The 57,671-nt window shown below is 48.7% G+C and carries 48 protein-coding genes, 1 tRNA gene and 2 pseudogenes (1 of these 51 running past the window's edge); 33 read left to right on the plus strand and 18 right to left on the minus strand.

Annotated features, from left to right (window positions below):
• Positions 1-179: 179 nt before the first annotated feature.
• Positions 180-1,019 (plus strand): glutathione-dependent disulfide-bond oxidoreductase, encoded by an 840-nt coding sequence (gene yghU, locus ACMHKJ_RS16340; RefSeq protein ID WP_413495561.1) that lies wholly within the window; start codon positions 180-182, stop codon positions 1,017-1,019.
• Between the two features lie 59 nt (positions 1,020-1,078).
• Here the strand turns inward: yghU and ACMHKJ_RS16345 are convergent, their stop codons facing one another.
• Positions 1,079-3,019, minus strand: a complete 1,941-nt coding sequence (locus ACMHKJ_RS16345) for a methyl-accepting chemotaxis protein (protein WP_413495563.1) — start codon at positions 3,017-3,019, stop codon at positions 1,079-1,081.
• Positions 3,020-3,426: 407 nt separating this feature from the next.
• Between ACMHKJ_RS16345 and ACMHKJ_RS16350 the strand changes: the two genes are divergently transcribed.
• From ACMHKJ_RS16350 to ACMHKJ_RS16370, 5 genes are all read left to right on the plus strand, one after another.
• Positions 3,427-4,005 (plus strand): DUF1007 family protein, encoded by a 579-nt coding sequence (locus ACMHKJ_RS16350; protein WP_413495565.1) that lies wholly within the window; start codon positions 3,427-3,429, stop codon positions 4,003-4,005.
• Positions 3,996-5,012, plus strand: a complete 1,017-nt coding sequence (locus ACMHKJ_RS16355; protein ID WP_413495567.1) for a nickel/cobalt transporter — start codon at positions 3,996-3,998, stop codon at positions 5,010-5,012. Before ACMHKJ_RS16350 ends, ACMHKJ_RS16355 begins: the two co-directional genes overlap by 10 nt.
• 1,078 nt (positions 5,013-6,090) lie before the next feature.
• Entirely contained in the window at positions 6,091-7,485 is a 1,395-nt protein-coding gene (locus ACMHKJ_RS16360; RefSeq protein ID WP_413495569.1) for a glutamate decarboxylase, read from the plus strand.
• A gap of 101 nt (positions 7,486-7,586) precedes the next feature.
• Complete coding sequence (gene gadC / locus ACMHKJ_RS16365) at positions 7,587-9,125, plus strand: glutamate:gamma-aminobutyrate antiporter (protein WP_413495571.1); 1,539 nt, start codon at positions 7,587-7,589, stop codon at positions 9,123-9,125.
• A 509-nt stretch (positions 9,126-9,634) separates the two neighbouring features.
• A complete protein-coding gene (locus tag ACMHKJ_RS16370) occupies positions 9,635-9,997 on the plus strand; it encodes a YibL family ribosome-associated protein (RefSeq protein WP_413495573.1) in 363 nt (120 codons plus the stop codon).
• Between the two features lie 148 nt (positions 9,998-10,145).
• Here the strand turns inward: ACMHKJ_RS16370 and ACMHKJ_RS16375 are convergent, their stop codons facing one another.
• The 3 genes and pseudogenes from ACMHKJ_RS16375 to ACMHKJ_RS16385 form a co-directional block, all read right to left on the minus strand.
• On the minus strand, positions 10,146-10,625 hold the full coding sequence (locus ACMHKJ_RS16375) for a hypothetical protein (RefSeq protein ID WP_413495575.1): 480 nt from the start codon (positions 10,623-10,625) through the stop codon (positions 10,146-10,148).
• 5 nt (positions 10,626-10,630) lie between these two features.
• A pseudogene (locus tag ACMHKJ_RS16380) lies at positions 10,631-10,897 on the minus strand (hydroxyacid dehydrogenase); the annotation flags it as partial.
• A gap of 165 nt (positions 10,898-11,062) precedes the next feature.
• Positions 11,063-11,157, minus strand: a tRNA-Sec gene (locus ACMHKJ_RS16385).
• A gap of 246 nt (positions 11,158-11,403) precedes the next feature.
• On the opposite strand from ACMHKJ_RS16385, the gene prlC reads away from it, so the two are divergent.
• Positions 11,404-13,452 (plus strand): oligopeptidase A, encoded by a 2,049-nt coding sequence (gene prlC / locus ACMHKJ_RS16390; RefSeq protein ID WP_413495577.1) that lies wholly within the window; start codon positions 11,404-11,406, stop codon positions 13,450-13,452.
• A gap of 3 nt (positions 13,453-13,455) precedes the next feature.
• Positions 13,456-14,223 carry a 16S rRNA (guanine(1516)-N(2))-methyltransferase RsmJ gene (rsmJ, locus tag ACMHKJ_RS16395; RefSeq protein WP_413495579.1) on the plus strand — a complete coding sequence of 256 codons (768 nt, stop codon included), beginning with the start codon at positions 13,456-13,458 and terminating at the stop codon, positions 14,221-14,223.
• A gap of 153 nt (positions 14,224-14,376) precedes the next feature.
• Here the strand turns inward: rsmJ and gdhA are convergent, their stop codons facing one another.
• Together gdhA and uspA are read right to left on the minus strand one after the other, a co-directional pair.
• The gene (gdhA, locus tag ACMHKJ_RS16400) at positions 14,377-15,717 is read right to left on the minus strand and encodes an NADP-specific glutamate dehydrogenase (RefSeq protein WP_413495580.1); all 1,341 of its coding nucleotides are present in this window, start codon (positions 15,715-15,717) and stop codon (positions 14,377-14,379) included.
• Positions 15,718-16,087: 370 nt separating this feature from the next.
• Entirely contained in the window at positions 16,088-16,525 is a 438-nt protein-coding gene (gene uspA, locus ACMHKJ_RS16405; RefSeq protein WP_067368436.1) for a universal stress protein UspA, read from the minus strand.
• Positions 16,526-16,890: 365 nt separating this feature from the next.
• Here uspA and uspB point away from each other — a divergent pair, with 365 nt between their 5' ends.
• Positions 16,891-17,226 carry a universal stress protein UspB gene (gene uspB / locus ACMHKJ_RS16410; protein ID WP_067368438.1) on the plus strand — a complete coding sequence of 112 codons (336 nt, stop codon included), beginning with the start codon at positions 16,891-16,893 and terminating at the stop codon, positions 17,224-17,226.
• A gap of 89 nt (positions 17,227-17,315) precedes the next feature.
• Here the strand turns inward: uspB and pitA are convergent, their stop codons facing one another.
• Positions 17,316-18,806 carry an inorganic phosphate transporter PitA gene (gene pitA / locus ACMHKJ_RS16415; protein ID WP_067368441.1) on the minus strand — a complete coding sequence of 497 codons (1,491 nt, stop codon included), beginning with the start codon at positions 18,804-18,806 and terminating at the stop codon, positions 17,316-17,318.
• A gap of 253 nt (positions 18,807-19,059) precedes the next feature.
• Here pitA and ACMHKJ_RS16420 point away from each other — a divergent pair, with 253 nt between their 5' ends.
• Positions 19,060-20,265 carry a BaiN/RdsA family NAD(P)/FAD-dependent oxidoreductase gene (locus tag ACMHKJ_RS16420; RefSeq protein ID WP_413495582.1) on the plus strand — a complete coding sequence of 402 codons (1,206 nt, stop codon included), beginning with the start codon at positions 19,060-19,062 and terminating at the stop codon, positions 20,263-20,265.
• Positions 20,266-20,992: 727 nt separating this feature from the next.
• Positions 20,993-21,691, plus strand: coding sequence for a pirin family protein (locus tag ACMHKJ_RS16425; protein ID WP_413495584.1), 699 nt, complete (start codon positions 20,993-20,995; stop codon positions 21,689-21,691).
• Between the two features lie 67 nt (positions 21,692-21,758).
• Here the strand turns inward: ACMHKJ_RS16425 and pckA are convergent, their stop codons facing one another.
• The 4 genes from pckA to ACMHKJ_RS16445 form a co-directional block, all read right to left on the minus strand.
• A complete protein-coding gene (gene pckA / locus ACMHKJ_RS16430; RefSeq protein ID WP_413495586.1) occupies positions 21,759-23,378 on the minus strand; it encodes a phosphoenolpyruvate carboxykinase (ATP) in 1,620 nt (539 codons plus the stop codon).
• A gap of 202 nt (positions 23,379-23,580) precedes the next feature.
• Positions 23,581-24,471, minus strand: coding sequence for an Hsp33 family molecular chaperone HslO (hslO, locus tag ACMHKJ_RS16435; RefSeq protein WP_413495588.1), 891 nt, complete (start codon positions 24,469-24,471; stop codon positions 23,581-23,583).
• Positions 24,472-24,494: 23 nt separating this feature from the next.
• Positions 24,495-24,911: a ribosome-associated heat shock protein Hsp15 gene (gene hslR, locus ACMHKJ_RS16440; protein ID WP_413495590.1), complete on the minus strand. Its 417-nt coding sequence runs from the start codon at positions 24,909-24,911 to the stop codon at positions 24,495-24,497.
• 96 nt (positions 24,912-25,007) lie between these two features.
• Positions 25,008-27,128 (minus strand): IgaA/UmoB family intracellular growth attenuator, encoded by a 2,121-nt coding sequence (locus tag ACMHKJ_RS16445; RefSeq protein WP_413495592.1) that lies wholly within the window; start codon positions 27,126-27,128, stop codon positions 25,008-25,010.
• A 295-nt stretch (positions 27,129-27,423) separates the two neighbouring features.
• Between ACMHKJ_RS16445 and nudE the strand changes: the two genes are divergently transcribed.
• Positions 27,424-27,978 (plus strand): ADP compounds hydrolase NudE, encoded by a 555-nt coding sequence (gene nudE, locus ACMHKJ_RS16450; protein ID WP_413495594.1) that lies wholly within the window; start codon positions 27,424-27,426, stop codon positions 27,976-27,978.
• A gap of 129 nt (positions 27,979-28,107) precedes the next feature.
• Here the strand turns inward: nudE and mrcA are convergent, their stop codons facing one another.
• Positions 28,108-30,633, minus strand: a complete 2,526-nt coding sequence (gene mrcA / locus ACMHKJ_RS16455) for a peptidoglycan glycosyltransferase/peptidoglycan DD-transpeptidase MrcA (protein ID WP_413495596.1) — start codon at positions 30,631-30,633, stop codon at positions 28,108-28,110.
• A gap of 152 nt (positions 30,634-30,785) precedes the next feature.
• On the opposite strand from mrcA, the gene ACMHKJ_RS16460 reads away from it, so the two are divergent.
• From ACMHKJ_RS16460 to trpS, 11 genes are all read left to right on the plus strand, one after another.
• Entirely contained in the window at positions 30,786-31,595 is an 810-nt protein-coding gene (locus ACMHKJ_RS16460; RefSeq protein ID WP_413495598.1) for a hypothetical protein, read from the plus strand.
• A complete protein-coding gene (locus tag ACMHKJ_RS16465; RefSeq protein ID WP_413495600.1) occupies positions 31,592-32,173 on the plus strand; it encodes a hypothetical protein in 582 nt (193 codons plus the stop codon). The genes ACMHKJ_RS16460 and ACMHKJ_RS16465 overlap by 4 nt, the downstream gene beginning before the upstream one ends.
• Positions 32,170-32,706 (plus strand): hypothetical protein, encoded by a 537-nt coding sequence (locus tag ACMHKJ_RS16470; protein WP_413495602.1) that lies wholly within the window; start codon positions 32,170-32,172, stop codon positions 32,704-32,706. Before ACMHKJ_RS16465 ends, ACMHKJ_RS16470 begins: the two co-directional genes overlap by 4 nt.
• On the plus strand, positions 32,696-33,760 hold the full coding sequence (locus ACMHKJ_RS16475) for a transporter (RefSeq protein ID WP_413495604.1): 1,065 nt from the start codon (positions 32,696-32,698) through the stop codon (positions 33,758-33,760). Before ACMHKJ_RS16470 ends, ACMHKJ_RS16475 begins: the two co-directional genes overlap by 11 nt.
• A gap of 642 nt (positions 33,761-34,402) precedes the next feature.
• Positions 34,403-34,927 (plus strand): shikimate kinase AroK, encoded by a 525-nt coding sequence (gene aroK / locus ACMHKJ_RS16480; protein WP_067368481.1) that lies wholly within the window; start codon positions 34,403-34,405, stop codon positions 34,925-34,927.
• A gap of 31 nt (positions 34,928-34,958) precedes the next feature.
• On the plus strand, positions 34,959-36,041 hold the full coding sequence (gene aroB, locus ACMHKJ_RS16485) for a 3-dehydroquinate synthase (protein WP_413495605.1): 1,083 nt from the start codon (positions 34,959-34,961) through the stop codon (positions 36,039-36,041).
• Positions 36,042-36,202: 161 nt separating this feature from the next.
• Entirely contained in the window at positions 36,203-37,183 is a 981-nt protein-coding gene (locus ACMHKJ_RS16490; RefSeq protein WP_413495607.1) for an SPOR domain-containing protein, read from the plus strand.
• A gap of 88 nt (positions 37,184-37,271) precedes the next feature.
• The gene (dam, locus tag ACMHKJ_RS16495; protein ID WP_413495608.1) at positions 37,272-38,090 is read left to right on the plus strand and encodes an adenine-specific DNA-methyltransferase; all 819 of its coding nucleotides are present in this window, start codon (positions 37,272-37,274) and stop codon (positions 38,088-38,090) included.
• 40 nt (positions 38,091-38,130) lie between these two features.
• On the plus strand, positions 38,131-38,805 hold the full coding sequence (gene rpe / locus ACMHKJ_RS16500; RefSeq protein ID WP_413495609.1) for a ribulose-phosphate 3-epimerase: 675 nt from the start codon (positions 38,131-38,133) through the stop codon (positions 38,803-38,805).
• Positions 38,802-39,521 (plus strand): phosphoglycolate phosphatase, encoded by a 720-nt coding sequence (locus ACMHKJ_RS16505; RefSeq protein ID WP_413495610.1) that lies wholly within the window; start codon positions 38,802-38,804, stop codon positions 39,519-39,521. The genes rpe and ACMHKJ_RS16505 overlap by 4 nt, the downstream gene beginning before the upstream one ends.
• Before the next feature lie 2 nt (positions 39,522-39,523).
• Complete coding sequence (gene trpS, locus ACMHKJ_RS16510) at positions 39,524-40,552, plus strand: tryptophan--tRNA ligase (RefSeq protein WP_413495612.1); 1,029 nt, start codon at positions 39,524-39,526, stop codon at positions 40,550-40,552.
• A gap of 171 nt (positions 40,553-40,723) precedes the next feature.
• Here trpS and ACMHKJ_RS16515 read toward each other — a convergent pair whose 3' ends face one another.
• Positions 40,724-41,278, minus strand: a complete 555-nt coding sequence (locus tag ACMHKJ_RS16515; protein ID WP_413495614.1) for a 4Fe-4S binding protein — start codon at positions 41,276-41,278, stop codon at positions 40,724-40,726.
• 15 nt (positions 41,279-41,293) lie between these two features.
• Between ACMHKJ_RS16515 and ACMHKJ_RS16520 the strand changes: the two are divergent.
• The 4 genes and pseudogenes from ACMHKJ_RS16520 to dmsD all read left to right on the plus strand — a co-directional run.
• A pseudogene (locus ACMHKJ_RS16520) lies at positions 41,294-42,328 on the plus strand (molybdopterin dinucleotide binding domain-containing protein); the annotation flags it as partial.
• An 11-nt stretch (positions 42,329-42,339) separates the two neighbouring features.
• Positions 42,340-42,957 carry a DMSO/selenate family reductase complex B subunit gene (locus tag ACMHKJ_RS16525; protein ID WP_067368512.1) on the plus strand — a complete coding sequence of 206 codons (618 nt, stop codon included), beginning with the start codon at positions 42,340-42,342 and terminating at the stop codon, positions 42,955-42,957.
• 1 nt (position 42,958) lies between these two features.
• On the plus strand, positions 42,959-43,819 hold the full coding sequence (locus ACMHKJ_RS16530) for a DmsC/YnfH family molybdoenzyme membrane anchor subunit (protein WP_413495616.1): 861 nt from the start codon (positions 42,959-42,961) through the stop codon (positions 43,817-43,819).
• Between the two features lie 88 nt (positions 43,820-43,907).
• Positions 43,908-44,519: a Tat proofreading chaperone DmsD gene (gene dmsD, locus ACMHKJ_RS16535; RefSeq protein ID WP_413495618.1), complete on the plus strand. Its 612-nt coding sequence runs from the start codon at positions 43,908-43,910 to the stop codon at positions 44,517-44,519.
• 68 nt (positions 44,520-44,587) lie between these two features.
• Here dmsD and ACMHKJ_RS16540 read toward each other — a convergent pair whose 3' ends face one another.
• The gene (locus tag ACMHKJ_RS16540) at positions 44,588-44,878 is read right to left on the minus strand and encodes a hypothetical protein (RefSeq protein WP_413495620.1); all 291 of its coding nucleotides are present in this window, start codon (positions 44,876-44,878) and stop codon (positions 44,588-44,590) included.
• Between the two features lie 265 nt (positions 44,879-45,143).
• On the opposite strand from ACMHKJ_RS16540, the gene ACMHKJ_RS16545 reads away from it, so the two are divergent.
• Positions 45,144-46,859: an ABC transporter ATP-binding protein gene (locus tag ACMHKJ_RS16545; RefSeq protein ID WP_413495622.1), complete on the plus strand. Its 1,716-nt coding sequence runs from the start codon at positions 45,144-45,146 to the stop codon at positions 46,857-46,859.
• On the plus strand, positions 46,849-48,504 hold the full coding sequence (locus tag ACMHKJ_RS16550; protein WP_413495624.1) for an ATP-binding cassette domain-containing protein: 1,656 nt from the start codon (positions 46,849-46,851) through the stop codon (positions 48,502-48,504). The genes ACMHKJ_RS16545 and ACMHKJ_RS16550 overlap by 11 nt, the downstream gene beginning before the upstream one ends.
• Positions 48,505-48,524: 20 nt before the next feature.
• On the opposite strand, the gene yiiM is transcribed toward ACMHKJ_RS16550, so the two are convergent.
• Both yiiM and sodA read right to left on the minus strand, forming a co-directional pair.
• Positions 48,525-49,214, minus strand: coding sequence for a 6-hydroxyaminopurine reductase (yiiM, locus tag ACMHKJ_RS16555; protein WP_413495626.1), 690 nt, complete (start codon positions 49,212-49,214; stop codon positions 48,525-48,527).
• A gap of 103 nt (positions 49,215-49,317) precedes the next feature.
• Complete coding sequence (sodA, locus tag ACMHKJ_RS16560) at positions 49,318-49,938, minus strand: superoxide dismutase [Mn] (protein WP_067425807.1); 621 nt, start codon at positions 49,936-49,938, stop codon at positions 49,318-49,320.
• 369 nt (positions 49,939-50,307) lie between these two features.
• Between sodA and acs the strand changes: the two genes are divergently transcribed.
• The 4 genes from acs to ACMHKJ_RS16580 all read left to right on the plus strand — a co-directional run bounded on the left by acs (position 50,308) and on the right by ACMHKJ_RS16580 (position 55,127).
• Positions 50,308-52,263, plus strand: coding sequence for an acetate--CoA ligase (gene acs / locus ACMHKJ_RS16565; RefSeq protein ID WP_413495628.1), 1,956 nt, complete (start codon positions 50,308-50,310; stop codon positions 52,261-52,263).
• 144 nt (positions 52,264-52,407) lie between these two features.
• Entirely contained in the window at positions 52,408-52,719 is a 312-nt protein-coding gene (locus ACMHKJ_RS16570; protein WP_413495630.1) for a DUF485 domain-containing protein, read from the plus strand.
• Positions 52,716-54,365, plus strand: a complete 1,650-nt coding sequence (locus tag ACMHKJ_RS16575) for a cation acetate symporter (RefSeq protein ID WP_413495632.1) — start codon at positions 52,716-52,718, stop codon at positions 54,363-54,365. Before ACMHKJ_RS16570 ends, ACMHKJ_RS16575 begins: the two co-directional genes overlap by 4 nt.
• A 192-nt stretch (positions 54,366-54,557) precedes the next feature.
• The gene (locus ACMHKJ_RS16580) at positions 54,558-55,127 is read left to right on the plus strand and encodes a hypothetical protein (protein ID WP_413495634.1); all 570 of its coding nucleotides are present in this window, start codon (positions 54,558-54,560) and stop codon (positions 55,125-55,127) included.
• 295 nt (positions 55,128-55,422) lie between these two features.
• Here the strand turns inward: ACMHKJ_RS16580 and ACMHKJ_RS16585 are convergent, their stop codons facing one another.
• Positions 55,423-56,481, minus strand: coding sequence for a fimbrial protein (locus tag ACMHKJ_RS16585; RefSeq protein WP_413495636.1), 1,059 nt, complete (start codon positions 56,479-56,481; stop codon positions 55,423-55,425).
• Positions 56,478-57,671 carry the end of a fimbria/pilus outer membrane usher protein gene (locus ACMHKJ_RS16590; RefSeq protein WP_413495639.1) on the minus strand. Its footprint extends 1,320 nt past the window's final position, so the window shows 1,194 of its 2,514 coding nt (coding positions 1,321-2,514); its start codon lies off the right edge, out of view; its stop codon occupies positions 56,478-56,480. The genes ACMHKJ_RS16585 and ACMHKJ_RS16590 overlap by 4 nt, the downstream gene beginning before the upstream one ends.

The raw sequence follows: 57,671 nt of genomic DNA on the forward strand, positions 1-57,671 counted from the left end.
TGATATTCCCCGGTTATCCTTCTCCTGACCTGATGCAGTAAATCCCGATACTATCCATGAATGAAACAAGAATTTTTATTTTGCACTGCTGATGGTAAATTAAATGTCCATAATAAAAACCGTATAGTGCTGCATTCCTGGTTATATCACCGGGATAATCAACACTGAGGAGATAACCGATGGCTGATTCAACGTATACCCCGCCGGATGTATGGGAATGGAAGCAAGGTAACGGCGGTAAATTTGCTAATATTAACCGTCCCGTTTCCGGGGCGACACATGATAAAGCCCTGCCGGTGGGCAAGCATCCATTACAGCTTTATTCGCTGGGAACACCTAACGGCCAGAAAGTATCGATCATGCTTGAGGAATTACTGGAGTCAGGCATTAAAGGGGCGGAGTATGACGCTTGGTTTATTGATATTGGCAAAGGTGATCAATTTGGTTCCGGATTTGTCGGTGTTAATCCGAACTCCAAGATCCCCGCATTGGTTGATCTCAGTGGCATAGCACCTATACGGGTATTTGAATCCGGCTCGATCCTGATGTATCTGGCTGAGAAATTTGCAGCATTCTTACCGGTAAATCAACCTGCACGGGCTGAAACATTATCATGGCTATTCTGGCAGATGGGGTCCGCGCCATTTGTCGGCGGGGGATTTGGTCACTTTTATGCGTATGCACCAGAAAAATATGAGTACCCGATTAATCGCTATGCAATGGAAACCAAGCGACAGCTGGATGTTCTGAATAATCAACTAGCTGAGCATGAGTTTATCGCGGGTGAGCACTATACCATTGCGGATATCGCCATCTGGCCATGGTATGGCGCATTGGTACAAGGAAAATTATATGGTGCGGCAACGTTCTTATCTGTGAGTGATTACCCCCATGTGATCCGCTGGGCAAATCAGGTAGCTGCCCGTCCGGGTGTACAGAGAGGGCACCGGGTCAACCGTACAGGCGATCCATCAGAAAAACTACTGCGTGAACGCCATGATGCGGCGGATTTTGAATAATCACCAGAATGAATGCCGGGCTGATAAAGTATCAACCCGGTGTTTGATTACATTATTGATTAATGTGTTTCCGGCAATTTAAAGGCTGAAACCATCTCTGCAAGCTGCTCTGCTTCTTTTCTCAGGATCTGTGTGCGTGAAGCGGCATCATCAATTAATGTCGCGTTTTGCTGAACCGTTGTATCCATTTCAGATACGGCCATAGTTACCTCAGCAAGACCTTTACTCTGTTCTTCTCCGGCGATGCGGATATCATTCATTAATTGTCTTACCTGAAGCACATCCATTACCAGATCGGCCAATGTTTCACCCGCCTCACTGACCTGGCGGCTGCCGGTTCCCACATTCAATACCGATTGATCAATCAGAACTTTAATTTCCTGTGCGGCCTGCGCACTGCGCTGCGCCAGTGTTCTGACTTCTGATGCAACAACAGCAAATCCGCGACCGGAGTCCCCGGCACGGGCGGCTTCTACCGCCGCATTCAATGCCAGGATATTGGTCTGGAATGCAATGCTGTCGATGACAGACACAATCTCAACCATCTTGCCCGATGATGTACTTACATTATTCATGGTTGAAATAACATTTTGCATCATATCACCGCAGCGGCTGGCTGTTTGCGCTGTACTTTCTGCCAGGTTATCTGCCTGAAGTGTATTTTCTGAATTCTGATGGACAGTAACATTCAGTTCTTCCATCGCAGATGCACTCTGCTCCAGCGCCGCTGCCTGCTGTGTTACCCTGGCGGATAGCTCATTATTGTTATCTGCCAGACTGACAGTATTTCCGGCTACAACAGCACTGCTGTTGCGGACAGTAAGCAACATGGTGGATATTTTATCTGCGAATAAGTTAAACGCCTGCGCAATCGCTGAAATTTCATCTTTGCCCCGCACATCCATACGCCGTGTAAGGTCACCTTCTCCCTGTGCAATATCATCCAGCGCCTTGCGGGTATCATCCAGCCGTGTGATTAACCGGCGTACAACCAGCCAGGATCCCAGCAGCAACAGTGCCATTATAGGTAGCAGGGCTTCCAGTACATCCTGCATCATGACTTTTGCCAAACCGGTGATCCGGTTTTCCGGTGTAACAAGGCCGATAACCCATCCTGTATCTTCCATCGGAAAAAGCATTACTTGTGACGCGCTGTCCAGCAGTTTGTCATCATCAAGTTTTATTATGTCGATACCGGATTGCGGGGAATGTTGCTGCTTCAGCCTTTCTGCAACCGGCGACAGCCATACGGATTGGGCGGCAAGCTCATCAAATGTTTTGAATTTTTTGTTATCGTCGCCGGGAAAATAAATTAATTGCCCCTGCCGGTCTGTCACAAAAGCGTAGCCACCGGTGCTGTCACCATATTGCTGCATAATGGCGGCAATATTATTCAGGCGGATATCCGTTGTTGCGACACCAGAAAACTGACCGCCAACGCGGTAAGGCACACTACAGGTCACCATATTCACACCGGAAACAGCATCCTGATATACATCAGACCACAGGCAGGTATCCGTCGTGTGTTCGCGGGCATTTTTGTACCAGCTCTCGTTATGGTAGTCGCTTGCGTTTTCCGTGTTGTATTCATCAGAGAAAATTAATTCCCCCGTGCTGTTACGTGCCCAGAAGAAGCTGCGTTTTGCCACATTCGGCAGAAAGGCGCCCGGTTCCGGCCAGATCCCACCACCGGTAATAATGGCATTATTCTGTCCGCCGATAAGGTTTGGCGGAATATGTTGATACAACGCTTCGTCATTCGGCAGTACTTCTGACAACCGTGCCAGACTGACTGTTTTTCCGTCGATATGGGATAAAATTGTGCTCACCCGGGCGGTCAGTCCATGTCCGGTTTCTTCGATTAATGCTGTATTTATTTCGACAACGCGCGGCTGCCCCCGCCAGAGCATGATAACAATAATAATCGCAGTGGTGATGGCAAGGAGCAGTATGCCCCCGATGGTCAGGCGGGTTGAAATGCGGGACGGATACAAGGACATATAAATCTCCCGGGAACAGATAAGCGTATATTTACGTTATCGGCGCTTTTGGTGATATCTTTATGGTGTTTTATTGAGCTAGTGAATGATTCGGGCAGATCTGTGGCAGAGAATACACTTCAGTCTTTTTATGATTAGTTTTGTCCGGGCAAGCAGAATAATATTGCACCCGGATACCGTATTTTCACGGGATTATACTGATTATGTTTTATGCATAAAAACAGATGCTATTAATGATAATGCAATTGTTATCCGTTAAGGAGTCTGTTTCTGGTTACGAATTGCTATGTTATATTATATCAATACGTGATGTTGTAATGGGATCCTGCATGGAACATAAGAAGGTAATCAGATATCCGGTATTATCTGTTTTTTTGATTTTGATGTTTTTTTTCAGTCCACGTGTCATGGCGCACCCGCACAGTTTTATTGAGATGGATACCACATTAGTTACTGATAATCATCATCTTACCGGACTGAGCTATGTGTGGGTGATGGACCCGATGACATCCGCAGATATTTTGTATGATTTACTGAAAACAGAGGAAGACAGCCCGCAATGGAAAAAGCAGGCGGCATCTGTCATGGCGAATATTATCGGACAATCTTATTTTTCAGAACTCTATTATCAGAATAAAAAACAACCGCTGAAATTATTTCCCGATGAATACAAGATGACCCGGCAGGGATTACAGATTGTGATGTCGTTTCGTGTGTCACTATTACACCCGATCCCGCTGGCAGGTAGCACGATTGACTTGCTGACATATGAACCGACCTTTTTTGTCAGTATGACGTATACCGACAGCGGGACATTGCATCTTTCAGTGGCGCCAGAATCAGCATGCAAACTGACCTTAGTTGAGGTTCAGCCGTCGGATGAGCTTAAAAATTACGCCTTATCATTAGATACCGGGGAAACCCCGGATGATGATCTTACACTAGGTCGTCAGTTTGCACAGCGGGTCACATTGCAATGCCATTAATAAAGAGACAGGCAATAAAGCGCGGTCATATTGCGCTATGGATTCTATTCCTGATCATTATTTTACCGGGAAGCTACTTACTGTACAGCGCATGGCCATCCTTACTGCATATCAGTACCGGATTACAAAGAAACCTGAATACTGAGCTTGCAACGCTTATCGGACTGGCAACGTCAGATCCGCTGCGGGCTGGCGGGCTTTTGGTATTGTTCAGTTTTTTGTATGGTCTGCTGCATGCGCTTGGACCGGGTCACGGCAAAGTGATCCTGTCTGCTTATATCGCCACACATCCGGCTAAATTACGTCACAGTGCATTACTAAGTTTTCTGGCTTCCCTGCTTCAGGGAACTGTCGCGGTCGTATTAGTTTCGGTTGTATTATTTATATTGCAACTTTCAACACGACAGCTTAATCATATCAGTCAGTTAACCGAAAAAATGAGCTATGTGTTTATTATCGCACTGGGCGGATTTATTATTATCCGTGCGCTCCGCCGGTTAGTGGTAGCTACACCTGTTAAATTATTCGCTATCAAAAAGGTCACACCGCTGCCACTCAAATCATCGGCGGTTTTACAACCGGCGCAGGTTCATCGCGGCGGTCAGCAGATACCAGCTTGTGGTTGCGGGCATCAGCATGTTGTAGCTGACGATGCATTAACCGGACACTGGCGGACACAGGCCGGTATGATCCTTGCGATGGGTTGCCGCCCTTGTTCAGGTGCATTGCTGGTCTTACTGTTCTCTGCTGTTATTGGTGTTTTTCACTGGGGCGTTATAGCCACATTTGCCATGGCGCTGGGAACCGGGATCACACTGTGCGCTATCGCCTTGTTTGTTCACAGTATGCGTTTTCTGGCACTGCGCCTGACACATGCTCAGGGAAGAGGCATGAATCTGCGCTATGGTGAATATTTACGCCTGATTGCAGGGGGAATATTTATCATTGCCGGAATATTGATGTATCAGACAGTCAGTACACCGGGCGCGGGGTTTTTTACCGGCTAACTATCTTTGGTGTATTATTAACCCTGGTTTATGGGATGATGATATCCCTGTAGTTTGAAGGAATACGGATATATACAGATTTAAAAACCGGACAGTTACTGTACAAAAAATACGAAGCCGTGAGCGATTTTTTAATCTTCGCAGCAGAATTAATATAGGCGGTTGGTTACGATAAAATTACTCAACTTACAATCGCAGCAATCAAAATAGTAAATGGAGCGGTATTCAGACACCCCTGAACCACCACGAAGCAATGCTGCAGTCAACAATACAGGAATAGCCGATAGCTCATTATTTATTGATTTTAAAAGAAATATAAAATAAGACATAAATCGGGTAAGCCATTACACAACAAATTGGAAATTGATTATCAGCAACGGGCTATAGTGCTTTATCTGTTATGTTTACTATCAGGCTGAAGAGTACAACTTGGAATTGAATATTTCAATTCGTTTTTACAGAGTTAATTATTCCCGGATATGATAATATTTTGTATCTTGATACAAGATAATTTAATTTAAAAATACTCCTAAACTAAAATTATAAAATAAAATAAAAATACGTCATAGACTGATGAAATTATAATAATATTCTATGTTTATTGTCGAAGTAAATACATTACCCGCAGTTACGAAGAAATTTAATTAATAACGCCTCTGGCGTTATGGTATAAATCCCATTTTACAAATAAATATATCAAATTTTAGTCTTTTTTTGGGTAACTTGGCGTTATATGTCAATTAATATAGGGTAATGCACTGCTATTGGTGGGGTTATTTAGTTGATTATTTTTTATTAATCAGTTGGTTGGTAATTTGTTTGTACGTATTGTAATCAATATTGTTGCGATATAAATAAAATCAGATAATTTGACAAGTTCGGATCAGAGATTAATACTTATGCAATAAAGTAATGGTTATTTCGTTCTCTGTTAAATTTACAGAATTATCGACCATTACATGCCCTGTTCTTTCAAACTGCAGGTTCGTTGGCAGTACTTACGGCCTGCGTCTTGAATGATATTGGGTATACAGTTCTGATAAATAATCTACATTATATATTTAAGGAGCTTTTTAACATGAATAGTAAATCACCAAAGTATAGTGAGTCAGATGATATATATGCTTCATTGGCATTATCATGCTCATTACCGAAAAAAAAATTCCCTGCCAAAGAAAGCGATCCGCGCAATGTATTTAGTGCGGTACGTGATGAATTAATGCTGGATGGAAACTCGCGACAAAATTTAGCTACATTTTGTCAGACATGGGTTGATGATGAAATCCGGCAATTAATGGATCTGTCTATTGATAAAAATATGATAGATAAAGATGAATATCCGCAGACAGCTGAAATTGAAAACCGTTGTGTGCATATGCTTGCTGACCTCTGGCATTCACCCGATGCGGAAAATACATTGGGATGCTCGACTATTGGTTCCTCAGAAGCCGCAATGCTGGGTGGTTTAGCACTGAAATGGCAATGGCGTAACAAACGGATTGCCGAAGGTAAATCAACAGATAAGCCAAACTTAATTTGCGGTCCTGTTCAGATTTGCTGGCATAAATTTGCCCGTTACTTTGATGTTGAGCTCAGAGAAATACCACTCGAAGGTGATCGGCTTATCATGAGCCCGGAAGAAGTCATTAAACGGGTTGATGAAAATACGATTGGTGTTGTTCCTACTCTTGGCGTGACCTTTACTTGTCAATATGAACCTGTAAAAGCTGTTCATGATGCACTTGATAAATTACAAAAAGAAACCGGCTTAGATATTCCTATTCATATTGACGGCGCAAGCGGTGGCTTCCTCGCCCCATTCTGCGCACCTGAACTTGAATGGGATTTCCGTTTACCCCGCGTCAAATCTATTAATGCTTCCGGCCATAAATTTGGTCTGGCACCTCTCGGAGCCGGCTGGGTTATCTGGCGTGAAGCTAAAGAATTGCCGGAAGAATTGATTTTTAATGTGAATTATTTGGGCGGTAATATGCCTACATTTGCCTTAAATTTCTCCCGTCCCGGCGGGCAAATTATTGCTCAATACTATAACTTCCTGCGTTTAGGTCGTGAGGGCTACGCAAAGATTCATAATGCATGCTATGCAACCGCACAATACCTTGCCAGTGAAATTGAAAAATTAGGGCCATTTGAAATGATTTTTGATGGTGACAGCCAAAAAGGTATTCCTGCACTGGCCTGGAAACTTAAAAAAAGTTCAACCGCTTATAACTATTCACTATACGATATTGCAGATAAATTGCGCAGTCGCGGCTGGCAGGTTCCTGCATATTCTATGCCGGCGAACAGAGAAGACCTTGTTGTACAACGTATCCTTGTTCGTCACGGTGTTAGTTTAGATTTAGCAACATTGTTAATTGAAGATTTCAAACGTACCTTAAACTATTTTGATAAGCACCCTGTCAATAAACCACTGTCTGAAGAAGAGGGCGGTGGATTTAATCATAGCTAAATCTGTTTGTATTTATCGGGCCGGAGAACGTAATGTTCTTTGGCCTGTCGGCGAAGCACAGATAAAAGAACCGATTTTATTAAATATATTAGGTGGATAGTATGACAGCGACAGCGTCTGGTGCTAAAAAACTAACTTTACTGGGTTTTTTTGCTATTACCGCATCTATGGTAATGGCTGTATATGAATACCCGACATTTGCAACTTCCGGTTTTAGCTTGGTTTTTTTCCTTTTATTAGGCGGATTATTGTGGTTTATTCCTGTCGCTCTTTGTGCGGCGGAAATGGCGACTGTGGAAGGTTGGGAAGAGGGCGGAATATTTGCCTGGGTTTCTAATACATTAGGTGAGCGTTGGGGTTTTGCTGCTATTTCATTTGGTTATTTACAAATTGCAATTGGCTTTATACCTATGCTCTATTTTGTATTAGGGGCATTATCTTATATTCTTAACTGGCCGGAGCTTAATAACGACCCGATAATTAAAACTATCGGTGCATTGGTTATATTATGGATATTGGCATTTTCTCAATTCGGTGGCACAAAATATACAGCAACTATAGCTAAAATAGGTTTCTTTGCAGGTATTTTATTACCGGCTCTTATTTTGGTATTTCTTGCTATAAGCTATCTCGTCAGTGGCGCACCTTTAGCTACTGAAATCAGTGCATCTACTTTTTTCCCTGACTTCACAAAAATAGGTACATTGGTGGTTTTTGTTGCTTTTATATTGAGTTATATGGGTGTTGAAGCCTCGGCAACACACGTTAATGAAATGGAAAATCCGGGAAGAGATTATCCGGCTGCGATGTTTTTATTGATGATAGCGGCTATTTGTTTAAGTTCAATTGGCGGATTATCTGTCGCGGTTGCCATTCCGGCCAGTGAAATAAATCTGTCCGCAGGTGTGGTACAGACATTCAATGTTCTGGTATCAAGTTTTAATCCTGCGCTTGAATGGACGGTTCGTATCATTGCAGCACTCTTATTATTAGGTGTGCTGGCAGAAATCGCATCATGGATTGTGGGTCCATCACGCGGAATGTATGTTGCTGCCCAGAAAGGTATTTTACCGAAAAGCTTTGCTAAGGTGAATAAAAATGGTGTTCCGGTTACATTAGTCATTTCTCAATTATCGATTACTACCGTTGCCATCATTGTGCTTACCAATAGTGGCGGAGGAGGTAATACGTCTTTCCTGATCGCATTAGCATTAACCGTTGTTATTTACCTGTGCAGTTATTTTATGTTGTTTCTCGGATATATGTATTTAGTCTGCAAACAGCCTGAGAAAAAACGGGTATTTAATATACCGGGTGGTAAGGGCTTTAAACTTGCTGTTGCATCTGCCGGTTTTATTATTTCTGTCCTTGCCTTTGTTGTTTCGTTCTTTCCGCCAAGTTCATTACCCGGAGGCGCAAGTAATGAATCCTATGTGATGTTACTTGGTATCAGCTTTGTGGTCATTTTTCTGGTGCCATTTATTATCTATGCATTTCATAATAAGCAAGGTAAAACAACCGGAATATCGATGATACATATCAAAACTCATAACGCGCCAGCAGGTCATTTCTTTATCCATCCGCGGGCGCGATCAGCATATCATCTGGTTCATGATGATAAAAAAGACCAAAACGAGTAAGACAATAAAATGGGTAAGACCATCTAATGGTGGTCTTATTCTTCAATAAAAACACGATAAATCATAGCTTGAGATAATCACAACATATCGGATTCAAAACAGTATTCAATGTGCATTTGGCCATTTTCATTTTGAAATAGAATAAATTTTCGCTGTGGTGCTTCAGAAATATAGTCACACATTACTGACCGTTATCTAAACTAAATACGACTCAATCCTGCCGATATACCCGGAGAAATAAATATTAAAATAGCTGGGGAGATTAGTTTTTTGTCGATCACAGGAGTCATATTTGATGGGCAAATTAGTTTACTGAAATAGTGCTCCCGAATTGGTTTTTGAGTGGTAGTGGTTGTTAGAGAATCACGAAAAAAAGTGTCTTGATGTTGAGTCTAACAGCCAGATCAAATTTGTGAATAGCGACCAACCAGTATCCCTTTTCGCCCTCTTACGCAGAATGGTGTATACTTGGCGACAAGAAAAAGAAATTTATTCACGGTTAATTAATAATGAAAGAAATCGAAAAAGCACAAATTAAACTTCTTAACGATCGTTTAGACCTTACTCGTCACAAGATGGCAAGTATACAGTTAACGAACGAAGCGGAAAAGCATGCAGAGCTTGAGAAAGAAAAAGCGGCGCTGGAAATTGAAATCGTTCGTTTGAAGGCGGTACGTAACACGAAACTAAGCAAAGAAGCGCAGAAGTTAGTGGATATGCCATTCAAACGCCCTATCACTAAGAAAGAACAAGCTGATATTGGCAAGCTGAAGAAAGCCGTACGAGGCCTGATAATTGTCCATCCAATGACGGCATTAGGCCGCGAAATGGGACTGGATAATATGACTGGTTTTTCTAAGACTGATTTCTAGTCAGAAATTAACCCAGATAAAGCATACCCGGAAAAATAAATATTAAAATAGTCCGGCAGGTTAGTTTTTATAGCAGACTGATTTAGTAATAATTTGAATTTAACATAATTGATGGAATTCTATTGAACCTGAGTGGCGGTATTGTCACTCAATCCATCCCGGACACCGGCTCACCAATGTAAGTGTGTGTGCAGCAGCGGCAGGTCACCTTAACGTCCTTTCCCGTAATCGAAGGATTCACCTGTTGCAGAATTCCATTCTCATCAACAAACAGGCCCGGATAAAAGCTACTTTCGCCAATGCAGACTAAATCCCTTCGCTGATGCTCATGTAGCGCAACCAACCAGAATACCGGCCCGGTGGTATCAAGACGTCCACATACTTCACTGAATATTTCATCCCACGATTTTCCAATCTGTTTGATCAGAAAGTAAAATAATGGCGTGTAGTCCCGGTCGCGCTTTTGCCGGCCATGCATTGTTCCGCGCTTTGCCAGTAGCTCATCTCCGACTTTTTTACAATTGCGTTCCCGGCAATACTCAGCACCCGGATTATTAGAATAATGCCGCGTAGTTGTGTTGACGCTGCGATACAGTTTACGGGACTTGTTCAGTAGATGAATACGCATAGCCCGATCTCTCCGGAAACCTGTCGATTGCCTTCTGGTTGAACTATCCGGAATTTCCGGATGGTTGAGTTTTGAGCAAGTTCACCTTCAGTAAAAATATTAATAAGAAGCTCGTTAACTGTACGGGGATCTTTACCATACAGCTCAGCAATGGATGCTTGAGACAACCACAGCGTATCGGACTCAAAGCGGCATTCGACGTGAGTCTGGCCATCTTCACTTCGGAATAAAACAAATTCGCCCTGTGGTGCTTCAGGAAGATTATCGCTCATTACATTGCCTCCGTTTTACTAACTGTTATCCCAACCAAATGAAAACCAATGCTACCAATATACCCTGAAAAATAAATGTTAAAATAGCCCGGAAGGTTAGTTGTTTGTCGCAGATTGATTGAGTAATGAATTTAATAGAATTAATGGCGTTGCACTGAACTTGAGTGGCGGAAGATCACAGGAGTCGAACCTGCCCGGGACCGCTGGCGGCCCCAACCGGATTTGAAATCCGGCCGCCCCACCGGGGACGATGATCTTCCTTTTCGAGGTTGCATATTATACGCTTTCCGGTAGCGATTCAAAAGTTCTCTTATGGCTTTTCTTCTGCGGCGCATCAGAATAGTGTGATTATTTGCGCGAATGATTTTTACTCAGCGCAATAACACGAAAAATCATTGAACTTGCCGGATAATGTCCCCATGTTATAAGAAGTTTCGGTTTTCACTTCTCATTTGTATATGCGCCGTCAGGCGGATGTACACCAGACAGCTAACAGGATGTTTTTTATGATGAACCCTTTGCTTTCTCCGACTAAGAATCAGTTACCGGCATTTTCTGCCATTAATCCCGAATGTATTGTGCCTGCGGTAAAAGAAACGCTGGATAACTATCGTCAGACGGTTGAGCAGGTGATGAGTCATGCTCCTGATTTTACATGGGAAAATGTCTGTGTTCCGCTGGCGGAAGCCGGTGATAAATTATCCCGCGTCTGGTCGCCGGTCGGTCATCTGAATTCGGTTAAAAACAGTCCGGAATTACGTGAAGCTTATGAGCAGTGTCTGCCGCTGTTGTCAGAGTTCAGTACCTGGATGGGGCAGCATGAAGGGTTATACAATGCGTATAAAGCATTGAAAGCAAGCCCGGAATTTGCGTCTTTATCTCAGGCGCAGCGCAAGTCGATTGAAAATTCACTGCGTGATTTTGAATTATCCGGCATTGGTTTACCGGCTGAAAAACAAAAGCGTTATGGCGAAATTTCAGCACGCCTGTCAGAGCTTGGTTCGCTGTACAGCAATAATGTGCTGGATGCCACGATGGGCTGGAGTAAGCTGATTACCGACGAAGCAATGCTGGCAGGACTGCCGGAAAGTGCTGTTGCCGGAGCTCAGGCACTGGCGGAATCAAAAGGCGATAAGGGCTGGTTATTTACCCTGGATATGCCGAGTTATCTGCCGGTGATGACGTATGCAGACAACCGGGAGCTGCGCAAAGAGATGAGCGAAGCCTACGGCACCCGCGCATCAGAGCTGGGACCGAATGGTGGTAAATGGGATAACAGTGATGTAATGGCGGAGATTTTGGCGCTGCGTTATGAACTGGCTCAGCTACTCGGCTTTAAAAATTATGCGGAAAAGTCCCTCGCCACCAAAATGGCGGAAAACCCGGCACAGGTGCTGGCGTTTCTCAATGATCTCGCTGAACGGGCACATCATCAGGGTGAACAGGAAGTTGTACAGCTGGCTGCTTTTGCTGAAGAGCAGTATGGTGTCGATAAACTCGAGCCATGGGATATGGCGTATTTTGCGGATAAACAAAAACAGCATCTGTTTGCGATAAGTGACGAGCAACTACGTCCTTACTTCCCGGAAGAAAAAGCGATCAGCGGATTGTTTGAAGTGATCCGCCGGATCTACGGGATCACCGCCAAAGAGCGTTTTGGTGTTGAAACCTGGCATCCGGATGTCCGTTTCTTTGATTTATTTGATAGCACCGGTGAGCTGCGCGGCAGCTTCTATCTGGATTTATATGCCCGCGAACACAAACGTGGCGGTGCCTGGATGGATGATTGCATCGGACGTATGCGTCATGCTGATAATTCCCTGCAAAAACCGGTGGCGTACCTTACCTGTAACTTTAATAAACCGGTTGGTAATAAGCCGGCGCTGTTTACCCATGATGAAGTGCTGACATTGTTCCACGAGTTTGGTCATGGTCTGCATCATATGCTGACACAGATTGATGTGGCAGATGTCTCCGGTATCAATGGTGTGCCGTGGGATGCGGTCGAACTGCCGAGCCAGTTTATGGAAAACTGGTGCTGGGAGCCGGACGCGCTGGCGTTTATCTCCGGTCATTATGAAACCGGTGAACCATTGCCTCAGTCGCTGCTCGACAGCATGCTGGCGGCAAAAAATTATCAGTCTGCGATGTTTATCCTGCGCCAGCTTGAGTTCGGTTTGTTTGATTTCACCTTACATGCAGAATATGACCCGGCCGCCGGCGCGCAGATTATGCCGGTATTGTCTGCGGTGAAAGCGAAAGTCTCTGTTGTGCCGGGTGCGCCGTGGAGCCGTTTCCCGCATGCGTTCAGTCATATTTTTGCAGGCGGTTATGCAGCAGGTTATTACAGTTATCTGTGGGCGGATGTGCTGGCGGCAGATGCATTCTCCCGCTTTAGTGAGGAAGGGATTTTCAACCCGGTCACCGGGCAATCTTTCCTGGATAACATTCTCAGCCGTGGTGGTTCAGAAGAGCCGATGGTTCTGTTTGAGCGCTTCCGCGGACGTAAACCAGAGCTGGATGCTATGTTAAAAGGCTACGGAATCAACGGGTAATAAGTGAATATTCGTTTACAGTGTGAGGAGGGCGCAGATAACTGCGCCCTTAACGCGTTAGCTGCGCGGTGGGGTCTGGTGCATGATGAAACGGCACCGATGGCATTGGTACTGACACCGCAAGGGCTGGAACTTCGCAAGTGCGATGAACCGAAACTCGGCGGGATCCGTGTGGATTTTGCGGGTGGTACCATGGCACACCGGCGGCGTTTCGGCGGCGGGCGCGGGGAAGCGGTTGCGAAAGCGGTCGGAATTAAAAAATCCTATGTGCCGTCTGTGGTGGATGCAACTGCCGGTCTGGGGCGTGATGCGTTTGTGCTGGCGTCTCTGGGCTGCCGGGTGCGCATGATAGAGCGACATCCGGTTGTTGCGGCATTGCTGGATGACGGCTTGCAGCGCGCGTATCAGGACAGTGAAATCGGCAGTTGGATGCGTGAGAGGATGGTATTGATCCACGCGTCAGGTATTGATGCCCTTGCGGATATTTCGCCGCCGCCGGAAGTGGTGTATCTTGACCCGATGTATCCGCACCGGCAGAAAAGTGCGCTGGTCAAAAAAGAGATGCGGGTATTTCAGTCGCTGGTGGGGGCTGATGAGGATGCAGATAAACTGCTGTCGCCTGCTCTGGCACTTGCAACCCGGCGGGTAGTGGTGAAGCGTCCGGATTACGCAGAGCCGTTAGCGGGGCAGAAAGCACCGGCTGCGCTGGAGACAAAAAGCCATCGTTTTGATATCTATCCCTGCATGAAAGCAGAGGCCGAAGCTGAATAACTGATGCGGTCAGTGTGAAAGGGGGACAGGGCAGTTCCCGTTTCGCGAAGGGGCAACAAGTGAGACTTCCGTACCGCTTGTTATACCCCCTTCGACACTGTGTTTACCGCGTAACTGACACGACAGACACTTACTGCTGCAACAAATTAAAACTTACAGAACGCCTTGTGCCAGCATTGCGTCAGCCACTTTCACAAACCCGGCAATGTTCGCACCCTGTACATAATTAGTCTGTTTCTCTTCGCTGCCGTACTGCACACAGGCGTTGTGGATATCCAGCATGATGTGATGCAGACGCGCATCCACTTCTTCTGTTTTCCAGCTCATGCGCACTGAGTTTTGTGACATTTCCAGACCGGATGTTGCCACACCACCGGCATTTGCTGCTTTGCCCGGTGCAAACAGCACATTGGCAGCCAGGAATGCATCTGTTGCCGGAATGGTTGTCGGCATATTCGCGCCTTCAGCAACCGCTTTGACACCATTTTTGATAAGCACCTGTGCATCCGCCAGATCCAACTCATTCTGAGTGGCACACGGCAGCGCGATATCAACGGGAACTGACCACGGCGTCTGATCTTTCAGATACACCAGTCCGAACTCTTTCGCATACTCTTCCACACGACCGTAACGGTTTTTGATTTCTGTCAGACGAGTCAGTTTCTCTGTGGTGAAACCATCTTTATCGACAACAGTACCGCCGGAGTCTGATGCTGTGATAACTTTTGCACCGAGCGACAGGCATTTTTCGATAGTAAACAGCGCTACGTTGCCGGAGCCGGAAACGGAAACCTGCATACCCTCAAAACTCATTCCGTGGCGTTCCAGCATGGCTTGTGTGAAGTAAACCAGCCCGTAACCTGTGGCTTCCGGACGGATCAGACTGCCGCCGAAAGAGAGGCCTTTACCGGTGAATACACAAGAGGTGTTGTTGGAGAGTTTTTTCATCATGCCGGCCATGTAGCCGACTTCACGACCACCCACACCGATATCACCGGCAGGGACATCCGTATCCGGTCCCAGATGACGGTACAGCTCGGTCATCAGTGCCTGGCAGAAGCGCATAACTTCGCTCTGGCTTTTTCCTTTCGGATCAAAATCAGAACCGCCTTTCCCGCCGCCCATCGGCAGTGTGGTCAGCGCATTTTTCAGTGTCTGCTCAAAGCCCAGGAACTTGAGAATAGAGAGGTTTACTGACGGGTGAAAGCGCATACCGCCTTTGTACGGACCGATAGCGGAGCTGAACTGCACGCGCCACGCACGGTTAACCTGTACCTGATTCTGATCATCCACCCAGGTGACACGAAACTGAATAACACGCTCCGGTTCAACAAGGCGAGCGAGCAGGTTTTGATCGCGGTATTGCGGGTTATTGCCAAGGAATGGCCATAGTGTGGAGAACACTTCACGTACTGCCTGGAGGAATTCAGGTTGTGACGGATCACGGCGCTGAACACTTTCCAGAAACGTTTCTAAAGAGATAGAGTTACTCATGTTTATTTTCCTGTCTGTCTTACCCTTATGCATTCATACCCAAGATATATAGGCCACACTCATCTCCCGGGAGCAGGTTCTCCGGAACATTCCTGCGAACAACATATCTGTGACACGAATGATGTCGGGTTACGTTACATTGTGAGGTATCCCGGACATTTTTATTTTATTTTTCTGATAATGTGAGATGTGTTTGCATTTACCACTTGAATTTATCTCTTGTTTATATCTGGTTTTCAAGTTGTTTTTTACATATATGACAAAAAAAATTCATTGACGGCATTTTGCGGCGGATCAGCCGCCTTATTTTCAGCTAAAAAAAATGCCTGCATAAGCAGGCATTTTATATGAATAATATTGCAACAGAAGATTATGCGGTATCATCGTCACGCAGCGGAACAATCAACATATCGACATGAACGGTGTTAATCAGCTGACGTGCAGAAGACATCAGTTTGCTCCAGAAATCCTGATGGTGCCCGCAGACAACCAGGTCCATATCATATTTTCTGATAGCATCGACTAATACCTGACCAAGGTCACCGCTGCCGCTGAGCATTTCCTGAATCTCATAACCGGAATTTTTGGATAAATTTTTCAGTGAGTTACTGGTTTCTTCAGTAATACGCTGCTGCATGTCGCCCAGGTTAACATCGATAAGCCCGGTGTATAAGTCAGAATAATTGACATCAACGTGGATCAACGACACTTTTGCATCGTAAGGCTTCGCCATAGAAACCGCTTTGCTCACTAACACTTCACTTTCAGGAGAGAGATCGACTGCGACCAAAATATGTTTATATGCCATAAAGAAATTCCTTCCGTTCAAAGTGTTAAGGGGTTGGCAGGGCTTACGCCGCTATCTTTGATGAATACTATAACTGCTTCATATCATTAAAGAGTGTAATACTGATCACAACTCAACGCTTTTATTATATTACGCAGAATATCTGATTTATAAGATATAACAGTCTGTGTGCTTCTAACAAGGCTGTGAGTGGCAAAACCAATATTTTCAGGAGACTTAACTATTAAACTACAGTGTGAAAGAATGCGATAGTTTGTGGAACCTCACAGCTTTGTCCATACTGAATACATAGAATGTTATCAGTACGCTGTGATTAACACTGATATCACCGGTTCCTTCTCTGCGGATAGTCTGAGGGGTGGATTATGTTCAGCATTGCTACACTGTTCTGGGCGTTATGTTTTCTTTGTCTGATTAACATGATCCGGTTTTATTCTTCAATCCGGGCCTTGCTCTCTGTTTTGCGTGAGTGTGATCCTCTGCTTTACCACGCAGTCGGCGGTAATAATGCTTTTACGGATTATACTCAGTGGCAGAAACAATTGCGCCTTATCCGCTATATTAATCAGCGGGAATATCTCACTCATCATGACCCTGAGGTCGTTTTACGCTGTGGGCGTATTCACCGCCAGTTTACGATGATCAGTGCGATATGCGGTATTGTGATTGCCTCATTACTGATGATGCTTATCTGGCAGTAAAACAAAAAAGACAAAGAGATCAAAAGAAAAAAAAAGCCTGACAGCTGCTGCCGTCAGGCTTTTCAGTTTCTGAGGATAACAACCTGCGGTCAGATAATTTGCAGGGAAATCCAGTAAAGCGAACCGGACAGAATAATAGAGACCGGTAAGGTCAGTATCCACGCCAGCAGGATGTTCTTGATGGTCTTGGACTGAACGCCCCCGCCATCAACAATCATGGTCCCTGCAACGGCTGAGGAGAGCACCTGAGTGGTTGAAACCGGCATGCCGGTATAACTTGCCACACCGATAGAGACCGCTGCAGTAACCTGTGCGGATACACCTTGTGCGTATGTCATACCTTTCTTACCAATTTTCTCACCAATGGTCACCGCAACACGTTTCCAGCCGAACATTGTCCCCAGTGACAGGGCCAGTGCGACAGACATGATGATCCAGATTGGTGCGTACTCAACGGTACTCAGCAGGTCATTAGAGAGACGTTTCAGGAAGCGGGCATCTTCTGGTTTGGTTTCCGGTAACTTCGCAACTTCTGCGGCAGTATCCGAAATACACATCAGCAGACGGCGCATCTGACTACGTTGTTCAGGTAATAAATCACTGTAGGTATGAATATTACTGAGCAGCCCTTGTGCCTGTTGTAATACAATGCCGGTGCGTGAGCTGTCACAATGGAACTGCTCATCAGGAACGGCATTTTCTGCGCCAGCCGCAGGTGTCAGCTCAATAGCGTGTGCTAATGCTTCCCTGTGCGTGGTGTAATACTGATCCAGATTCACGACAGCATCCCGCGTACGGGCGATATCGTAATCACTGGAATTCATATTCACCATAAAGCCGGCAGGTGCGACACCAATCAGAACCAGCATAATCAGACCAATGCCTTTCTGCCCGTCATTTGCGCCATGCGAGAAGCTGACGCCGACTGCTGAGAGGATAAGGGCTGTACGTGTCCAGAATGGCGGTTTACGTTTGCCGTCTTTTTTCTCACGTTCTGCCGGTGTTAAGTGAATGCGGCGACGTTTTTTTGTACCACTCCAGTACCGGCGCAAACACCAGATCATTAACCCGGCGATGACCAGACCGATTAACGGTGACAGAATCAGTGAGAGGAAGATGCTGACCATTTTCGGAATATTAAGCGCATCCACCACAGAACTGTCAGTGACAACTGCGTTGGTTAAGCCGATCCCGATAATGGCGCCGATCAGAGTATGAGAACTTGAGGCCGGAATACCGAAGTACCAGGTGCCCAGGTTCCAGATGATGGCGGCGAGAAGCATGGAAAAGACCATGGCAAGGCCATGGGCTGAACTGACATTCAGCAGTAAATCCGTGGGTAGGAGATGCACAATCGCATACGCCACACTCAGACCGCCGAGCAGTACTCCGAGGAAGTTAAAAACACCCGCCATGACAACGGCAAGCTGAGCCCGCATTGCCCGGGTATAGATAACAGTTGCTACCGCATTTGCGGTATCATGGAAGCCATTAATGGCTTCGTAAACCAGCACGAAAATCAGAGCCAGTACTAACAAAAGGCCGGTATGGAATTCCAGGCCTGTAAATAGATGTAGCATAGACGTTAAGCCAGTTGTTGGACATGAACGCGGCGCATTATCAGCGACAAATGCGTCCCGGGGAAGTGAAATATAGCCTTTTTTTGATTTGATACCTTCTGAAGATCAGGCGTAAAAATCGTTAGCGCTTATATATCATCGGGTTAGGCTCCTAAATAAAAAATGACAAATTTATAGCTTGATTTAAACACTATGACAAATTTAAGACATTTACCGGGATTTCGCCACATTTTTAGCCATAGAGAACATAATTTTGGAAAAGTTTGATGCAATAGTTATCGGCGCAGGTGCTGCCGGATTATTTTGTGCCGCACAGGCAGGGCAGCGCGGCTTGCGTGTGCTGGTTCTCGATAATGGCAAAAAAGCCGGACGAAAAATTCTGATGTCCGGGGGTGGGCGCTGTAATTTTACTAACCTGTATACCGAACCGGCAGCGTATCTGAGTAATAATCCGCATTTTTGTAAGTCAGCGCTTGCTCGCTTTACACAGTGGGATTTTATTGAGCTGGTGCAGAAACATCAGATTGCGTATCACGAGAAAACGCTCGGGCAGCTCTTTTGTGATGATTCAGCGCAGCAGATTATTGATTTACTGCTGGCAGAGTGTGAGCTGGGTGCGGTGACGGTCAGATTGCGCAGTGAAGTGACCTCTGTGGAAAAGCAGGGAGAGGAATTTGTTGTTACGGTCAACGGAAAGCTAGTGAGTACACACTCACTTGTAGTTGCCTGTGGCGGATTATCAATGCCGGGCCTGGGGGCAACACCGTTTGGTTATCGTCTTGCAGAGCAGTTTGGTTTGCCTGTATTACCGACCCGTGCGGCATTGGTGCCGTTTACCCTGCATAAGCCCCTGCTGACAGAGCTTCAGGCTCTTTCCGGCGTGGCAGTGCCTGCAACCGTTACGGCGCAGGACGGAACGCTCTTTGTAGAAAATATTCTGTTCACCCATCGCGGGCTGTCAGGTCCTGCCATTCTGCAAATTTCCAGTTATTGGCGACCCGGCGAGTATGTGAGCATTAACTTACTTCCCGGGGCTGATCTGGCGGAGTTCTTTTCTGTTCAGCGGGAAAAACACCCAAATCTGAGTCTGCGCAATGCGCTGGCAAAACTGCTGCCTAAGCGGCTGGTGGAGTGCTTACAGACAATGGGTGATTTACCGGATGTTGCACTTAACCAGCTGTCAAAAGCGGCACAGCAGGAAATTACGGATAAATTACAGAACTGGCAGGTACAACCGAACGGTACAGAGGGTTACCGGACAGCTGAGGTGACGCTGGGCGGCGTGGATACCCTGGCGCTTTCATCAAAAACTATGGAAGCCCGGGATGTACAGGGTCTGTATTTTATCGGCGAAGTGACAGATGTCACCGGCTGGCTCGGAGGGTATAACTTTCAGTGGGCATGGAGTTCGGCGTGGGCATGTGCGCAGGCGCTGCCGTTTGCCCCGGCTGAGTGCTGAACAGATGAACAAATCCATAGTAACCCTATGGAATTATTAAATTAAGTTAAAATAAACTACCGGATCAGTGAGTTAACGGAAAATGACAGTAATTGTACACAGAACTAAGCAAAAAGTGCTTTACAAATGATACTGATAACCATTATCATTAATTCACTTTCAGATGACCACCTTCAGGGTTCAGATGAAAGAACGACATTGCTCACATTGCTTCCAGTGTTTATTTAGCCGGCCTTGCGCCGGCTTTTTTTTCCCCTTATCCATTCGCGCCGCAGGTGCGTTGGCTTTCCTCGCCTGCCCCGGTCACATACTGATGTATGCTCCCGTGGCCTGCTGCGTCGCCGCCTTCCTGCAACACGAATGGCGTCGGGGAAAGTGTGTGTGGGCCAAAACCAGAAAGTATATTTCGTGGCGGAAACCGGATTATTTAGCAGATGAATCCTTTGGTTTTTACAGTACTAAAGTTCATCCGGGAGTAGCCGGTAAAAAAACGGAAAGCGTAAAGCGCCATGGATGGCGCGATCCGAGCGGACAGGGATGTGTCAGCGTCTTTCCGTTTTACCGGCTATTCCCGCGGCCCCGGTGTGAAAACTATGCGCCGTAATCTCCCGCCCTTAATACTCCGTAATACTTATTCAAATTTTTTGGATCCTTACGTTAATCAGCCCTGCTGGTCTATTTCTGTGACGGACGTAAACTGTTTCTTATCAGATTAAGGAGACAAATTATGATTTATGTACGCTCTGCAAATGAACGTGGTCATGCAACTCACGGCTGGCTTGAAAGCTGGCACACTTTTTCATTCGCTGATTATTATGACCGGGACTTTATGGGATTTTCTGCCCTGCGGGTGATTAATGAAGACTTTATTGAAGCAGGTAAAGGATTCGGTACACATCCGCATAAAGATATGGAGATCCTGACCTATGTCCTGGAAGGGGCGGTTGAGCACCAGGACAGTATGGGAAATAAAGAGCAGGTGCCTGCCGGTGAATTCCAGATTATGAGCGCCGGTACCGGGATCCGCCATTCGGAATATAATCCCGATGATGCGACTGCGCTGCATTTATATCAGATTTGGATAATTCCGCATACAACAGGGCTGGCACCGCGCTATGAGCAGCGCCGGTTTGATGCCGTAAACGGACGCCAGCTGGTGTTGTCACCGGATGCCCGCGACGGGTCGCTTAAAGTCTTTCAGGATATGACGCTGTGGCGCTGGGCACTGACGGGTGGCGGGGAAGGGTCGTATCAGTCACAGAGCGGGCGGATGATCTGGATCCAGGTAGTGAAAGGTGCGCTGACCATTAATGGTCACACAGCGGTCACCAGTGATGGTGTGGCTATCCGTAATGAGGATTTGCTCAGTCTGCGGGCTACAGAAGACAGTGAAATACTGCTGTTTGACCTGCCTGCTGCGGATTAAAACAGAAAGCCCCGGACTTTTGATCCGGGGCTGCTGTTTTGCTCACACTGCTTTTTTTGTTATTCGGTTATGGCAAAGGCCCTGCGCTGACGAGAGCCTGACCGGCCGGAGTATCGGTATACTTATCAAAGTTATTTACAAACCGTTCCGCCAGGTCTTTTGCTTTTTCCTGCCATTGCGCCACGTTATCGTACGTGTTGCGCGGGTCGAGTATATGACTATCGACGCCCGGCAGCTCATGAGGAATGGCCAGATTAAAGATTGGCAGCGTATGTTTTGCCGCTTTATCAATATCCCCGTTGAGAATGGCGTCTATGATAGCACGCGTGTTCTCAATTGAAATACGTTTTCCTGTACCGTTCCATCCGGTGTTAACCAGGTACGCTTTTGCGCCTGCCGCTTTCACGCGTTTCACCAGAACATCGGCATATTGTGTCGGGTGCAGTGTCAGGAATGCCGCGCCGAAACAGGCAGAGAAGGTTGGCGTCGGCTCTGTCACGCCCCGCTCAGTCCCGGCAAGCTTGGCGGTAAATCCGGACAGGAAGTGGTACTGCATCTGTTCCGGGGTCAGTTCCGCGACCGGCGGCAATACACCGAATGCGTCCGCCGTCAGGAAAATCACATTGTTTGCATGTCCTGCTTTTGAAACAGGTTTAACAATATTTTCAATATGATAGATAGGATAAGAAACCCGGGTATTTTCTGTTTTGCTGCTGTCATTAAAATCAACACTGCCATCCGGGCGTACAACCACGTTTTCCAGTAATGCATCCCAGCTGATGGCGTTATAGATATCCGGCTCAGCCTCAGCGGATAAATTAATGGTTTTGGCATAACAACCGCCTTCAAAGTTAAAGACGCCGTCGTCATCCCAGCCATGTTCGTCGTCGCCGATAAGTTTGCGTTTCGGATCAGTGGAAAGCGTGGTTTTCCCCGTACCGGACAACCCAAAGAAAATAGCCACATCCCCCTTTTCCCCGACGTTTGCCGAACAGTGCATTGCTGCAATTCCCTGTAACGGCAGCAAATAATTCATTATGGAGAACATGCCTTTCTTCATTTCCCCGCCGTACCAGGTGCCGCCGATGAGCTGGATACGCTCCGTCAGGTTAAACGCGACAAAGTTTTCTGAATTCAGTCCTTGTGCCTGCCAGTCCGGATTGGTGCATTTTGCGCCGTTCATGACAATAAAATCGGGCTCAAAATTATGAAGTTCATCTTCATCCGGCCGGATAAACATGTTTTTCACAAAGTGTGCCTGCCAGGCGACTTCAGTAATAAAGCGGACTTTCAGGCGGGTATCTGCATTGGCACCGCAGAAGGCATCAACAACAAACAGGCGCTTGCCGGATAATTGCGTGGTGATGAGTTTTTTCAGTGAAAGCCAGGTCTCTTGCGACAGAGGTTTATTGTCATTCTTACCTTTTCCCTGATCTGCCCACCAGACGGTATCGCGGGTGATGTCATCTCTGACCAGATATTTATCTTTCGGCGAACGACCGGTAAAAATACCGGTATCAACGGCGACTGCGCCGCTGGTGGTGACAACGCCGTGTTCATAGCCGGTCAGGCCGGGGCTGGTTTCTTCGTCGAAGAGTAAATCATAACTCGGATTGTAGATTACCTGCGTGACATCAGTAATGCCGTATTGCTCCAGTTCGTTTACAGCCATCGTTTTTGCGCTCATCCAAAGCCTCCTGGTCATCGAATTATCTTCTGATATCATAATTGTTTACGACTGGTTAACAGCGATAGCTATCAAATAAATGAAAATCCGGATTTTTTTTGAGCTTATTTTGTGAGCTGACTCGATACCATAAGAAAAATTCAACAAAAAGGCCGCGCCGGGAAAGACCGGCGCGGCCTGGTGTCAGGACTGCTTAAACGAATCAGTGTAGTAACTGTTCTTTCTGACAACGGATATCACGGATATCCTGTTCATTAAAGATATGATGAGTGCCGCAATATTCACACTCCATATCAATATTGCCATCTTCCTGTAAAATATGGGTAACATCTTCTTCCGGCAGTGTCACCAGGGTGTCTGCGCAGCGTTCACGGGAACAGCCGCAATGAAAGCTTATGGCAGCCGGTTCGTAGAGTACAACCTCTTCTTCATGATAGAGGCGGTACAGGATCGTTTCTGCATCCAGCGTGAACAGCTCATCAGAGGAAATAGTCGCCGTGAGTTGCATCAGGTGGCTGAATATAGTCTGTGTTTCTTCCGGTGTCCGGACTTCGGCTGATGCCGGCAGTGCCTGTAACAGCATCCCGGCGGCCTGTAATTTCCCGTCATGCTCTGCCACGCGGACAAACAGGCTGGTCGGCAACTGTTCTGACTGGCGGAAATAGTTATCCAGGCAGGCTTCGAGCGTTTCACTTTCCAGAGCAACAATGCCCTGATAACGCTCACCTTTTTCCGGGGTTATCGTGATGACCATAACGCCTTTGCCGATAAGCTCTCGCAAACCTGCCCCGGCCGGAATATCACTGTTCATTCGGGCAACACCACGCATCTGCTGGTTATGGTTGCCGTTAATGACCGCCAGATGAACCGGGCCATCCCCCTGAATCTGAACGGTAATATCCCCTTCAAATTTGAGTGTGGCAGTCAGCAGGCTGGTACAAACCAGCAGTTCGCCCAGCAAATGCCGGACAGGCTCAGGATAATTATGATCGCCTAAAATCTGCTGCAATGTGTCGGAAGCGGAAACCAGCTCTCCCCGGATGTCACTTTTGTTAAACAGGAAGCGGTGTAATGCATCGTGTTGTACAGACATAATTTTCTCTCGTGTTGACCGCTTTACTCTGCGGTATCTGAATTACTGTGTTTAAATTTCAATAATGTCCGTCGTTCCTTTTTATCAGGACGTCGTTCCGGATGCGGCATTGTCAGGGCATTCATTTTACGTGCGAGTGCTGTTTTTTCACGCTTTTCAATACTTTCCGGCGTTTCTTCCCAGAGTTGTTGTGCCAGCGGTGCACTCAGACGTTTGTCTGTTATGCCGAGAATGCGGATCGTCCGTTCATCATTTCCCTGACGCAGGACGAGAGTTGCTCCGTTTTCAACCAGTTTTCCGGGCTTGCTGCGCTGCCCGTTATAATGAACCTTTCCGCCGTCAATCATTGTTCTGGCGACTGAGCGGGTTTTGTAAAGCCGTGCCGCCCAAAGCCATTTATCAAGGCGGACAGGTGCAAGAGCCTGTGGTGCCTGTTGCATGGTTACTCCGTTACAGATATACCCTTATTCATTCAAACTGCAGGTTCGTTGGCTGCCGCCTGCCTGAATGACGTTGGGTACAGATGGCGCAGTTTGTTACGGCTGCGCGTCGGTCGGAAAATCGTGGCGGAAGCAGCTGTCGTAATAGTTGCGGATGTTCATCATCCGGCGGCGGCGCTGATGAAAGCGGACAATAACATATACACCATTAATGATGGTCAGCAGAGTTAATATTACCAGTAAACTGCAACTGGCGAGAAAACGCGCAAGCATCACATTATCCGGCTGATAATGCAGCAGAATATGGCGGGTGCCGTTCGCATCGACAGATACACCGGTGACAATTCCCTGAACCTCAAAAGGGGTATGCAGCAGCATATCTGACAGCCGTTGCAGTGCCCGCCAGTGCTCAAGCGGTGTGATATCTCCCGTCCGTTCATTGACCGGCGCATTTTCCACCAGTGATTTGCCTTCATCGCTGATAAGCAGGACGCCTCCCGGCGGCGGGCTGTTCAGCCGCATGGCGGCATTTTCCACTTCTTTGCTTATTGTTGTAGATGTGGTGACGATAACCAGCTTTTCCAAGGCCTCTGCACTGGCAGGACGTAATAAAACATTCGATTGTTCCAGTTTACCAGCCTCTGCGCGGGCTAATAAATTTTCCCAGTTCGGTGAATTACCCAGGTTAACCAGCGCATTTTTCAGGCGTATACAGTCGCTGTTTTCAAATTCACACAGTGCCTGTGTTTTTAAGACCAGCGAGGAGAAATTATCCAGCAGGCTCATTCCTGACTTGGTTATCATATCCCGCAGGCTGTCATTGACTTTGCGGGAGCCGGTATCCGGATGCAGCTGGCTGTTAAGTGCGGTAAGCAGAGCCGCTGCCCGTTCAACCTGTTCTGATTCAGGTACCGGAAGCGGTGAGGTGTTATTCCAGTAAATACCGGAGCAGTCAAACGGCAGGAAATAGGGTTTATCCTGTGCGGAAAGATTTGGTGGCATGTAACACATCCCCACGCCTTTTGCTTCAAGAAAATCACCTAAATAAAGCGGCATATTTTGCAGCTCATTAAAATTTGTCGATACTTTGGTTTCCGTGCCGGTAAGCCAGTTCAGTGCCAGTTTGACAGGTAAATTGACGGGTTGATTAACCGCAAGTACCAACAGGGCGACAGCACTGATCAGGGCAATCAGCAGATTTTTGCTGTAGCGGTGATACGGAAAGCGGATAGCTTCTTCCTGTAAAGACAGATGTTTTCCCTGACGGACCACCTGCTGATCCTCATACATTTCAATCGGCACGACGGATCCTAAATCCTGATGCAGCCATGGCTCCCAGTGCGGCGGGTAGATAAGATCGATACCGCCGAGTGAGATGCTGTGTTTCTGGCTGTGATCAAAATCACCGAACAGCCCCCAGCGTTTGGGTGTACCACGATAGCACTGAATATCTTTGAGTTTACGGCGGATGGGCATCCGGATAAGGGTCAGTACAATACCTGACAGTAACATACCGCTGCCGAGTACGAGCATCCAGTAAAATAAAAATGGCGGCATAAATACGGAGGTGATCGCGGTCAGTACGCCGCAGATAATCAGAGTGCTGCTGACAAACCCGTGGCTGTGCTGCAGGTGATATTCCTGCGGGCTTTCTTTACGGGTGCCGAGGAACTCAATATCAGTACTGCTGTTTTTCAGTATTGCGGCCTGTACCGGTACATCATTATTTTTTGTCATAGGCGTCGCCAGCGGATAATCATCAGTAAATTCACGTAAGTCATGGCCATTCAGCCCGGTTATCATTGGTAACTGGCCGGTAAAAACAACATCGATAACATTTTTGTTCTGAATATATTTTTCCAGAACAAGCGGAAGGTAAACTTCATTGCCTTCAATATAATAATGCCATTTTTGCTTACTTTTTCCCGGGACAGCAAAACGGGTGATACTGTTACAGAGACGATAAACGTGATCACTTTTTTCGGGGATAGCCGGTAATACAAAGTGCTGTTCATCACTAACCGCCTGCCGGGCTGCATGGGTCAGGTGATATTCAATAGCCTGAATTTCTTCCGGGCCAAGCTGGTGGTGTGTCGGACTTGCAAGCGAAGGTAACACATGACCGGCCCGGTGCCGCTTCCGTCTGTGATTGCCGACGGAAGCCATTATAAGACAACTGATCACCAGACCAGCGGCTATAATGACGGTGATATTCATTTTTTCCCCATTGGTAATTGCCTGTGCAGCATAACAGTGAATAGCATCGCTGAAAAATCAGCCTTTTCTTATTATGCAAAAAATTATTTTAAATAACAGTCTGTTATAACGGGCTGTTTTTTCTGTTTCCTGCAAATTATTCAGTAGGTTATCGTAATTTGTTCATTACTGACGGTACTTTTCTTTGTTTCAGGAACAGGTAATATGGATCAGTGCGATGTGTTTATCCGGAGTATATACTTATTCACAACGCGATATATTAATCCGCGTTTTTACAAAACGCCCCGGGGCATACATGACAGCACTACAAAAACCAAAAATTATCCGTACAGACAATATCGCCCAATCCCGTTTGTTCAGCATTCAGTCTGTTGCACTGGAATTCAGTAACGGCGCGGAGCGTGTTTATGAGCGAATGCGTCCGGCTAACCGTGAATCTGTTTTAATCGTTCCGGTTATCGGGAACGAACTCATTTTAATTCAGGAATATGCAGCCGGTATCGAAAAATACGAGCTGGGTTTCCCTAAGGGTGCAATCGATCCCGGCGAGGACATGCTGACGGCGGCTAACCGGGAACTGAAAGAAGAAATCGGTTTTGGTGCGCAGACACTGGCACCTTTGCGTAAAGTCACGATGTCACCGTCTTATTTTTCGGGGCGGATGAATATTTTGCTCGCCACCGGTTTGTATCCCGAGAAACTGGAAGGCGACGAACCCGAGCCACTGGTTCAGATGCGCTGGCCGGTCAGCGATATGATGGATCTGTTGACACATCCTGATTTTAACGAAGCCCGCAATATTACTGCTCTGTTCCTGGCGCAACAATATTTGTCGCGGATTGGGAAGTGATCTATTTTTAACACAAATAAATAGATTCCAATCATTAAAGAAAGGTATAAATTTGTGTTAAGTGCGGACGATTGAAAAAATAAAGGGCTGCCGGATGGCAGCCCTTTGAGATTGCAGATAAACGTCGGATCAGAAAAGCTCTTCTGCCGCGCCATCCTGCTGAATAATGGTTGTACCCACTTCAGATACACCGTAATCGGTCGGCTCCGTGCCTTTGATAAAATACTCTGAACGTGAATTACCGCCGGAAGCCAGTTTCCCGGTACTGCGGTTAATCTGCACAGAGATAATACCCGGTGGTGGCGGATCTTTACGCTCCGGTACGCCTTCCAGCGCAACTTTCATAAAGTCATTCCAGATTGGCTGAGCGCTTTTTGCACCCGCTTCACCGCGACCCAGATCACGGATATTTTCATCAAAACCAATCCAGACTGCCGCTACGATGTCAGGGCCGTATCCGACAAACCAAGCGTCTTTTGAGCTGTTGGTTGTACCGGTTTTACCGCCGAGGTCACGGCGTTTGATATCTTTCATTGCCCGCCAGCCTGTACCACTCCAGCCGGGTTCGCCGTAAATATTTGAATTCATAGCGTCTTTGATAAGAAATGCTACATCGGTGCTGACAACGTGCGGGGCATACGGGGAGTCATTACCCGCCTGCGGTGCTTTTTCCAGATCCACTTCCGGGGCTGCCGGCTGGTCATTTTCCTGTGGCTGATTATCCGATTTTGCCACATCATTTTCCAGGGCATCACTGTTCAGCCCGGTGCTCAAATCATGAGTGCCTTCACCGTAAATAACCGGAATATTGGTGCATTGCGGACAGGCAATCCGGGGTTTTGCGGTGAACAGCATTTTGCCGTCCATGTCGTCAATACGGCTGATAAAGTACGGATCGATAAGGTACCCGCCGTTTGTCATTACCGCATAGCCGCGAACCATTTGCATCGGGGTAAAGGATGAGGAACCGAGTGCCATCGATTCAGTCCGGACAATATTGCTGTCCGGGAAACCAAAGCGCAGCAGGTAGTCTGCTGCATAGTTCACACCCATCGCCCGCATTGCGCGCACCATGACCACGTTTTTAGATTGTCCGAGTCCCTGACGCAGACGGATAGGACCGTCATAACGTGGCGGGGAGTTCTTGGGACGCCAGTCCGTGCCTGAGCCATCGGCACGGACAATCGGCAGGTCATTGAGCAGAGAGGAAAGGGTCAGGCCTTTATCCAGTGCAGCAGTGTACAGCAACGGTTTGATGCTGGACCCGACCTGGCGCAGTGATTGTGTCACCCGGTTAAATTTGCTCAGTTCAAAATCAAATCCGCCGACCAGCGCGATAATTGCACCGTCTCCCGGATTCAGTGCAACAAAGGCAGAGTTAACATCCGGTAACTGTGACAGTACCCAGCGTTCTTTGCTCTGGCGCACCCAAATCTGTTCGCCGGTATGGATCACGCCGTTAACCGCGCGTGGTGCAGGACCCATAGCGCGGTCAGAAATAAATTTCCGCGCCCAGCGCATGCCGTCCATGGTTAAATCAATCGTGCTGCCGTCTTTGAGCATCACCTGCGCGCGGGAGGCATCGGCACTGAGAACAACCGCCGGATGCAGCGGACCGTAGACCGGTAATGTTTTCAGTTTACTCAGGATTTGTTCTGTATCCCACGGCGTGGCGTTCTGCTGCCATAACACCTGCTGCGCACCCCGGTATCCGTGGCGGATATCATAATCAATGATGCCGTTATGTACGGCCGCTTCGGCACTGAGCTGATCTTTACGTTTTACAGTGGTGTAGACCTTATAACCATCGGTATAGGCATTTTCGCCATACTTTTCGATCATCGCCATACGAGTCATTTCAGCCAGGTACGGCGCGGAGAAATCAATCTCCGGGGCATGGTAACTGGCGTTAATCGGCTCGAGGCGGGCTTCATCATATTGTGCGCGGGTGATGTAATTTTCTTCCAGCATCCGGGTCAGTACAACATTGCGGCGTGCCAGTGCGCGTGATTTTGAGTACAGCGGGTTAAATGTGGACGGCGCTTTCGGCAGTCCGGCAATAACGGCTGTTTCGCTCAGTGTCAGCTGGTCGGGTGTTTTGCCGAAATAGACATAGGCGGCGGCTCCGACACCATAGGCACGCTGACCGAGGTAAATTTTGTTCAGATAAAGCTCAAGAATTTCATCCTTGGTGAGCAACTGCTCAATGCGGATAGCCAGGAAGGCTTCTTTTACTTTACGGATGACCGTTTTTTCCGGACTGAGGAAGAAGTTACGGGCAAGCTGCTGAGTAATGGTACTGGCCCCCTGGGATGCCCGCCCTGAGGTCATTGCAACAGAGGCAGCACGGAAAATCCCGATAGGATCGATACCATGATGCTCATAAAAACGACTGTCCTCCGTCGCGATAAAGGCTTTTTTCATCAACGGCGGGATTTGGCTGAGAGTCAGCGGAATACGGCGTTTTTCGCCGAACTGTGCGATCAATTCGCCGTCGGCGCTATAGACCTGCATAGGTGTCTGTAATTTGACATCTTTCAGCGTTGCCACATCGGGCAAGTCCGGCTCGACATATTTGTACATCCCATATATCGAAGCTGCTCCAAGAAAAATGCAACAGACAACAAAGATCAATAAATACTTTAAGAACTTCACCTGAAAGTTTCCGTTAGCCGTGTGGTGGACAGTTAATAAACAGCGACCCTGTAGTATAAAGGTTCATGCCTTTCTTGAATACGTATTTTATAACTAACGGAAAATAAAGAAGAAATAACTATTTCGCACACCAATAATAAAAGGAATTATTAATGCGGATAACTTCACGGGTGGCAGGGTTTGCCCTTCAGGATGGCGCGATAATGATCGCTCTCGGCTATAAATATCGCCATCACTGCTCTTTTGATGACTTTACCACACTGCGTTTTTCTGACGGAGAACTGGCAGGTGGCAGGGTGCAGAACTCCGCTGCGGTGTCGGCAGCTCTGACCCGCTGGTGCCGTCGTTTTCGCGGGCGTTTACAGTGGCGCGTGGCACTGCCCGCTCCGTTGTATCTGCAGCAACGTATCCGTCTGCCGGAAAGCCGGATGGTGCAGGCATCTGTTGTTCCTCTGATCGACACGTATCTGGCGCGCACCTTTCCGGGGCGTTGTCAGGAACTGATATATGACTACTGTATTTTACCGGGGGAAATTGTGCTCACCACGGTACACCGTGCTGTCCGTGAGGTGTGGGGATCGCTGGCGGCAAAAGTGGGAGCGCAGCTGACGGTACTTGATCTTACTCCCTGTGCGCTGCGCTGTTTTGCACATGCCCGGGGCGTGTCCGCACAGGACTGGCTGCTGTTCAGTCAGGGGAATTCTGTCTGCTGGCAGGCAGGAACGTCGCATCCGGCACTCAGCGGCCAGGCAGAGCCGGATTTGCCCTCATTATCAGATGCGTTGGCATTACAGGGGTTTGATAACGCGCAGGCGTCTCTGTGTTGTCTGCATGATACCGCGGTATTACCGGTTGCCTGGCAGCATGAGTGTGAGCAATACCGCGTAACAGAGCCGGATACAGTACCTCCGGGTTATGCGGCGGCTGCCGGAATGGTATTACGCGGGGAAGATCGGCTATGAGCGGATATCATGTCAATCTGACCGAATGGCGTGTCCGGTTGCGCCGGAAAATCTGTCGCGGGATAGTTATCCGGCTTATTTTTACAGGCAGTATTATATTATCCGGCTTGATGATGTTTCGCCTGCAGACCGGGCAGAATGAGGTGCATCTGGGCGTGATGGAAATGGCCGAAGCGGCGCGTGAAATCCGCTGGAGTTCCCGGCTGATTGTGCTGGCGCAGGATATTGCCGCAAAGAAGCAGGCGGAAGATGCGCTGCATCGCCGGGCGCGTGTCGGGCGGGAAAATCACCGGTATCGTGAACTGCTTCATTTTCTTCAGCAGCAACTCCCGGCAGATGCCTGGCTGGTGCGCTATCAGGCAGAGCTGCAGAAGCAGGAAACAGAAAATACGGTGCGTCATACCCTGGCGGTAAACCGCTACCAGGTGATTGCGGCAACACATCCTTTATTGCACCACTCTCCGCCGGGGTTGCTGCCGCTCCGGCTGACCCGTCTGCATTATCATAAAGCGGCGCGTGTCCGGCAATTCACGCTGGTGACCTATGCCGGTGACAGGCATACGCAGGCAGTACCATGAATGCTGACGCATTATGGCGCTGTTTACAGTATCACAGCATGCAATGGGCAACTGCTGTGATGGTCTGTCTGCTGACGGGCGGCACACTCTGGTATTTTTATCTGCTCCCGGCATTCAGTGATACAGACGTGCGGTATCAGCAGTTGCAGAGACTCACCCGGCAGACAGAAATATTTCTCCCGGAGATTGAACATACATCCGGCTCTGCGGCACCGGCGTTACTTACCCAGCTGCCGGAAACGGCACTGCCGATGCTGGCGGGCTGGCAGCAGGAGCCACAGGATGCCCCCTCGCGCTGGATACTGACCTTTGAGGCATATTATCCGGCACTGGCCGGTTTACTGGATACGCTGACCGTGCAACTGACGGAGCTGAACATCACCCGGCTGTCACTGCATCCGGTCACCGGCGGCCCTCAAACATCTCCTGCGCTATTACAGATGACTCTGCACCTGGCATTGCCGGGGGCGGAGAGCCGGTCAGTATCTGAGACTGATTTACCGGATATTAATAAGGAAGAGTATGACAACTAAAAGGCAGGGATGGTTAGCCGGGCTGATTACAGGAGGCTATGCCCTGACGGGGGCAGCGGCACACAGTGAGATGCACCCGAGAGATCTCTTTCTGCCGGCGGAGATCAGCGCACAACAGGCTGCGGTGATGATCCCGCCGGTTTTATCTGCGACAGCGGCAGATACAGCGGATAACAGGCAGAGCCGCACATTTACATTGCAGTATGCAGATGCGGCTTCGGTACTGGAAACACTCCGGTATCATCATGGATCATTGTTTGGTAAGGAGGATGTATTACAGGCAGATTCGCTGACAAACTCCCTCTTTATAGATGCAGGTGCGCAGGTACTGACCCGCACAGAAGCCTGGCTGACACTGATGGACAAGCCGCAGCAGCAGGTACAGATAACCGCACATATTGTTTCCGGCTCCCGCGAGGCGCTGCATGAACTGGGACTGCAATGGGGAACTGTGCTGCCGTCGCCTGATAAAGGAAACCGGCTGCAATTGCATCAGGCGCGGGGCAATAACACCTTTACCTTCAACATTGCCCGTATAAGCGGACATTTGCTGGAGATGGAGCTCACCGCGCTGGAGCAGGAGCAGCAACTGGATATCGTCGCCAGCCCGCGACTGACCACGGCGCATGAACATCCTGCCAGCATTAAACAGGGCTCGGAAATTCCGTATACCACACAGAGCCATGAGTCCGGCTCACAGGTTCAGTTTCGTGAAGCGGTACTGGGAATGGAGGTAACGCCGCAAATTTTACGGGAAAATAAAGTCCGTCTGACGTTGCATATCAGCCGCAATGCACCCGGAGTTGCACTGGTACAGAATGGCAGCGAGCAATACGCGATCGATAAACAGGAAATTACTACGCAGGTGGTTGTACGTAACGGAGAGACACTGATCCTCGGCGGAATTTTCCAGCAGGACAAGGGAAAGCAAGTCACCGGAGTACCGTATTTGTCAGCAATCCCACTGATGGGAAAGCTTTTTACTCACCAATACGATAAACTCAGCCGCCGTGAATTGGTGATTTTCATTACACCACAACTGATTGATATTTAGTAACTTCAAAAATATCAGTCTGTTATGTGATTATTTACGGGAATTATCCGCAGGATAAAGCATTTTTTTATCGATTCTGCGGTGTTATACATTTGACGACTGCAACGATTTAGCATACAAGAGTTACCTAATTTAGTAGGTATGAAATCTTTGTTGCATCAAAACATGCTGTTAATCCGTTGACGGATAACGCCCTAATTTATCAGACTACGCCTTATATCTCTGCGCGGCTCCCGTTATCAGAAGGATCCACAGAAATATAAGGCGCGGTTTTTTACAGGCGTTATGATAGTATGTGCAGATGTTCAGAGGCCGGATTGCGACAGGCATCACACTGCAGTACCTGAGATACTTTTCTGATTTTATACTCAGGTATATACCCAACGCCATTCAAGATTCAGGCAGGCGGCAAAGGAAAACAGATGGGGAGCATACATCAGTATGTGACCCGGCTGGTTGAGTACCGCCAACGAACCTGTAGTTTGAATGGATAAGGGTATGGTTGCAGTCGGGCAGAATATGCTGAGACAGTTTCAGGCTAATCTCACATATTCACTCACGAGGTTTCATTTGAGGTTCCGCCGCTGATCGGGTGAGCGGGGCGGGTTATCATTAACGAATATTCTTAGTTATACCAAAAACATGGCAGAGAAACGCAATATCTTTCTTGTCGGCCCGATGGGTGCCGGCAAAAGTACTATTGGTCGTCAGCTGGCTCAGCAATTAAATATGGAATTTTTTGATTCCGACCAGGAAATTGAACATCGCACCGGTGCTGATGTGGGCTGGGTATTTGATGTCGAAGGTGAAGAAGGTTTTCGCCTGCGTGAAGAAAAAATCATCAATGAACTGACTGAAAAACAAGGTATCGTACTGGCTACCGGCGGAGGTTCCGTCAAGTCACGGGAAACCCGCAACCGCCTTTCAGCGCGGGGTGTGGTTGTCTACCTTGAGACCAATATTGAAAAACAACTGGCCCGTACACAGCGTGATAAAAAACGCCCGTTGTTACAGGTTGATGAGCCGGTCCGGGAAGTTCTGGTCAAACTGGCAGAAGAGCGTAATCCGTTGTACGAAGAGATCGCGGATATCACTATCCATACCGATGATCAGAGTGCAAAAGTGGTTGCAAATCAAATCATTGAGCTGTTAGAAACCAACAGCTGATTTTACATTACCGGCAACATGCGGAGGTGCCATGGAAAATGTGACTGTGACATTAGGTGAGCGTACTTATTCAGTTTCGATTGCTCCCGGTCTCTTTTCCCTTCCCGGCACCTTTGCGCCGCTGACCTCCGGTCAGCGCGCAATGATTGTCACAAACACCACCCTTGCCCCGCTGTATCTCACGACTCTCACCGAAAACCTTCAGCGCGAAGGCATTCAGGTGGATTCGGTGATCCTGCCGGATGGCGAACAGTACAAATCCCTGACAACCCTTGATCTGATTTTTACCGCATTGCTTGAGCACAATCACGGGCGTGATACCACGCTGATTGCGCTGGGCGGCGGGGTAATTGGTGATCTGACAGGGTTTGCGGCCGCAAGTTATCAGCGCGGTGTCCGCTTTATTCAGGTACCAACGACATTATTATCCCAGGTGGATTCTTCTGTCGGGGGTAAAACCGGCGTAAATCATCCGCTGGGTAAAAATATGATCGGCGCATTCTGGCAGCCGGCGAAAGTGGTGGTTGATCTTGACTGCCTGAAAACACTGCCGTGTCGTGAGCTGGCTTCCGGGCTGGCAGAAGTTATCAAATACGGCATTATTCTGGATAACGAATTCTTTGTCTGGCTGGAAGAGAATATCGACCGTCTGCTGGCACTTGAGCCGCAGGCGATGGCATATTGTATCCGCCGCTGCTGTGAGCTGAAAGCTGAGGTTGTGGCGGCAGATGAAAAAGAGACCAGCGGGCTGCGTGCTTTGCTGAATCTGGGACACACCTACGGACACGCTATTGAAGCTGAAATGGGCTACGGTGTCTGGTTACACGGTGAAGCGGTTGCCGCAGGGATGGTGATGGCCGCCCGCACTGCTGAATTACTGGGTGTATTCCACCCGCAGGAGACATCCCGGATAATTTCATTACTGCAACGCACCGGGTTACCGGTTCGCGGCCCTGAATCCATGACGGCGGACATGTATCTTCCGCACATGATGCGGGATAAAAAAGTGCAGGGCGGTAAATTGCACCTGATTATTCCGACCTCGCTCGGACAGTCGGTTGTTCGTGCGGATATTACGCATGAAACCGTGCTGGCGGCTATTCAGTCAGTGTAACGCGGGTCAGTCCGGCAGAATGTTTTTTTATATCTGTCTCGCTGAGTGTCCGGAAAATGGTTACACTACGCATTATGACGCACCATTATGACGTACTTAGTGCGGGTCAGTTCTCTTCTGTTATATCTAAAGACAAGTTTCTGCTCTGATGGGAGGGCAAAATGGACGGCTTTAAACCCGAAAAGCAAGAACCACAAATTTTCAGCGATCCGGATGACGAAGTGATCCGTCCGGATGCTTCAGACCGGCCCGATCGCCCGGAGCGCCGGACGACACGCCCGCGCCCGCAGCAGTCCCGCCCTAAGTTTGCCGTATCCCGCCAGCAGATGATGATTGGTGTGGCGGTCGTGGTATTGGTGTTACTGATTATTGCGATCAGTTCTGCATTAAAATCACCGGCAGAACCGGAAGCACCGCAACAGCCGCAGAGTGGCGAGCGCCAGATAAACCTGGGCAGCTACAATAACAGCGACAGCAATAATAATGATGGCGGAGCAACGACGTTACAGCCGTCTCAGCCGGTTACGACACAAGCCGGACAGAGCGGGGTCAATTTACCTGCCATCAATAATCTGCCGACTCAGGCTCAGCCGTCACAGACGACCGGCACCGGTCAGCGTGTGGATATCCCGGGTGACATTAATGATGCCCTGAATCAGGGAGCTACCCAGAGCGGTGTCAATAATGTTGCACAGCAGAACATGAATAATCTGCCGCCGGTAACGAATACTCTGCCTTCTGCACCGGCAGAACCGAAAAAACCGGTTCAGGTGAAGCCGCAGCCGGTGAAAACAACAACCGCTCAGCCGGTTAAGCCGCGTGAAGCAAGCAAACCGGTTACCGCAGCACCGGCAAAAAACAGTCCGGCGATTGCGAAAGCGGCTGCCGGCGGTTACACCCTGCAACTGAGTGGTGCGAGCCGTGCGGATACACTGAAAGCGTTTGCACAAAAGCACAGTTTGTCGAATTATCAGGTATATGAAACGTCACGTAACGGAAAGTCGTGGTTTGTCCTGGTTTACGGTAACTTCCCGACAGTCGGGGATGCAAAACGGGAAGTTGAGCGTCTGCCTGCTGAAATTCAGGGGAAAAAACCGTGGGTCAGAAAGATGCAGGATGTGCATCAGGACATGAAAAAATAAACACGAATTCCGTCAGGTGCTGATTGACTGTCTGAAACAGAGCAGGATCGGCGGCTCTGGCCTTTTTTGAGCAATGATTACAGGCAGCATGAAAAAACAACGCGCATTTTTAAAATGGGCTGGCGGAAAATATCCTCTGGCAGATGAGATAAAACGGCATCTGCCGGAAGGAAATTGCCTGATAGAGCCTTTTGTCGGCGCGGGGTCTGTTTTTCTGAACACGGATTATCCGCACTATGTACTGGCGGATATCAACAGTGATCTTATCCATCTGTACAATATGGTGAAATTGCGGACTCAGGAATTTATCGATGAGTCCCGCAAGCTGTTCACACCAGAATTTAATGATGAAATTCAGTATTATGCCATGCGGGAGCGGTTCAATCTGAGCGCAGATCCCTTCGAGCGCAGTGTCCTGTTTCTGTATCTGAACCGCCATTGTTATAACGGATTGTGCCGGTATAATTTAAAAGGGCGTTTTAATGTGCCCTTCGGGCGCTATCGCAAGCCATATTTCCCGGAAGCGGAATTACTGTGGTTTGCTGAAAAATCCCTGAAAGCAACGTTTATCTGCCAGTCCTATGTGACCAGCATGGAAGAATCCCGTCCCGGCGATACGGTATATTGTGATCCGCCTTATGCGCCGCTATCACTGACGGCTAATTTTACTGCCTATCACAGCAGCGGATTCGGATTCCCGGAGCAGGTAAACCTGGCGCAACTGGCAGAAATGCTCTCATCCGATCGCAACATTCCGGTATTGATTTCGAATCACGATACCCCCCTGACCCGGGAGTGGTATCATCAGGCACAGCTGCATATCGTCAAAGTGCGGCGCACTATCAGCCGCAACACACTTAATCGCGAAAAAGTGAGTGAATTACTGGCGCTCTTTCGCGGACAGTGAGCCGTTGAACCCGGCGGCGTCTTATTAAGAGGAAACAGGAATGAAAGAGTTTTTGATTGCTCCGTCCATTTTATCTGCTGACTTTGCCCGCCTGGGGGAAGACACCGCAAAAGTACTCGCTGCGGGCGGCGATGTGGTTCACTTTGATGTTATGGATAACCACTATGTCCCGAACCTGACCATCGGTCCGATGGTGTGTAAGGCTCTGCGTGACTATGGTATTACCGCCCCGATTGACGTGCATCTGATGGTTAAACCTGTTGACCGCATTGTGCCGGATTTTGCCAAAGCAGGCGCAACCTATATTTCATTCCACGCGGAAGCGAGCGAGCACGTTGATCGCACTATCCAGCTTATCCGCGAATGCGGCTGTAAACCGGGATTGGTTTTAAACCCGGCGACACCGCTCAGTTACCTCGATTATGTCATTGATAAACTGGATATGATCCTGCTGATGTCAGTAAACCCGGGCTTTGGCGGTCAGTCATTTATCCCGGAAACGCTGAATAAAGTTGCCGAAGTCCGCCGCCGCATTGATGCCTGCGGGCGCGATATCCGCCTGGAAGTGGATGGCGGCGTGAACACAAATAATATTGCCGCGATCGCACAAGCCGGTGCCGACATGTTTGTTGCAGGATCGGCGATTTTCAGTCAGCCGGATTACAAAACCGTTATTGATGATATGCGTAAAGAATTAACAAAGGTTTCAGCATGACAGATAAAACAGCAGTACCGCAATTTACTGGAATTAAAGCCGTTGCATTTGATCTCGACGGCACATTGGTCGACAGTATTCATGGCCTGGCTGATGCAACAGACAGCGCACTGAATGAACTGGGTTACCCGCAGGCCGGAAAAGAAAATGTCACGGTCTGGATTGGTAACGGCGTTGATATTTTATTAGAGCGCGCGCTTACGTGGGCAACAGGCTCCGCACCGGATGCCGCACTGCACGCAAAATGCCGTCAGTTATTTGATAAATATTATGCAGATGCCGTTAAAACCGGCAGCCCGCTGTTTGCAAATGTGAAACCGACATTGCAGGCGCTGGCTGACGCAGGGATGGATCTGGCGATTGTCACCAATAAACCGACTCCGTTTATTGCACCACTGCTGGCTGAATTAGGTATTACTGACTTTTTCTCTGTTGTATTGGGCGGGGATGATGTGAAAAATAAAAAACCGCATCCGTCACCGCTTTATCTGACACTGGGTGAGTTCGGGCTGCGCAGGGAAGAGATGTTATTTGTCGGGGATTCCCGTAATGACATTCTGGCGGCTCAGGCGGCAGAGTGCCCGAGTGTGGGTCTGACCTACGGCTATAACTACGGCATTCCTATTGCTGACAGTCATCCGGACTGTGTATTGTCTGACTTTGCAGGCTTACTGCCGGCACTCGGACTGTCTCCGTTAACTCATCAGGAAGGATAATCATGAGCGGAACCGCTGCTACAAAAAATCAGAAACCCGTTGTTTTCAGCGGGGCACAGCCTTCCGGCGAGCTGACTATCGGTAACTACATGGGCGCACTGCGTCAGTGGGTCAAAATGCAGGATGATTACGACTGCATCTACTGCATCGTTGACCAGCATGCCATTACGGTCCGCCAGGATCCGGTTGAGCTGCGTAAACGCACGCTGGACACCTTATCCCTGTACATGGCCTGTGGTCTGGAACCGGAAAAAAATACCCTGTTTGTTCAGTCACATGTGCCACAACATGCACAATTAGGCTGGGCGCTGAACTGCTATACCTATTTCGGCGAACTCAGCCGTATGACGCAGTTTAAAGATAAATCTGCCCGTCATGCAGAGAATATCAACGCCGGGCTGTTTGACTATCCGGTTCTGATGGCGGCAGATATTCTGCTGTATCAGACAAATCAGGTGCCGGTCGGGATCGACCAGAAACAGCATCTGGAGCTGAGCCGTGATATCGCGCAGCGCTTTAATGCTATTTACGGCGATGTGTTTGTTGTGCCGGATCCGTTTATTTCATCCGGCGGTTCCCGTGTGATGGCGTTACAGGATCCGACAAAAAAAATGTCGAAATCCGACGATAACCGCAACAACCTGATCGCGTTGCTGGAAGACCCGAAAGCGGCCGCGAAGAAAATCAAACGCGCCATGACTGACTCTGAAGAGCCGCCTCGTGTGATTTATGATTTAGCCAACAAACCGGGCGTATCAAACCTGCTGGATATTCTTTCCGGTGTCACCGGCAAGCCGGTTGCCGCACTGGAAGCGGAATTTGAAGGACAGATGTACGGTCACCTGAAAGGCGCGGTTGCTGATGCGGTTTCCGGCATGCTGACGACGCTACAGACCCGTTATCACGAAATCCGTAATGATGATGTATTACTGAACAGTGTGATGAAGGAGGGTGCAGAAAAAGCCTCTGCCCGCGCACAGGTAACACTGGATAACGTGTATGACGCTATCGGCTTTGTCCGCCGTCCGTAATTCGCTGGTATATATCCAACGTCATTCAGGATGCAGGCAGGCGGCAAGCTCCGATCGCCGGGGAGCATACATGAGTATGTGACCCGACGGGCTGAGAGCAGCCAACGAACCTGCAGTTTGAATGAATAAGGGTATAAGAAAAGCGCCTGAACGGCGCTTTTCTTATACCTGCTACAGCCAGCCTTTCTCTTTGCGAGACTGACATATCGGACACAATGTTTGTTCCGGTTGCCAACTCATAAAAGGCAGATGGCAGCTCTTACAGTGCGCGTCAAAATACGGATAGTGAGCCGGTAAACTATTTTTTTCTGCCTGCGGCACCACATCAATCGCTTTCGGGAAACAGACATCCCTGCAACTCATACAGCCGCTGCATTTGGTTTTATCCACGGTAAACTGATTGTTTTCAATCAGAATTGCGCCCTCCCGGCACACGGCTGCGCAGGCGGAACATAAAATACAGTTTTCAGTATCCGGACGGACATCAAACCAACTGTCGTCAGGCCAGAGTTTTTTGCGCTCATTCAGACCGGTTTTTGCCCGTCCCAGGTTTAGTTCTGCGGCGCCCGCTTTCTGACGAAACAAGGCAAAGCGTTTTCCGGTATCTATTTGTGCAGGCGGCGCGATGGTCAGTTGCCAGACCGGCTCCTGCAAGGCTTTCAGCCGAAGATTGAGCTCTGCCAGTACCGGCAGCCAGCTATCCACTTGCGGTTCAGTAATCTGCATGCCGCGGATATGATATTGGATGTGCCGATCAAAATGGTCTGGAACTATGCCGGTAACTGCCTGGTTAATCAGCATTCTGATATCAACCGCACTCATGACATTCTTCAGGATGACAGCAAGTGCGAGATGGTTGTGGTAATCGACAATCACCTGACTTCTTCTGCGAAATATGCCGATATTATTCTGCCGGACTGCACTGCATCAGAGCAGATGGATTTCTGTATGGATGCGTCTGCGGGCAACATGGGATATGTGATTTTTGCAGACCAGGCTATCGCGCCGCGTTTTGAAAGCCGCAATATCTATGACATGACCAGCGAAATAGCCAAACGTATGGGTGTCGGTGATGTATTCACCGAAAATCGCACCCAGGAAGAGTGGCTGCGCCATCTCTATGAGCAATCCAGAGCGGCATTGCCGGAATTGCCGGAGTTTGATGAATTCCGCAAACAAGGCATGTTCAAAAAACGTGATCCGCAGGGACATCATGTGGCGTACCGCGCATTCCGTGAAGATCCGCAGGCTAACCCGCTGACTACGCCATCGGGAAAAATCGAGATCTATTCATCTCAGTTGGCTGAGATCCAGAAAACCTGGGAACTCAGTGAAGGTGATGAAATTCATCCTCTGCCGGTGTATGCCGCCGGGTTTGAACATGGCGGTGATCCGTTGATGGAAAAATACCCGTTACAGATGACCGGTTTCCATTACAAATCCCGCACGCACTCAACTTACGGCAACGTGGATGTCTTGCAGGCAGCCTGCCCGCAGGAACTGTGGATAAACCCGGCCGATGCCGCAAAACGCGGAATTGCACAGGGTGACAAGGTACGGATCTTTAACGACCGTGGTGAAGTCCGCGTCAATGTGAAAGTCACACCGCGTATTCTGCCGGGTGTCGTCGGATTGGGTGAAGGCGCATGGTACAGCCCGGATGGTAATCGTATTGACCACGCGGGCAGCATTAACGTGTTAACCACTCAGCGCCCGTCGCCGCTGGCGAAAGGGAACCCGTCCCACTCCAACCTTGTTGAAGTCGTTAAGGCCTGAGGAAGCGAATTATGTCAACGCAATATGGTTTCTACATTGATTCAAGTCGCTGCACCGGCTGCAAAACCTGCGAGCTGGCCTGTAAGGACTTTAAAAACTTATCACCGGAAGTAAATTTCCGCCGCATTTATGAATATGCGGGCGGAGACTGGACTGAGCAGGATGGCGTCTACAATCAGAATGTGTTCGCTTACTATCTCTCCATCTCCTGTAACCACTGTGATGACCCGGCATGCGCCAAAGTCTGTCCGAGTGGCGCTATGCACAAACGCGAAGACGGCTTTGTCGTGGTGAATGAAGATATTTGTATCGGCTGCCGCTACTGTCACATGGCGTGTCCGTATGGCGCACCGCAGTTTGATGAAGTCAAAGGGCATATGACCAAATGTGACGGCTGCTATGAGCGCGTTGCTGAAGGGAAAAAGCCGATTTGTGTCGAATCCTGCCCGCTGCGTGCGCTGGATATGGCACCGATTGAAGAGCTGCGTGCCAAATACGGCACACTGGCGGAAATCGCGCCGCTGCCGTCCGCTGAATACACACATCCTAATATTGTTTTAAAACTCAATGCCAACAGCCGTCCTGTCGGGGATACCACAGGCCATCTGGCTAACCCGGAGGAGGTATAACATGGGATCGGGAATTCATGAATGGCCGCTGATGTTCTTTACCACCCTGGGTCAGAGTGTGGCAGGTGCGTTTATCATCATGGCGGCAGTGTTACTGCCCGGGAAACTCACCCCTGAGATGAACCGGAAAGTACATTACAGTATGTTCGGGCTATGGGTATTAATGGGGATTGGTTTTCTGCTCTCCATGATGCACATGGGCACGCCGATGCGTGCATTTAATGCCTTTAACCGCCTGGGCAGTTCATCGCTCAGTAATGAAATTGCCGCAGGCTCGGTCTTTTTTGCGGCAGGCGGATTTTACTGGTTGCTGGCGGTACTGAATAAAATGCCTGCTGCTCCCGGCAAGCTCTGGCTGGTTGTGGTGATGATACTGGCAGCGGTGTTTATTTATGCCATTCCTCAGGTGTATCAGATTGCCACTGTGCCGACCTGGAACACACCTTACACCACTATCCACTTTGTACTGACGGCATTGCTGGGCGGTCCGCTGCTTGCTGCACTGTTGTTGCGCATGGCGGGGTTTGACCTGCGCTGCATCAGCTGGCTGCCGGTGGTGAGTATTATTGCGCTGGTGGTGAGTGTGATTGCGGTAACGGCTCAGGGCTTTGATCTGGGCGGTATCCGCAGTTCTGTTCAGAATGCCTCTGCACTGGTGCCGGAGTTTGGTATGTTTATGGGCTGGCGTCTGGCATTGCTGGCGCTGGGTCTGGCATGCTGGGTTCTGCCGCTGGTCAGACGCACTAATCCGTCGGTTATCATGATGCTTGCCGGTTTTGTGCTGGTGCTGGGTGGTGAAATCATCGGGCGCGGTATTTTCTACGGTCTGCACATGACGGTCGGGATGGCTTATCTCGCCTGATACAGTGAATGCGTATCCTGTTACTGTTACCCGGTCGTAAACCGTGGCAGGATACGCCAATCGTTCTATTCTGATAACAGAGTGTGTTATGAGTCAGCAAGCAGTCAGTGATATCGCATTAACCGCCCGTATTCTCGGCGCGGCATTTTATTATCCGCCGGAAGAAACCGGGCAGATAACGGCGCTGCTTTCCTCCGGTGACTGGGTGGCGGAATGGCCGTACGGCACTGATGCACAAAAGCAGGCGGCGGCAGACAAACTGCATGCCGTAACAGTCGGTGAAGAAACGCATGTGCAGGCTTATCAGCGTTTGTTTATTGGTCCGCAGGCGTTACCGGCATCGCCGTGGGGCTCTGTCTGGCTGGATAAAGAGCAGGTGTTGTTTGGTGACTCCACCGTGGCACTCCGTCAGTGGATGCGCAACCACAATGTGGATATCGCGCTGACGCAGAACGAGCCGGAAGACCACATAGGTTTGTTACTGATGATGGTGGCGTGGACGGCAGAAAATAATCCGGATGTTGTAAACGCACTGCTGGCGGAGCACCTTCTGCCGTGGGCGCGTTACTATCTGGCAAAAATGCAGGAAACCTGCGCAAACCCGTACTATGAGGGATTATCTGCTCTGACTGCGCTGACACTGAATGCCTGGCAGGAAACCCGCCTGATAATACCGGCAGAAAAAACGATTTTTGCCTGAATAAATTAACGCACGTATAAAAAAAACCTTCTGATTCATACCGGAAGGTTTTTTTCTATCTGACCGGATCACTGCCCGAGGTCAAATTCATTAATTTTTGCCAGCATGTCCGGGTCGTTCCGGTACTGTTCCCGCAACAATTCCTGATCTTTCTTAGCCGCAGGACAGGTTTCATCCATTGCTTTGCGGATCTCTTTTTTATGATCCTCCGGCAGGGTATTGTCCCATTCACCGGCGAAATGTATGCAGGTCTCTGCATTATCCATATACACTTCAAGCCGATCTTCCTGCGGCTTTTCTGCGGCAGATACAGTGCCTGCTATGGCAGAGAGCACCAGCAGCATTATCAGGTATTTCATCCTTGCCTCCTGTTTAAGACGATTGATTCACCCGCTGTAATTATTGCAGCGGGCAGAGATAATTACACATTACAGAGCCGGTTTAAAGCGGGGACACACGGTATTACACACTCTTACAACTCTCCCCTGAGTGACTTGCGAAAATACCGTTTCAATTGCTGAGGCTGTCCGTAAACCGAAAGAAATAGCCGCGCAGACGAAAGGATTTCCGCTGGTGATATAACCGGCACTCCGATACTCTCCGCAGAGAACTGCGGAGAACATTATGTATCACGATCTGCGGGCGCTGTTGCGCCCTTTTCACTCTTTACTTGTTACGGCACTTATCTTTCAGGGTATTGCCGGTATTGCATCATTACTTCCCTGGCTGGCGCTTCATCAGTGGGTCAGCTTTTATCCGGACAGCTATAACGGTTGGCTGGCTGTCGCTGCTGCGGGCGGCGTGGTCTGGCTGGCAGCTCAGACACTGGCATTTCATATCACCCATATCATGGATGCCCGGTGCAGTCACGGTCTTCGCCTGCAGCTCTCAGATAAGATGCGCAATCTGCCGCTTAACTGGTTTGTGCAGCAGGGTCGCGCCGGTGTGGAGCACTATGTTCAGCAGGATATCAATGCTTTACATCAGCTGGTGGCACACGCGCCGGCTGACCTTGTTCGTCTGATCCTGGTTCCGTTACTGGCGGCACTGCTGTTGCTGATGATTAATCCTCTTCTTCTGGTTTTATCACTCCTGCCGCCAATCGGTGCATTTTTATGTTTCCGGCTTATGCGCTCAGACCGCTACCGTGACATTTTTTCTCAGCGCGACAGCTCGTTACGCACCTTATTTGAAGATTACCGCACCCTTGCCGAAAATCCGCTTGTTGCGCAGCAATTTCCCGGACGCGGAATTTTGCGCAAAACAGAACTGGCACTGCTGCATTTCACCTCGGTTTTTCACCATTGGGTCACCAAAATCGGGCGTCCCGGTGCGATGGCGCAGGTGTTTCTCAGCTCTGTATTACTGACCGGCTGGCTGCTGCTGTGTACTGTGCTGATCGGGCAGACATTGTCCCCTGCTGACCTGGTGCTGTTTATTTTGTTGCTGCGCAATATTGCCGAACCGGTAACCGCCATGGGGCATGGTGCTGATGCATTACAGGCGGCGTTATCTGCGTCCGCGCGTATCCGTCAGTTACTGGCACACCCACAGATGCAGTACGGAGAGAGGCAATATGACGGCAACGCGCCCTTACCGGAGGCGGTGCCGCTGACAGTGCAGAATCTGACCCTGTACCCGGACCGGGAAGAAAACAGTCTGCCGATCCTCAATAATGTCAGCCTGACGGTGGCGGCGGGTGAATGCATTGCCATTGTCGGCCCGTCTGGTGCCGGGAAAAGCTCTCTGCTGCGTCTGATTGCGCGGTTTATGGACCCGTCCGGCGGTATGATCACCCTGGCGGGACAGCCGCTGTCCGTCTGGTCGCGGCACGGACTGAATCAGCTGGTGACTGTCGTGATGCAAAACAGTGAACCGCTGCCCGGCACCCTGCGCGATAACCTGATGCTGTTTAATCCGCAGGCATCTCCTCAGCAGGTGCGGCAAGCGGTGGCAGCCGCCCGTTTTGACAGTGTGATTGCCGCGCAGGAGAAAGGGATGGATGCGGTAACCGGACAGGATGTTCACCTTTCCGGTGGCGAGGCACAGCGGCTGGCAATTGCACGGGCGCTGATTGCGCAAAGTCCTCTGCTGCTGGCAGATGAACCCACATCGGCACTGGATCCGGATAATGCCGTACATATTTTTGCTGCACTGACCGGTGGTACAGGCACCCGGGTGATTGTCACGCATGATCTTGTGCTGGCACGCCAGGCGGATCGGCTGGTGTTTATGGCGGAGGGCTCTGTTGCGGCAACCGGCACACATGATGAGTTGCTGGCGCAATGCCCGGCTTACCGGAACTTTGCGCGGCAGCAGGAGATTCCCCATGAAGGCTAATCCACTGATAAATATTGTTTTTTCCATGAAAGGCACAGTGCTTCTGATGATACTGAGTGCCGTACTGGACGGAATTTGCGGATTATTGCTGATCCCGGTGATCCTGACCTGGCAGCATGATCCGGCTCCGGCGCTGTGGCAACTGGGGATCGCGACAGTTATTACTCTGCTGGTACAGTATATCGCTCTGCAACGCGGATTTTTTGCCGGAAGCAACCTGATGCACCGGCTGACGAAAGCGCTGGTCAGTCATATTCCCCGCCGTTTATCACGTGATAATCATGCGCAAGGACTCTTGTCAGGTGCGGTTATGCAGGCGATGGGCATTCCTGCGCATCTGCTTGCGCCTCTGGTCGGCACCATAGTAATGCCGCTGACGATTATCACCGGTTTACTGTTTTATCATCCGGGTCTGGCAGCTCTGTTTGCCGCAACGGCGCTGATCCTCATTGCTGCATTACGTTTGAGTGCGGTGCGCCTGAACCGGGCTGAAACGCAGCTTATCAGTGCGCGGACAGATGCTGCGCAGGCGCTGGGTGATTTTGCCCGTCATCAGGCGTTATTGCGCAAAAGCGAACAGCTGAGTGATACCGCACAGCAGCTTGAACAGACTTTGTCTGCGCAACAACAATCACAGGTACAGGTTTTGCGTCGCAGTCTGCCGTACCATCTGCTGTTCAGTCTGTTGATCCAGCTGCTGTTTATCGTGGTTCTGGTGTGGGGCGCGTTACAGGTTTCCGGTGGTACGGTGGCACTGAGTGGCTGGCTGGCGGTGATGGTATTAATTGCCCGGTTTATTGAGCCGCTGCATCAGCTTTCTCATATTGACCAGGCACTACGCCAGGCGGGAGCGGCACTGAATGCGATCAACCGGGAACTCAGCGGGAAAACCCGCCACTCCCCGGAACAGAGCCGTGGTCCCTCTTCACTGACTATTACGGCAGACAATCTGAGCCTGGTATCAGAAGAGGGCAAACAGCTGCTGCACAATGTCTCTTTTGTCTGTCCGGAAAACCGGCTGACGGTTATTACCGGATCATCAGGTGCAGGTAAAACCACATTACTGCATCTGCTGGCACGAACCGCTGATCCGCAAAGCGGCGTGGTGAATTACGGTGACATGCCGGTGACCATGCTGTCTGAAACCGCGCTGGCATCTGTTCGTCAGTTAGTCACTCAATCTTCGCACCTGTTGCGCGGCACACTGCGCTGGTCATTGCTTCAGGGCGCCACACAACCGGATGATAATGCGGTGATTGCGCAACTGTACGCACTAGGTCTGACTATCACAGCCGCTCAGCTGGATGAGGATACCGGGGAGCAGGGGGATCGTTTCTCCGGCGGGCAGAAACAGCGTCTGTGTCTTGCAAGAGCCTTACTGGCGCAGCCTTCCGTGCTGCTGCTGGATGAACCGACAGCAAGTCTGGATGTATTAAGCCGTAAACGTGTGATTGATACACTGACGGAATGGGCGGGAATACGGATTATAGTTACCCACAGCCCGGAGCTGGCGCGCCGTGCTGATCATGTCATTGTGATGGCTGAAGGGCAGATTTGTGCGCAGGGGTCACCGGCAGATGTGGCGGCACAATCTGACTGGTTTGCCCGTTTTTGTACTGGGCAGACAGAAAATAGTGGAAATTGATCGGCAACAGATGCGCTTTCTCAGCCGGACGGTCCGGCAAAACCAAGTAACCGGCGGTTAAAATCTTCAATTTTCCCGGTCGCCAGGCGGCGCTGCATCGTCAGTGTCCAACTGGCGGATAAACCGGGCGCATGCAGCAGATGGCGGTATTCTGTTTCATCAAACGGCAGATGAAACGCGATAGCTACCGCCTCTCTGACAGAAACAGCACTGGTGCGGGTCAGCAGGCTTAGCGGCTTCTGGCTACTCACATCCCCTTTCCCGATAACCCGGTACAGCCAGCCGGTGCGACCGGTATCCTGCATGACCTGTGCAAAATCAGTAACATCTGTCAGCGGATTCAGTTTGTAGCACGGCGAACGCGGCTGTGTGACCTGAATAAAGGCGCTGCCCCACTGATAAATATCACCGATGAATACGGTTTCTTCAGTCATACCCACTGTGGATATATTTTCACCGAAAAAGGGTGCGACAAAGCGCTCTTCAATCTCCGGATACATCATTTTCCAGTAGTCGTAATGCTCACGCGGATAATGGCACAATGCGCGATCAGGTCCGCCGTGAAAGGCTTTTTCTGCCTGTTCATCACCGGCAAGCCCGGTTGAGTCCAGTGCAATAATACCGTCTGTCTGACGTTTTTCGATGGCGCTGCGTCCGCAACGGGCTGTTTCTCTGATGGTGCCGGTAAAAACTAAAGGTGTATATGCCATGCCGCCTCCGTATTCAGTAAGGCAGTTATCATAATCGAAAGCGGGGAAGAAAAATATGTGCCGGCGGACGCCGGCACACAGAAACAATAATTATCAGCAGGACTTATTTTGCAGAGGCAAAACGGGCGGCTGCTTCGTCCCAGTTAACGACAGACCAGAAGGCTTTAATGTAGTCAGGACGGCGGTTCTGGAATTTCAGATAGTAAGCGTGTTCCCACACATCCAGACCCACAATCGGGTAACCGGATGTACCGGAAATAGCTTCACCCATCAGCGGGCTGTCCTGGTTTGCCGTGGATACCACCGCCAGTTTGCCGTCTTTCAGTACCAGCCATGCCCAGCCGGAGCCGAAACGGGTTGCAGCTGCTTTTTCAAACTCAGCCTGAAACGCGTCGATGCTGCCGAAATCGCGTTCAATAGCGGCTTTCAGGTCGCCCTGTAGCATTGTGCCGGTTTTCAGACCTTTCCAGAACATGCTGTGGTTTGAATGACCACCGGCGTTATTACGGATAAAGGTGCGCTTGTCCGCAGGGAATTTATCGAGTTGCGTGATCAGGTCATCAATATCAAGACCGGTCATGTCAGGGAATGCTTCGAGTGCGGTATTGGTGTTATTCACATACGTCTGATGATGTTTGGTATGGTGAATTTCCATTGTCATTTTGTCGAAATGAGGCTCTAACGCGTCGTAAGCATACGGTAATGCAGGTAATACATAGCTCATAATTATAACTCCAGTAATTGACCGAACCGTCCACATCATGTGTGAACAAGAGGAACAGTATAATGGATCAGATGGTAATGAAAATGATTATCAAACCCGCGTGATCTGTACGGGCTCTTTTAATTCGTTAGTTTACTGTCGTATATTAGTTAAAACTGTTGATAAACTTTAACATTATAATGTTAAAAACCAAGTCTGTATTACTGTCTGATATTTTGTACCGGTACAGGTTTCCGCATCAAATGATAACGCTGCAAGTCTCAGTCCGTTTAATTCGTGATCTTTCGCGCAAAAAAGAAACAAAAGTGAATAGGCAACTTTATTTAACGTGAATTTGACATAGCATTAACAATTGAGAGGAGACTCACCATGACAAAAATAATGAAATATCCTGTACCCGAAGAAATTGAAAAAAATGCGCTCATCAATCATCAGCAGTATCTGGAAGAGTATCAGCGGTCAGTTCAGGACCCTGACGGCTTCTGGCGTGAGAAGGGGCAGGTTGTTGACTGGATAAAACCCTATACACGGGTTAAAAATACCTCCTTTGATCCGGGACATGTGAGTATTAAATGGTTTGAAGACGGCACACTGAATCTGAGTGTTAACTGTCTTGATCGCCATCTGGCGGAGCGGGGCGATAAAACCGCGATTATCTGGGAAGGAGACAACCCGGATGAATCCCGTTACATCACATACCGTGAGTTGCACCATGATGTCTGTCAGTTCGCCAATGTGCTGAAACAAAACGGAATCAGCAAAGGCGATGTGGTCGCGATTTATATGCCGATGGTGCCGGAGGCCGCTGTTGCAATGCTGGCTTGTGCGCGTATTGGTGCTGTGCACTCCGTTATTTTTGCCGGATTCTCGCCGGAAGCTGTTTCCGGACGGGTGATTGATTCCGGGGCAAAAATGGTGATCACCGCTGATGAAGGTCTGCGTGCCGGGCGGACGATACCACTTAAGCAAAATGTCGATGACGGGCTGAAAAACCCTGGTGTGACGACTGTAGGTAATGTCATTGTTTTCCGTCGTACCGGTAATCCGGTGGAATGGAAAAAAGGTCGCGATATCTGGTGGCACGAGGCGATTGACGGGGTCAGTGCAGAGTGCCCGCCACAAGAGATGAATGCGGAAGATCCGCTTTTTATTCTTTATACCTCCGGGTCTACCGGCAAGCCGAAAGGGGTATTACATACCACGGGCGGTTATCTGGTTTATGCGACGCTGACATTTAAATATATCTTTGATTATCATGGTGATGAGGTCTTCTGGTGTACCGCCGATGTGGGCTGGGTCACCGGACATACTTACCTGGTTTACGGACCGCTTTCCAACGGGGCTAAAACCGTGATGTTCGAAGGTGTGCCGAACTATCCGAAAGTGAACCGGATGTGCCAGATTGTTGATAAACATCAGATTAATATTCTGTATACCGCTCCGACCGCTATCCGCGCCCTGATGGCGGAAGGTATTAAAGCGATCGAGGGTACATCCCGCAAATCACTGCGCATTATGGGCTCTGTAGGCGAGCCGATTAACCCGGAAGCCTGGGAGTGGTATTACAAAACCATCGGCGACAGCCGCTGCCCGATAGTCGATACCTGGTGGCAGACTGAAACCGGTGCCTGCATGATAGGCGCAATGCCCGGTGCAATTGAACTCAAACCCGGTTCAGCAACTGTGCCGTTTTTTGGTGTTCAGCCCGCGCTGGTGGATAACCAGGGCGAAATTCTCACTGGTGAAACGGAAGGAAACCTGGTGATTCTTGATTCCTGGCCGGGTCAGGCGCGGACACTGTTTGGTGATCATGAGCGGTTTGAACAAACCTACTTCTCTGCGTTTAAGGGAATGTATTTTGCCGGTGACGGTACGCGCCGCGATGAAGATGGTTATTACTGGATAACCGGGCGTGTCGATGATGTGCTGAATATCTCCGGTCACCGTCTGGGAACCGCAGAAGTGGAATCCGCGCTGGTTTCACACCCGAAAATTGCCGAGGCCGCTGTTGTCGGGGTTCCCCACAATATCAAAGGGCAGGCAATTTATGCCTATGTCACACTCAATCACGGCGAGGAGCCGACCCCGGAATTGTATGCTGAGGTGCGCAACTGGGTGCGTAAAGAAATCGGCCCGATTGCCACGCCGGATATCCTCCACTGGACAGACTCTCTGCCTAAAACGCGTTCCGGTAAAATCATGCGCCGTATCCTTCGTAAAATCGCCACCGGGGACACCGGTAACTTAGGCGATGTATCAACACTGGCCGACCCGGGCGTGGTCGAAAAACTGCTCGAAGAAAAGCAGGCCATCAAAATGAGTTAGTACAATACCCAACGTCATTCAGGATGCAGGCGGGCGGGGTGAAGCCAACGAACCTGCAGTTTGAATGAATAAGGGTATATAACCTCTGTCAGTGCTGTTCAATGCGGCACTGACACAACTCACAATAAAAGAGGAGTATCCTCAATGAGTGAATCCATTTATTTAAAGGTGGAGAATAACCCTCGCTTTCAGGAACTGATCAGAAAGCGCAGTCGTTTCTCATGGACGCTGTCCATCATTACTCTCGTACTGTATGTCAGTTTTATTATTCTGATTGCGTTTGATCCGCAATGGCTGGGTACGCCAATTAGTGAAGGTTTGACTATCACCCGCGGAATACCGGTAGGGGTCGGGCTGATTATCAGCGCCTTTGTTCTGACAGGAATTTATACGGTCCGGGCAAATGGTGAATTTGATCGCCTGACAGCCGAAATTTTAAATGAGGTGAAGTCATGACCAAGAGAATGTCTGCTCTGCTGGCTTCACTTCCGTTTCTCAGCTATGCCGATGCGATAAGCGGGCCGGTTGAACGCCAGCCTGTTAACTATCAGGCAATTATGATGTTTGTGGCGTTTGTCGGCCTGACACTCTACATCACTTACTGGGCATCAAAACGTACCAGTTCACGGGCGGATTATTACACCGCAGGCGGGAAAATTACCGGGTTTCAGAATGCGCTGGCTATCGCCGGTGACTTTATGTCTGCGGCCTCTTTCCTCGGGATCTCTGCGCTGGTCTATACATCCGGCTATGACGGATTGATTTACTCTATCGGCTTTCTGATAGGCTGGCCGATAATCCTGTTTCTGATCGCAGAGCGGCTGCGTAACCTCGGGCGGTATACGTTTGCGGATGTGGTGTCTTACCGTCTGAAAGCACGCCCAATCCGGGTGCTGTCTGCCAGCGGCTCTCTGGTGGTGGTGGCGCTTTATCTGATTGCGCAGATGGTGGGCGCGGGTAAGTTGATTGAGCTGCTGTTCGGGCTGGATTACATCATTGCTGTTGTTCTTGTCGGGATACTGATGGTGTTCTATGTCCTGTTCGGCGGCATGCTGGCAACGACATGGGTACAAATCATCAAAGCCGTTCTGTTGCTTGCCGGTGCCAGTTTTATGGCGCTGATGGTAATGAAAGCCGTTGATTTCAATTTTAACACCTTGTTTAAAGATGCCGTGGCGGTACATAAGAACGGGTTGGCGATTATGAGCCCGGGCGGATTGGTCTCTGATCCTATTTCGGCACTTTCTCTCGGACTGGCACTGATGTTCGGAACCGCCGGGTTGCCGCATATTATCATGCGTTTCTTCACGGTAAGTGATGCCAAAGAGGCACGTAAAAGTGTGTTTTACGCCACCGGGTTTATCGGTTACTTCTATATTCTGACCTTTATTATCGGCTTCGGGGCTATTTTGCTGGTCAGCCCGAACCCTGCATTTAAAGATGCCGCAGGTGCGCTGATTGGCGGTACAAATATGGCGGCAGTGCATCTGGCGGATGCCGTCGGCGGAAACCTGTTCCTCGGCTTTATTTCAGCCGTCGCGTTTGCCACGATACTGGCTGTAGTCGCCGGGCTGACACTGGCGGGCGCTTCAGCGGTTTCCCATGATTTATATGCCTGTGCTATCAAAGATGGTAAAGCGAATGAACGAGATGAGCTGAAAGTCTCAAAAATCACGGTGGTTATTCTGGGGATAGTGGCTATCGGGCTGGGTATTTTGTTTGAAAAACAGAATATTGCCTTTATGGTTGGGCTGGCTTTCTCGATTGCCGCAAGCTGTAACTTCCCGATCATCCTGTTGTCCATGTACTGGAAACGCCTTACAACCCGTGGCGCACTGGCGGGTGGCTGGCTAGGATTATTAACTGCCGTGATTCTGATGATCCTGGGACCGACAATCTGGGTCGGCATTCTGGGTCATGAAAAAGCCATTTATCCGTATGAATATCCAGCTCTTTTTTCTATGACTGTTGCCTTTTTCGTCTCTTGGCTGGTCTCTGTAACTGATAATTCATTACAGGCGCAGGGAGAGCGAAGCCGCTTTGAAGCGCAGTTTATCCGCTCACAAATTGGTCTTGGTATCGAGCAGGGTAAGTCACACTGATAAACTATACTCGTCATACTTCAGGATGCCTGTCGGAGCTTGTCGCCTACAGGTATCCGGAATTATTTAGAGTATTATAGAGTGCGGTTTCCGGTCAGGGGATCGCATTTTTCTTTCCTCCTTTTACTTGTTTTATCCGGTTGTTAATGATTAACTGCGTTTCGCTTATTTATGTTACTTAAAAGTTAATTTATGCATCTGTTTTTTTCTGTTTTTCTGATTGTGATTATTGCACTGGCACCGGCGGTATTAACCGGCGGGCTGGGCGCAGAGTACAATGTTAAAATTGCGGTAATGGGCGCATTGTTACTGTTGGCAAATATGTATCTTTACCGCTATCGCTGGGGAAAAGTACTTGTCGGCGTACTGACATTATTGTGGGGATTGAATTTATCGGCATCTGCTTTTTTCCGCCGGGAGGCGGGAGCACAATATATTGCTGATCTTCCGGCTCTGCTCCGTCAGGAATATACATTGCCTGCCGGAGATGCACTGGCCGGCAATATCGGTATTACCAGCTTTTTTATTATTGTGTCAGTGGCTTATTTCGGTGTTGTTCATCTGTTAAGCAGCGTATTCCCCCGCCGTGTTATCCGTAATGCAGGGCTTTCGTTATTATTGTTGTCTTTTATTTTGCCGGTTGAATATTATGCGATGGAAAAAGATAAGACACCGGGTCTGACGGTATATGACCACTATCTGCTGGGCACTCCACTGTATAATCTCTCATCTGTTACCATGGCACGGCGCTGTAATGCCTGAATATACCCTTATTCATTCAAACTGCAGGTTTGTTGGCCGCACTCAGCCAGCCTGGTCACATACTAATGTATGCTCCCCGTCTGTCCTCCCTTGCCGCCTTCCTGCATCTTGAATGACGTTGGGTACATACCCTTATTCATTCAAACTGCAGGTTTGTTGGCCGCACTCAGCCAGCCTGGTCACATACTAATGTATGCTGCCCGTCTGTTCTCCCTTGCCGCCTGCCTGCATCTTGAATGACGTTGGATATAGATCTGACCTAATTGATAATGAGAGATTATTCAGTGTGCAGTGATTAGTCGAATTGCAAAACGAACTGTGCCGTTGCTTCTGCTTTCCCTGCTTTTATTGAATCGCCATAGCGATAATATTCAGCGATCAGAGGAACCCTGGTTCTTCCTTCCTGAAGATCAGCAATTTTAATAAATTCCTGATTAACCAGCATCTCGTCATTGTTCATCGGTGATTTTATGGTAAAGCCAATTCCGGCTGCATTATTACCCTGACCTTCATTATTAATTTTAATAACAGAGTCTTTACCATTATGACTTTCAGTATTAGTCGCAATTAATTTCATTTTCGCCGAAACATTATCGTTACATGAAATGAATAATTCATCTTCTGCAGTATATGTTCCGTCAGGAAAACCAACAGAAGAGAATGCACTGGTTGGTGCCCGTGGTAATGTAAATTCTAAATTTGAATTTTCCAGGTCACATGAGACAGGTGCGTTTTCAATCTTACCTTTCAGCCGGTAACTATACCCGACAGATGTCGTGCCTCCTCCGGGATTAAAGGCCTGAATTAAAACGGTTCCGATATATGCACCACCTGAAAGATCGAGGGTATCCGGATTATCTTTTGCCGCATAAATAATAACGGTTAAATTAAGCGGGAGCAGGGGGCCCTGCGGTACAGGAACATCAGCACCCGGGTTATTCTGAAAAGGGATACCTGTTTTGCTGTCGAGTAAAACATAAACAAAGTTACGAGCCCCGCCCCGATAAATATGGTAGGCAGGACGACCATCAATATCGCCATAAGGTTCAGCTGCAATACCGCTTCCTTCACTGTAGCTGGTATAGCCATGAACACCGGCATCCGATCCACATTCAGCAACGCCTCCTATCCCACCTTCCCGGACAAAAGTAAACCGGCCGACTTCCTGATGCTGTTTTATGCTCCCGGTCAGCTTGAGTGATATTAGTGAGGTCATGGTTGAGTGTTTCTGGTTACCTTTTGGAAGGCAATCCTGTAGAGCATAGGCATTATTCATAGTACCCAGCCCGGCCAGTGTAACCAGTAAGGTCAGTGCCAGATGTTTGGTTTTTTTCATTATATGATAGTGGCTCATAATACCTTCTGCTGACAATCCGAGGTCATAATATAAAGACCATTTGTCGGAATAGTATTGTTAATATTGTAATTCACCCGGCAGTGCTGTGTGACGCCGTTATATTTCCATTCAACAAAAATATCGCCTTTTTCTTTATTGGCAACAAAATAAAGTGAGCTGAAATTAGATACAAGATAGTCAGGTGATCCTTCCATGCTGGCTTTTGCGCCCAGTGGTATTTCAGTATTGTCTTTCGATGTGAGTTTTATTAATAATTTATATCCCTTCTTTGCATCAAAGTCTGCAAGAACTAATGCGCCTTTTGTCGGGACAATGTTATTAATAATATTGTTTTCAATCTCAACATTACCCGGTAGTGTCTGCGTATCTATCGTAATATTATTTTTCCTGTAAGGCGTCATACCGGAGACAATTGCCAGACCTGAGTTATTTGTTTTCAGTGAATGACCATTAACCACACCGATACCTGCGGCATCTTTTGTCAGTACCAGTGCATTAGTTTCCTGCAATGCAGGTGTTGCCAGAACACCATACTGTGTGGCAACCAGTGAACCGTTCATGCCATAACTGAGGTTTTTATTATCTTTACTGTATGAATAACCGGCATGAACAGTTGAATATTGTGAACGATATGAACTGCTTAATCCGCCTGAGTAATCGACACCCTTATTGCCATGACTTTGATAAATATCCCAGCTGCCTTGCTGTTTATCACCATAATTACCACTTATCCCAGCCGTTTGTAATGACTGTCGATCATTATCGACAGATGCGCTGTAATTTGCCCAGATAGGATAATCATTAACACTTAACGGAACGCTGAGGTTCATACTGATGTTATAGGTATTTTTATTATTATCGTGAGACTTCCCACCCTGATAATAGTTATAATAAATACCATAGTTTATTTTATTAAATGAGCTGTTAAATCCGGCATTGTACGATTTTTGTTTTTTCCCGTTTGTATATTCATAGATAACGGAGGAAATATTTAACGATGAATTTCCGGATAATATTGGTTGGTTCAGTGATAGCGTATATTCATTCTTTAGTTTATTATGGCTGTTGTTAGTATCCTGATATGCCATTGCATCATCAAAACGATAGAAGTTAGTATCAAAATGCCGGTAGCCAACCAATGATAGGCTGGTATTCGTTGCCTCGAGACGTTTTGAGTAGTTAACACG

The organism is Morganella psychrotolerans (genome assembly GCF_965118875.1).
Taxonomy (GTDB): domain Bacteria; phylum Pseudomonadota; class Gammaproteobacteria; order Enterobacterales; family Enterobacteriaceae; genus Morganella; species Morganella psychrotolerans_C.

Bases quoted from the DNA above. Each gene is read 5' to 3' on its own strand.
- gadC (WP_413495571.1), top strand. From the start codon at position 7,587: ATGACAGCGACAGCGTCTGGTGCTAAAAAACTAACTTTACTGGGTTTT.
- rpe (WP_413495609.1), top strand. From the start codon at position 38,131: ATGAAAGAGTTTTTGATTGCTCCGTCCATTTTATCTGCTGACTTTGCC.
- ACMHKJ_RS16585 (WP_413495636.1), bottom strand. From the start codon at position 56,481: ATGAGCCACTATCATATAATGAAAAAAACCAAACATCTGGCACTGACC.
- nudE (WP_413495594.1), top strand. From the start codon at position 27,424: ATGACAGCACTACAAAAACCAAAAATTATCCGTACAGACAATATCGCC.
- gdhA (WP_413495580.1), bottom strand. From the start codon at position 15,717: ATGAGTAACTCTATCTCTTTAGAAACGTTTCTGGAAAGTGTTCAGCGC.
- ACMHKJ_RS16550 (WP_413495624.1), top strand. From the start codon at position 46,849: ATGAAGGCTAATCCACTGATAAATATTGTTTTTTCCATGAAAGGCACA.
- ACMHKJ_RS16445 (WP_413495592.1), bottom strand. From the start codon at position 27,128: ATGAATATCACCGTCATTATAGCCGCTGGTCTGGTGATCAGTTGTCTT.
- ACMHKJ_RS16540 (WP_413495620.1), bottom strand. From the start codon at position 44,878: ATGAAATACCTGATAATGCTGCTGGTGCTCTCTGCCATAGCAGGCACT.
- dmsD (WP_413495618.1), top strand. From the start codon at position 43,908: ATGAGTCAGCAAGCAGTCAGTGATATCGCATTAACCGCCCGTATTCTC.
- pckA (WP_413495586.1), bottom strand. From the start codon at position 23,378: ATGAGCGCAAAAACGATGGCTGTAAACGAACTGGAGCAATACGGCATT.
- ACMHKJ_RS16375 (WP_413495575.1), bottom strand. From the start codon at position 10,625: ATGCGTATTCATCTACTGAACAAGTCCCGTAAACTGTATCGCAGCGTC.
- ACMHKJ_RS16465 (WP_413495600.1), top strand. From the start codon at position 31,592: ATGAGCGGATATCATGTCAATCTGACCGAATGGCGTGTCCGGTTGCGC.
- ACMHKJ_RS16515 (WP_413495614.1), bottom strand. From the start codon at position 41,278: ATGCAGATTACTGAACCGCAAGTGGATAGCTGGCTGCCGGTACTGGCA.
- uspB (WP_067368438.1), top strand. From the start codon at position 16,891: ATGTTCAGCATTGCTACACTGTTCTGGGCGTTATGTTTTCTTTGTCTG.
- ACMHKJ_RS16345 (WP_413495563.1), bottom strand. From the start codon at position 3,019: ATGTCCTTGTATCCGTCCCGCATTTCAACCCGCCTGACCATCGGGGGC.
- ACMHKJ_RS16575 (WP_413495632.1), top strand. From the start codon at position 52,716: ATGACCAAGAGAATGTCTGCTCTGCTGGCTTCACTTCCGTTTCTCAGC.
- hslR (WP_413495590.1), bottom strand. From the start codon at position 24,911: ATGCAACAGGCACCACAGGCTCTTGCACCTGTCCGCCTTGATAAATGG.
- ACMHKJ_RS16490 (WP_413495607.1), top strand. From the start codon at position 36,203: ATGGACGGCTTTAAACCCGAAAAGCAAGAACCACAAATTTTCAGCGAT.
- ACMHKJ_RS16525 (WP_067368512.1), top strand. From the start codon at position 42,340: ATGTCAACGCAATATGGTTTCTACATTGATTCAAGTCGCTGCACCGGC.
- yiiM (WP_413495626.1), bottom strand. From the start codon at position 49,214: ATGGCATATACACCTTTAGTTTTTACCGGCACCATCAGAGAAACAGCC.
- aroK (WP_067368481.1), top strand. From the start codon at position 34,403: ATGGCAGAGAAACGCAATATCTTTCTTGTCGGCCCGATGGGTGCCGGC.
- dam (WP_413495608.1), top strand. From the start codon at position 37,272: ATGAAAAAACAACGCGCATTTTTAAAATGGGCTGGCGGAAAATATCCT.
- trpS (WP_413495612.1), top strand. From the start codon at position 39,524: ATGAGCGGAACCGCTGCTACAAAAAATCAGAAACCCGTTGTTTTCAGC.
- ACMHKJ_RS16530 (WP_413495616.1), top strand. From the start codon at position 42,959: ATGGGATCGGGAATTCATGAATGGCCGCTGATGTTCTTTACCACCCTG.
- pitA (WP_067368441.1), bottom strand. From the start codon at position 18,806: ATGCTACATCTATTTACAGGCCTGGAATTCCATACCGGCCTTTTGTTA.
- ACMHKJ_RS16545 (WP_413495622.1), top strand. From the start codon at position 45,144: ATGTATCACGATCTGCGGGCGCTGTTGCGCCCTTTTCACTCTTTACTT.
- ACMHKJ_RS16370 (WP_413495573.1), top strand. From the start codon at position 9,635: ATGAAAGAAATCGAAAAAGCACAAATTAAACTTCTTAACGATCGTTTA.
- hslO (WP_413495588.1), bottom strand. From the start codon at position 24,471: ATGTCTGTACAACACGATGCATTACACCGCTTCCTGTTTAACAAAAGT.
- ACMHKJ_RS16355 (WP_413495567.1), top strand. From the start codon at position 3,996: ATGCCATTAATAAAGAGACAGGCAATAAAGCGCGGTCATATTGCGCTA.
- ACMHKJ_RS16580 (WP_413495634.1), top strand. From the start codon at position 54,558: ATGCATCTGTTTTTTTCTGTTTTTCTGATTGTGATTATTGCACTGGCA.
- ACMHKJ_RS16505 (WP_413495610.1), top strand. From the start codon at position 38,802: ATGACAGATAAAACAGCAGTACCGCAATTTACTGGAATTAAAGCCGTT.
- sodA (WP_067425807.1), bottom strand. From the start codon at position 49,938: ATGAGCTATGTATTACCTGCATTACCGTATGCTTACGACGCGTTAGAG.
- ACMHKJ_RS16360 (WP_413495569.1), top strand. From the start codon at position 6,091: ATGAATAGTAAATCACCAAAGTATAGTGAGTCAGATGATATATATGCT.
- ACMHKJ_RS16470 (WP_413495602.1), top strand. From the start codon at position 32,170: ATGAATGCTGACGCATTATGGCGCTGTTTACAGTATCACAGCATGCAA.
- ACMHKJ_RS16425 (WP_413495584.1), top strand. From the start codon at position 20,993: ATGATTTATGTACGCTCTGCAAATGAACGTGGTCATGCAACTCACGGC.
- ACMHKJ_RS16475 (WP_413495604.1), top strand. From the start codon at position 32,696: ATGACAACTAAAAGGCAGGGATGGTTAGCCGGGCTGATTACAGGAGGC.
- aroB (WP_413495605.1), top strand. From the start codon at position 34,959: ATGGAAAATGTGACTGTGACATTAGGTGAGCGTACTTATTCAGTTTCG.
- ACMHKJ_RS16570 (WP_413495630.1), top strand. From the start codon at position 52,408: ATGAGTGAATCCATTTATTTAAAGGTGGAGAATAACCCTCGCTTTCAG.
- yghU (WP_413495561.1), top strand. From the start codon at position 180: ATGGCTGATTCAACGTATACCCCGCCGGATGTATGGGAATGGAAGCAA.
- acs (WP_413495628.1), top strand. From the start codon at position 50,308: ATGACAAAAATAATGAAATATCCTGTACCCGAAGAAATTGAAAAAAAT.
- ACMHKJ_RS16460 (WP_413495598.1), top strand. From the start codon at position 30,786: ATGCGGATAACTTCACGGGTGGCAGGGTTTGCCCTTCAGGATGGCGCG.
- prlC (WP_413495577.1), top strand. From the start codon at position 11,404: ATGATGAACCCTTTGCTTTCTCCGACTAAGAATCAGTTACCGGCATTT.
- ACMHKJ_RS16350 (WP_413495565.1), top strand. From the start codon at position 3,427: ATGGCGCACCCGCACAGTTTTATTGAGATGGATACCACATTAGTTACT.
- uspA (WP_067368436.1), bottom strand. From the start codon at position 16,525: ATGGCATATAAACATATTTTGGTCGCAGTCGATCTCTCTCCTGAAAGT.